The sequence below is a fragment of the Zestosphaera sp. genome (assembly GCA_038727705.1).
Taxonomy (GTDB): domain Archaea; phylum Thermoproteota; class Thermoprotei_A; order Sulfolobales; family NBVN01; genus Zestomicrobium.
This window is the reverse complement of record JAVYVJ010000003.1, coordinates 1-57,671: the sequence shown is the minus strand read 5'-3', so window position 1 is coordinate 57,671 and position 57,671 is coordinate 1. Positions and strand designations below refer to the sequence as shown.

At 51.8% G+C, this 57,671-nt stretch carries 56 protein-coding genes, 1 tRNA gene and 1 other RNA gene (1 of these 58 running past the window's edge); 30 read left to right on the top strand and 28 right to left on the bottom strand.

Annotated features, from left to right (window positions below; genetic code table 11):
• Together QW772_07425 and rnpB are read right to left on the bottom strand one after the other, a co-directional pair.
• On the bottom strand, nucleotides 1-1,305 hold the 5' portion of the coding sequence (locus QW772_07425; GenBank protein ID MEM0038736.1) for a gamma-glutamyltransferase family protein. It extends 219 nt beyond the left edge of the window; the window shows 1,305 of its 1,524 coding nt (coding positions 1-1,305); it begins with the start codon at nucleotides 1,303-1,305; its stop codon lies off the left edge, out of view.
• Nucleotides 1,306-1,355: 50 nt separating this feature from the next.
• Nucleotides 1,356-1,673: RNase P RNA component (gene rnpB / locus QW772_07420), an RNA gene on the bottom strand.
• Nucleotides 1,674-1,955: 282 nt separating this feature from the next.
• Here rnpB and QW772_07415 point away from each other — a divergent pair.
• Nucleotides 1,956-3,098, top strand: a complete 1,143-nt coding sequence (locus tag QW772_07415) for a glycosyltransferase family 2 protein (GenBank protein MEM0038735.1) — start codon at nucleotides 1,956-1,958, stop codon at nucleotides 3,096-3,098.
• Nucleotides 3,099-3,187: 89 nt separating this feature from the next.
• Here the strand turns inward: QW772_07415 and QW772_07410 are convergent, their stop codons facing one another.
• Complete coding sequence (locus QW772_07410; protein ID MEM0038734.1) at nucleotides 3,188-4,036, bottom strand: phosphatase PAP2 family protein; 849 nt, start codon at nucleotides 4,034-4,036, stop codon at nucleotides 3,188-3,190.
• Between the two features lie 282 nt (nucleotides 4,037-4,318).
• Here QW772_07410 and QW772_07405 point away from each other — a divergent pair, with 282 nt between their 5' ends.
• Genes QW772_07405 through nikR form a run of 3 tightly spaced genes read left to right on the top strand, consistent with a single transcriptional unit; the run spans nucleotide 4,319 to nucleotide 7,279 of the window.
• Nucleotides 4,319-5,467 (top strand): DUF1464 family protein, encoded by a 1,149-nt coding sequence (locus QW772_07405; protein MEM0038733.1) that lies wholly within the window; start codon nucleotides 4,319-4,321, stop codon nucleotides 5,465-5,467.
• Between the two features lie 41 nt (nucleotides 5,468-5,508).
• A complete protein-coding gene (gene rbcL / locus QW772_07400; GenBank protein MEM0038732.1) occupies nucleotides 5,509-6,834 on the top strand; it encodes a type III ribulose-bisphosphate carboxylase in 1,326 nt (441 codons plus the stop codon).
• A 16-nt stretch (nucleotides 6,835-6,850) separates the two neighbouring features.
• On the top strand, nucleotides 6,851-7,279 hold the full coding sequence (gene nikR / locus QW772_07395; GenBank protein ID MEM0038731.1) for a nickel-responsive transcriptional regulator NikR: 429 nt from the start codon (nucleotides 6,851-6,853) through the stop codon (nucleotides 7,277-7,279).
• On the opposite strand, the gene QW772_07390 is transcribed toward nikR, so the two are convergent.
• On the bottom strand, nucleotides 7,254-7,967 hold the full coding sequence (locus QW772_07390) for an HAD family hydrolase (GenBank protein ID MEM0038730.1): 714 nt from the start codon (nucleotides 7,965-7,967) through the stop codon (nucleotides 7,254-7,256). The two genes, nikR and QW772_07390, sit on opposite strands and share 26 nt — an antisense overlap.
• A 169-nt stretch (nucleotides 7,968-8,136) precedes the next feature.
• Nucleotides 8,137-8,886: an aldo/keto reductase gene (locus tag QW772_07385; GenBank protein MEM0038729.1), complete on the bottom strand. Its 750-nt coding sequence runs from the start codon at nucleotides 8,884-8,886 to the stop codon at nucleotides 8,137-8,139.
• A 134-nt stretch (nucleotides 8,887-9,020) separates the two neighbouring features.
• Between QW772_07385 and QW772_07380 the strand changes: the two genes are divergently transcribed.
• Entirely contained in the window at nucleotides 9,021-9,659 is a 639-nt protein-coding gene (locus QW772_07380) for a hypothetical protein (GenBank protein ID MEM0038728.1), read from the top strand.
• Between the two features lie 53 nt (nucleotides 9,660-9,712).
• Here QW772_07380 and QW772_07375 read toward each other — a convergent pair whose 3' ends face one another.
• Together QW772_07375 and QW772_07370 are read right to left on the bottom strand one after the other, a co-directional pair.
• Nucleotides 9,713-10,321, bottom strand: a complete 609-nt coding sequence (locus QW772_07375; GenBank protein ID MEM0038727.1) for a hypothetical protein — start codon at nucleotides 10,319-10,321, stop codon at nucleotides 9,713-9,715.
• Between the two features lie 8 nt (nucleotides 10,322-10,329).
• Nucleotides 10,330-11,661 carry a hypothetical protein gene (locus QW772_07370; protein MEM0038726.1) on the bottom strand — a complete coding sequence of 444 codons (1,332 nt, stop codon included), beginning with the start codon at nucleotides 11,659-11,661 and terminating at the stop codon, nucleotides 10,330-10,332.
• A gap of 225 nt (nucleotides 11,662-11,886) precedes the next feature.
• On the opposite strand from QW772_07370, the gene QW772_07365 reads away from it, so the two are divergent.
• Nucleotides 11,887-12,897 (top strand): hypothetical protein, encoded by a 1,011-nt coding sequence (locus tag QW772_07365; GenBank protein ID MEM0038725.1) that lies wholly within the window; start codon nucleotides 11,887-11,889, stop codon nucleotides 12,895-12,897.
• On the opposite strand, the gene QW772_07360 is transcribed toward QW772_07365, so the two are convergent.
• Genes QW772_07360 through QW772_07345 form a run of 4 tightly spaced genes read right to left on the bottom strand, consistent with a single transcriptional unit; the run spans nucleotide 12,878 to nucleotide 15,578 of the window.
• Complete coding sequence (locus QW772_07360) at nucleotides 12,878-13,786, bottom strand: geranylgeranylglycerol-phosphate geranylgeranyltransferase (GenBank protein MEM0038724.1); 909 nt, start codon at nucleotides 13,784-13,786, stop codon at nucleotides 12,878-12,880. The genes QW772_07365 and QW772_07360 overlap by 20 nt on opposite strands.
• Nucleotides 13,773-14,051, bottom strand: a complete 279-nt coding sequence (locus tag QW772_07355; protein MEM0038723.1) for a hypothetical protein — start codon at nucleotides 14,049-14,051, stop codon at nucleotides 13,773-13,775. Before QW772_07355 ends, QW772_07360 begins: the two co-directional genes overlap by 14 nt.
• Before the next feature lie 13 nt (nucleotides 14,052-14,064).
• On the bottom strand, nucleotides 14,065-15,096 hold the full coding sequence (locus tag QW772_07350; GenBank protein MEM0038722.1) for a hypothetical protein: 1,032 nt from the start codon (nucleotides 15,094-15,096) through the stop codon (nucleotides 14,065-14,067).
• Entirely contained in the window at nucleotides 15,093-15,578 is a 486-nt protein-coding gene (locus tag QW772_07345) for a deoxyuridine 5'-triphosphate nucleotidohydrolase (protein ID MEM0038721.1), read from the bottom strand. Before QW772_07345 ends, QW772_07350 begins: the two co-directional genes overlap by 4 nt.
• 200 nt (nucleotides 15,579-15,778) lie before the next feature.
• On the opposite strand from QW772_07345, the gene speD reads away from it, so the two are divergent.
• On the top strand, nucleotides 15,779-16,177 hold the full coding sequence (gene speD / locus QW772_07340) for an adenosylmethionine decarboxylase (GenBank protein ID MEM0038720.1): 399 nt from the start codon (nucleotides 15,779-15,781) through the stop codon (nucleotides 16,175-16,177).
• Nucleotides 16,178-16,320: 143 nt separating this feature from the next.
• Here the strand turns inward: speD and QW772_07335 are convergent, their stop codons facing one another.
• Complete coding sequence (locus tag QW772_07335; protein ID MEM0038719.1) at nucleotides 16,321-16,983, bottom strand: helix-turn-helix domain-containing protein; 663 nt, start codon at nucleotides 16,981-16,983, stop codon at nucleotides 16,321-16,323.
• 124 nt (nucleotides 16,984-17,107) lie between these two features.
• Between QW772_07335 and QW772_07330 the strand changes: the two genes are divergently transcribed.
• The 9 genes from QW772_07330 (at nucleotide 17,108) to QW772_07290 (ending at nucleotide 24,349) form a co-directional block, all read left to right on the top strand.
• On the top strand, nucleotides 17,108-18,025 hold the full coding sequence (locus tag QW772_07330) for an isocitrate lyase/PEP mutase family protein (GenBank protein MEM0038718.1): 918 nt from the start codon (nucleotides 17,108-17,110) through the stop codon (nucleotides 18,023-18,025).
• A 22-nt stretch (nucleotides 18,026-18,047) separates the two neighbouring features.
• Nucleotides 18,048-19,307, top strand: coding sequence for a 3-isopropylmalate dehydratase large subunit (locus QW772_07325; GenBank protein MEM0038717.1), 1,260 nt, complete (start codon nucleotides 18,048-18,050; stop codon nucleotides 19,305-19,307).
• A gap of 4 nt (nucleotides 19,308-19,311) precedes the next feature.
• Complete coding sequence (locus tag QW772_07320) at nucleotides 19,312-19,824, top strand: 3-isopropylmalate dehydratase small subunit (GenBank protein MEM0038716.1); 513 nt, start codon at nucleotides 19,312-19,314, stop codon at nucleotides 19,822-19,824.
• Nucleotides 19,808-20,191 (top strand): hypothetical protein, encoded by a 384-nt coding sequence (locus tag QW772_07315; protein MEM0038715.1) that lies wholly within the window; start codon nucleotides 19,808-19,810, stop codon nucleotides 20,189-20,191. The genes QW772_07320 and QW772_07315 overlap by 17 nt, the downstream gene beginning before the upstream one ends.
• 109 nt (nucleotides 20,192-20,300) lie before the next feature.
• Nucleotides 20,301-20,513, top strand: a complete 213-nt coding sequence (locus tag QW772_07310) for a hypothetical protein (GenBank protein MEM0038714.1) — start codon at nucleotides 20,301-20,303, stop codon at nucleotides 20,511-20,513.
• 7 nt (nucleotides 20,514-20,520) lie between these two features.
• Entirely contained in the window at nucleotides 20,521-22,038 is a 1,518-nt protein-coding gene (locus QW772_07305; GenBank protein MEM0038713.1) for a hypothetical protein, read from the top strand.
• Between the two features lie 58 nt (nucleotides 22,039-22,096).
• The gene (locus QW772_07300) at nucleotides 22,097-23,008 is read left to right on the top strand and encodes a fumarate hydratase (protein ID MEM0038712.1); all 912 of its coding nucleotides are present in this window, start codon (nucleotides 22,097-22,099) and stop codon (nucleotides 23,006-23,008) included.
• Entirely contained in the window at nucleotides 23,001-23,594 is a 594-nt protein-coding gene (locus tag QW772_07295; GenBank protein ID MEM0038711.1) for a FumA C-terminus/TtdB family hydratase beta subunit, read from the top strand. Before QW772_07300 ends, QW772_07295 begins: the two co-directional genes overlap by 8 nt.
• A gap of 44 nt (nucleotides 23,595-23,638) precedes the next feature.
• Entirely contained in the window at nucleotides 23,639-24,349 is a 711-nt protein-coding gene (locus QW772_07290; GenBank protein MEM0038710.1) for a DUF72 domain-containing protein, read from the top strand.
• Between the two features lie 89 nt (nucleotides 24,350-24,438).
• Here the strand turns inward: QW772_07290 and QW772_07285 are convergent, their stop codons facing one another.
• Nucleotides 24,439-26,328, bottom strand: a complete 1,890-nt coding sequence (locus QW772_07285; GenBank protein ID MEM0038709.1) for an aldehyde ferredoxin oxidoreductase family protein — start codon at nucleotides 26,326-26,328, stop codon at nucleotides 24,439-24,441.
• Between the two features lie 136 nt (nucleotides 26,329-26,464).
• Between QW772_07285 and QW772_07280 the strand changes: the two genes are divergently transcribed.
• Both QW772_07280 and QW772_07275 read left to right on the top strand, forming a co-directional pair.
• Nucleotides 26,465-27,562, top strand: coding sequence for a radical SAM protein (locus QW772_07280; protein ID MEM0038708.1), 1,098 nt, complete (start codon nucleotides 26,465-26,467; stop codon nucleotides 27,560-27,562).
• Nucleotides 27,563-27,787: 225 nt separating this feature from the next.
• Complete coding sequence (locus tag QW772_07275) at nucleotides 27,788-29,446, top strand: FAD-dependent oxidoreductase (GenBank protein ID MEM0038707.1); 1,659 nt, start codon at nucleotides 27,788-27,790, stop codon at nucleotides 29,444-29,446.
• A 68-nt stretch (nucleotides 29,447-29,514) separates the two neighbouring features.
• Here the strand turns inward: QW772_07275 and QW772_07270 are convergent, their stop codons facing one another.
• From QW772_07270 to QW772_07250, 5 genes are read right to left on the bottom strand one after another with little or no spacing between them, the layout of a single operon-like run.
• Nucleotides 29,515-30,309 (bottom strand): ABC transporter ATP-binding protein, encoded by a 795-nt coding sequence (locus tag QW772_07270; protein ID MEM0038706.1) that lies wholly within the window; start codon nucleotides 30,307-30,309, stop codon nucleotides 29,515-29,517.
• Nucleotides 30,306-31,259: an ABC transporter ATP-binding protein gene (locus QW772_07265; GenBank protein MEM0038705.1), complete on the bottom strand. Its 954-nt coding sequence runs from the start codon at nucleotides 31,257-31,259 to the stop codon at nucleotides 30,306-30,308. The genes QW772_07270 and QW772_07265 overlap by 4 nt, the downstream gene beginning before the upstream one ends.
• The gene (locus tag QW772_07260; GenBank protein MEM0038704.1) at nucleotides 31,250-32,176 is read right to left on the bottom strand and encodes an ABC transporter permease; all 927 of its coding nucleotides are present in this window, start codon (nucleotides 32,174-32,176) and stop codon (nucleotides 31,250-31,252) included. The genes QW772_07265 and QW772_07260 overlap by 10 nt, the downstream gene beginning before the upstream one ends.
• 1 nt (nucleotide 32,177) lies before the next feature.
• The gene (locus QW772_07255) at nucleotides 32,178-33,206 is read right to left on the bottom strand and encodes an ABC transporter permease (GenBank protein ID MEM0038703.1); all 1,029 of its coding nucleotides are present in this window, start codon (nucleotides 33,204-33,206) and stop codon (nucleotides 32,178-32,180) included.
• A gap of 3 nt (nucleotides 33,207-33,209) precedes the next feature.
• A complete protein-coding gene (locus tag QW772_07250; GenBank protein MEM0038702.1) occupies nucleotides 33,210-34,835 on the bottom strand; it encodes an ABC transporter substrate-binding protein in 1,626 nt (541 codons plus the stop codon).
• Nucleotides 34,836-35,251: 416 nt separating this feature from the next.
• Between QW772_07250 and QW772_07245 the strand changes: the two genes are divergently transcribed.
• The 4 genes from QW772_07245 (at nucleotide 35,252) to QW772_07230 (ending at nucleotide 39,736) form a co-directional block, all read left to right on the top strand.
• Nucleotides 35,252-36,907 (top strand): hypothetical protein, encoded by a 1,656-nt coding sequence (locus tag QW772_07245; GenBank protein ID MEM0038701.1) that lies wholly within the window; start codon nucleotides 35,252-35,254, stop codon nucleotides 36,905-36,907.
• A 136-nt stretch (nucleotides 36,908-37,043) separates the two neighbouring features.
• Nucleotides 37,044-37,619, top strand: a complete 576-nt coding sequence (locus tag QW772_07240; protein ID MEM0038700.1) for a hypothetical protein — start codon at nucleotides 37,044-37,046, stop codon at nucleotides 37,617-37,619.
• 2 nt (nucleotides 37,620-37,621) lie between these two features.
• Nucleotides 37,622-39,028, top strand: a complete 1,407-nt coding sequence (locus QW772_07235; GenBank protein MEM0038699.1) for an ABC transporter ATP-binding protein — start codon at nucleotides 37,622-37,624, stop codon at nucleotides 39,026-39,028.
• A gap of 3 nt (nucleotides 39,029-39,031) precedes the next feature.
• Nucleotides 39,032-39,736, top strand: coding sequence for a hypothetical protein (locus QW772_07230; GenBank protein MEM0038698.1), 705 nt, complete (start codon nucleotides 39,032-39,034; stop codon nucleotides 39,734-39,736).
• A 192-nt stretch (nucleotides 39,737-39,928) separates the two neighbouring features.
• On the opposite strand, the gene QW772_07225 is transcribed toward QW772_07230, so the two are convergent.
• The 3 genes from QW772_07225 to QW772_07215 all read right to left on the bottom strand — a co-directional run bounded on the left by QW772_07225 (nucleotide 39,929) and on the right by QW772_07215 (nucleotide 42,437).
• Nucleotides 39,929-40,213 (bottom strand): 30S ribosomal protein S26e, encoded by a 285-nt coding sequence (locus QW772_07225; GenBank protein MEM0038697.1) that lies wholly within the window; start codon nucleotides 40,211-40,213, stop codon nucleotides 39,929-39,931.
• A gap of 50 nt (nucleotides 40,214-40,263) precedes the next feature.
• Entirely contained in the window at nucleotides 40,264-41,721 is a 1,458-nt protein-coding gene (proS, locus tag QW772_07220; GenBank protein MEM0038696.1) for a proline--tRNA ligase, read from the bottom strand.
• Between the two features lie 500 nt (nucleotides 41,722-42,221).
• Nucleotides 42,222-42,437: a 4-oxalocrotonate tautomerase family protein gene (locus QW772_07215; protein ID MEM0038695.1), complete on the bottom strand. Its 216-nt coding sequence runs from the start codon at nucleotides 42,435-42,437 to the stop codon at nucleotides 42,222-42,224.
• A 278-nt stretch (nucleotides 42,438-42,715) separates the two neighbouring features.
• On the opposite strand from QW772_07215, the gene QW772_07210 reads away from it, so the two are divergent.
• From QW772_07210 to QW772_07200, 3 genes are all read left to right on the top strand, one after another.
• On the top strand, nucleotides 42,716-43,078 hold the full coding sequence (locus QW772_07210; protein ID MEM0038694.1) for an MTH1187 family thiamine-binding protein: 363 nt from the start codon (nucleotides 42,716-42,718) through the stop codon (nucleotides 43,076-43,078).
• A complete protein-coding gene (locus QW772_07205; protein MEM0038693.1) occupies nucleotides 43,075-43,998 on the top strand; it encodes an NAD-dependent epimerase/dehydratase family protein in 924 nt (307 codons plus the stop codon). Before QW772_07210 ends, QW772_07205 begins: the two co-directional genes overlap by 4 nt.
• A 216-nt stretch (nucleotides 43,999-44,214) precedes the next feature.
• Nucleotides 44,215-44,580, top strand: a complete 366-nt coding sequence (locus QW772_07200) for a hypothetical protein (GenBank protein ID MEM0038692.1) — start codon at nucleotides 44,215-44,217, stop codon at nucleotides 44,578-44,580.
• An 82-nt stretch (nucleotides 44,581-44,662) separates the two neighbouring features.
• Here QW772_07200 and QW772_07195 read toward each other — a convergent pair whose 3' ends face one another.
• Entirely contained in the window at nucleotides 44,663-44,845 is a 183-nt protein-coding gene (locus QW772_07195; protein ID MEM0038691.1) for a hypothetical protein, read from the bottom strand.
• 229 nt (nucleotides 44,846-45,074) lie between these two features.
• Here QW772_07195 and QW772_07190 point away from each other — a divergent pair, with 229 nt between their 5' ends.
• From QW772_07190 to QW772_07180, 3 genes are all read left to right on the top strand, one after another.
• On the top strand, nucleotides 45,075-47,057 hold the full coding sequence (locus QW772_07190; GenBank protein ID MEM0038690.1) for a S9 family peptidase: 1,983 nt from the start codon (nucleotides 45,075-45,077) through the stop codon (nucleotides 47,055-47,057).
• 362 nt (nucleotides 47,058-47,419) lie between these two features.
• Nucleotides 47,420-49,753, top strand: a complete 2,334-nt coding sequence (locus QW772_07185; GenBank protein ID MEM0038689.1) for a plasma-membrane proton-efflux P-type ATPase — start codon at nucleotides 47,420-47,422, stop codon at nucleotides 49,751-49,753.
• Between the two features lie 69 nt (nucleotides 49,754-49,822).
• Nucleotides 49,823-49,993 carry a hypothetical protein gene (locus QW772_07180; GenBank protein ID MEM0038688.1) on the top strand — a complete coding sequence of 57 codons (171 nt, stop codon included), beginning with the start codon at nucleotides 49,823-49,825 and terminating at the stop codon, nucleotides 49,991-49,993.
• 461 nt (nucleotides 49,994-50,454) lie between these two features.
• On the opposite strand, the gene QW772_07175 is transcribed toward QW772_07180, so the two are convergent.
• The 5 genes from QW772_07175 to QW772_07155 all read right to left on the bottom strand — a co-directional run bounded on the left by QW772_07175 (nucleotide 50,455) and on the right by QW772_07155 (nucleotide 53,716).
• Nucleotides 50,455-50,793, bottom strand: a complete 339-nt coding sequence (locus QW772_07175; GenBank protein MEM0038687.1) for a type II toxin-antitoxin system VapC family toxin — start codon at nucleotides 50,791-50,793, stop codon at nucleotides 50,455-50,457.
• Nucleotides 50,794-50,795: 2 nt separating this feature from the next.
• Complete coding sequence (locus QW772_07170; GenBank protein MEM0038686.1) at nucleotides 50,796-51,110, bottom strand: hypothetical protein; 315 nt, start codon at nucleotides 51,108-51,110, stop codon at nucleotides 50,796-50,798.
• Nucleotides 51,111-52,051: 941 nt separating this feature from the next.
• Nucleotides 52,052-52,510, bottom strand: a complete 459-nt coding sequence (locus QW772_07165; protein MEM0038685.1) for a PIN domain-containing protein — start codon at nucleotides 52,508-52,510, stop codon at nucleotides 52,052-52,054.
• On the bottom strand, nucleotides 52,467-52,730 hold the full coding sequence (locus tag QW772_07160) for an AbrB/MazE/SpoVT family DNA-binding domain-containing protein (protein MEM0038684.1): 264 nt from the start codon (nucleotides 52,728-52,730) through the stop codon (nucleotides 52,467-52,469). The genes QW772_07165 and QW772_07160 overlap by 44 nt, the downstream gene beginning before the upstream one ends.
• Nucleotides 52,731-53,554: 824 nt before the next feature.
• Entirely contained in the window at nucleotides 53,555-53,716 is a 162-nt protein-coding gene (locus QW772_07155; GenBank protein MEM0038683.1) for a hypothetical protein, read from the bottom strand.
• Between the two features lie 490 nt (nucleotides 53,717-54,206).
• On the opposite strand from QW772_07155, the gene QW772_07150 reads away from it, so the two are divergent.
• Nucleotides 54,207-54,893, top strand: a complete 687-nt coding sequence (locus tag QW772_07150; protein MEM0038682.1) for a CPBP family intramembrane glutamic endopeptidase — start codon at nucleotides 54,207-54,209, stop codon at nucleotides 54,891-54,893.
• 1,190 nt (nucleotides 54,894-56,083) lie between these two features.
• On the opposite strand, the gene QW772_07145 is transcribed toward QW772_07150, so the two are convergent.
• The gene (locus tag QW772_07145) at nucleotides 56,084-56,959 is read right to left on the bottom strand and encodes a hypothetical protein (GenBank protein MEM0038681.1); all 876 of its coding nucleotides are present in this window, start codon (nucleotides 56,957-56,959) and stop codon (nucleotides 56,084-56,086) included.
• A gap of 434 nt (nucleotides 56,960-57,393) precedes the next feature.
• On the opposite strand from QW772_07145, the gene QW772_07140 reads away from it, so the two are divergent.
• Nucleotides 57,394-57,481, top strand: a tRNA-Ser gene (locus tag QW772_07140).
• Nucleotides 57,482-57,671: the final 190 nt, after the last annotated feature.

Sequence of the window (57,671 nt, the reverse complement as noted above, 5' to 3'; positions counted from 1 at the left end):
TTGTGGGCTCATTTTGTGCCCAAATATATTCTCGAATATCTCCGCATGGAGTTGTGGCCTAAAGTGACCTCCGGAAAGCCCTAACGTCATCTCCTTCTTCTCTGTCACGATTATCATTGCTGAGAGGGTGTGTAGAGGCTTCTTAAGGGGTGCAAGCGAGTTCGGGTGACCGGGCATTAGGTTGAATGAGGAAGCTCTGCAGTTGAGCGTAATGCCGTAGGTTGGTTCAGTGACCTTTGAACCAAATGGGTAGAATAGCGACTGAATACCTGACACTACTAAGCCCTCCTTATCTACTACTGTGAAGTACGTGGTGTCGCCCTCCCCTCTAGGCTTTAAGGACTTCCCTCCAACGGCATTATTCAGAAACTCGTCACTGAGTAGATGGTCAACGCTGACGCTCATACAACGCGGGTCTCCAACGTAGGTGTCTCTGATCCTGTAGGCGGTCTCGAAAGCACGCAAGTAGGCTGTGAGCCTCCTTATTGAGGTTGAGGACCCTGTGTCAGCATTTCGGAGGAGCTTCAAGAGATGTAACGTTGTGACTCCCTGCGTGTTGGGAGGCATTTCATAGATGGTCATGCCGTCGAACTGCAACCTGATAGGCTCTCCCAACTCCGCCTTGAAGGAATGCATATCCTCGTAGCTAATGAGGCCGCCCAGAGATCTAACATACTCTGATATCTTAAGAGCTACGTCTCCGTCATAGAAGTTCCTCGGGTTCTCACGGATGGCCTCCAACGTCCTCACCATGCCGTCGAACCTAACGAGATCTCCAGACATGTAGAACTGCGTAGCCGCGAAGTAAGTCCTCCTAGAACCTTCGTCTCTAAGTAGAGAGACCTTCAAGTTGTTGAGGGCTGTTGCGAGGCTCGGTGTGATCGGGAAACCCTCTTTAACAGACCTTATTACCAGGTCAACGAGTTTACTCCACTCAAGGGTCCCGAACTTACTCCACATAACTCTAAGGCCGTCGATCATTCCCGGCACGACCGCTGAAAGCGGGCCCTCCACAGGAACTTCGCTGAGCCCAAGTGTCTTGGGGTGTTCTATGCTCATTCTAGAGGGTGCGTATCCTGAACCGTTAACGAAGACTACGTTACCGTTTAGATCCTTTACAAGAGCGAAGAAATCACCCCCCAACCCTCCCAGGTGGGGCAGGGTGACGCTCAACGCGAGCGACGTGGCGACAGAGGCGTCGACAGCATTACCTCCTGACTCAAGCACCCTAACGCCGATGGCAGAAGCCAGCGGGGACTCACTGGCAACGACGCCCTTTAAGGAGTAGAAGGGTGTCCGGAACATGTACTCACCAATATACAGAGCATTAGCGATAATTTAAGCTGGGTTGGGGGCGGTGCCGGTTATAGCCCGCCTTCAGTAGTACGGCGGCATTGAGCTTAACGGCCTACCCGCGCCTCACGCGGCCCTCATCGGCGCTGCTTGGCCTTGCTCCCGGGGAGTCGGCCGTTTCAACGCATCCGCCCTCATACTCAGCGGGTTACTGACGCCTCGTTGCCGAGACGTCCTCACCGCCTCACAGACATCCGAGGGTGGCCGTGTCGTTTCTGTGCCGGAGCTACGGGTCTCCCCGCACTCCTTGCGGAGTCCCCGCACCGCGCGGAGGGCGGTGCTTCCTCAGGGGCGATCCCCGTAGCCGCCAACCGGCTCCGCCCCTATAGCTAATTAAGTACGTAACTTATAAGGCATGGATAACTGATTAGGCTTTGTCCTGCGGGTTAAGAAGAGGTTGCTTTATAGACTAGAGTTACTTCTTGCCCTTAGTCTTTTCAGTAGTCTCCGTGGCTTTAGTCTTCTGAGATTCCCTGCTCTCACTTATCATGAAGAGGGTTGTCTTCTGCCTGCCTCCCACACGCATCACCTCTATATATGGGGGCGTTGCCACTTAATAAGGTTTTTTACTGTTGGTCGCTATACAGAGTTAGGCGTTGGTGATGGATGAAGCGCTTAACACTTTGTCAAGTCAGCCTGCTATCATGATACCTATCTGCTTGACCCTCTCTGTCACGTATTTATTCGTGATAGTAGGGTCCATAGGCTACGTTACCTATAGGCCTAGGAGGAAGCCGTATAGAGCGGACAACGTCGAGTTCGTGCTTGTGACTGTAGCCAACGGTAAAGTTAAGAACGCTCTTAAGGAATCCCTGAGCAACTTACGGAATATGTTTAGAGGCTACGTGGTCTGGCTGGTGATCGACGAGGGTGCTGAGTTGACGCACTACTTAAGCGCGCTAGCGTTGTCAGATCCCTACGTGAGATTGGTAGTAGTGCCTAAGGGATATGTTAGTCAGTGTAGGGGTAAGGCGAGGGCCATGCGTTACTTCATAGAGTACTTAGTTGATCAGAGGAACTGGTATGTCTTTCTAGATGACGATAACTTGGTACTCGGCAACGACTTTCTGTATGAAATACCCTACTATGAGGAGAGGGGGTATGTGGCGTTCAACCCAATACTTAAGCCGAGGAGGGGTCGCTCCACACTGGCCTTCATAATCGACTGGGTAAGGTACTTCAATGATCTAACCTTCTACAGGTTCTTCACAGGGCTTCTAGGGGTGCCGCTTCTAGGACTGCATGGAGAGTTACTGGGGATTAGAGGGGATGTCTTGAGAGAGCTTAACATCCGCCCTAACTCGATCGCAGAAGATTTCAGGGTGGCGGCAGAGTTGGTCAGGAGGAATTACAAGACCTGGCAGTCGGGCACTATTGTAAGCATTAAATCGCCGAACAACTTAAGCGATCTTCAGATGCAGAGAGCCAGATGGTTTAAGGGAGTCCTAAACGATCTGATGCACGCACCTAACGCAATGAAGGTGCTTGTAGTGCTTAAATCTTTCAACTGGGTTGTCAGCATCCTAGCCGTGACCGCGATCATAGTGACTGCCAACTATAACGTGTACGTGATGTCGCTCATTATGCTGAACTCTATCTACTACTGGACAGCGTACATGTACGGAGTCTATAAGTCTGGGGGATTCAAATATATCCTGCTAACCCCTTTCGCGTGGGTGATTGAGGTCAGCTCGATCTTTAGGGTGTGCTCGATAAGAGGATTTTACGTTATCAATAAGAACTAGTCAGCCGATGTCGGTCACATCACATCTCAGCAAGGGGTTCTCATCACTTTAAAACAATCCGCACCCCTGTAAAGCATACTCATCTCAACCTATTTAAAACAAGTTAACTTGTTGAAGCGCTTGGCGATCAATAAAGGCGTGTAGAGGAGCGCAACGCCCATTATTAAGTACTTAATGACCGTCAATGCCTCCCCCGTTGAAGGAATTAGAGCCATCGTAAGCAGGACTGCGGCCAGAGCACTCGCCATACACAACACCCTGCAGTGGAGCCTCAGCGACTTAAATAGGTGTGCGTGGCTTCTGACGTGTGCATAGAGCGACAGCGCCAGTAGGAGACCTAACGCTTTCCACATCATGAAGTCACCGTATACAATACCGGCAGTTGAGGAGATCACGTACCCTAGGGCTAGTGTTGTATAGTAGCTTCTCAACCTCCCGTGCTTGGATATGAAGCCGTAGAGAACCCCTGTCATGATTCCCATCATAACTCCTGCATACACGTCCACGTACGTGTGAACCCCTAGAGCAATCCTTGAATGCGCTATTGCAAGCACTGTTAGCAGGGCGACCGCCATCAGGAGTAAGTCTCTAACACGAAACACTAAGTAACTCCAGAAGGTAGAGGACGTTGAGGTATGCCTACTCGGAAAGGAGTATCCCTCCTCAACCACCCTACCCCCGGGAGGTCTGGGTATCTTGAAAAAGCCCTTAAGAAGCCCGCTAGCAGATACGGCTATCAACACCATCAAAAGCGAGTTGAGTGCCAGATCAGCGTCAACGAAAATGTAGAGTAGCAGAAAGAGGAGTACGTATGTGTACTCACCTCCCAGCTCGCTGATGGCTACCCAAATCTCGGTAGAGTCGCTTATCAGTGCACAGATGTACAGGCCGGAGAGAGCAATTAATGTGACGAGCAACGTCAGAGTCCTCGCTCTCACACCCTAACACCGAAGCTTACTCTTTTAAGATCTTTTAATGTTCCGCCTGTTTAAAAGCTCTCTACATTTCTCAAAACGGAGAGCGTATAGCCACGCCTTCTGCGGCTAGGTAGATCCGCCGAGTTTTGAGGATGAATCACCAAGGTAATTCCGGGTGTAGAGGGATGGGTGTGAGACTTAGGGAATGCACTCCAAGCAACCTAGCTGCGGTGTTTGTATAAATCATAACTACTAGCTCTAGTTTAATGCGTTCTAAGAACTATCTTCATGGTGTGAGTCTTGGTGAGGGTGGTGGGCATAGACCCAGGTACTAAAACCATTGACGTGTGCCTACTTAATGACGGTCGCGTGATATCGGAAGCAGTGATTGACTCCAAGGAGGTCGCTACGAAGCCTGAGCTCCTGATTAAGGTTGTTGAGAAGTTCTCACCTTACGATATTATAGTTGGACCCTCAGGTTACGGTGTTGAGGTGACGTATATTGACGAGATTCCTGAGGAGTTCTTCGAAGAGTGGTACTACACCTATGTGCTGTTGACAAGCAGGAGTGAGATCGAGGAAGGTGTTAGACGGGGTGACGTTGGCTCCTACATATACTACGCTATGGCTAAGACAGTCAAAGAGTTTAAGAGACGAGGTCTCCCAGTAGTGTTCATACCAGGCGTCATCAACCTCCCCACAATACCTGAGCATAGAAAGCTAAATCGAGTTGACCTCGGGACAGCTGATAAGTTAGCTCTCGCAGTCCTCGCCGTACTAATGCAATCGCGGAGGCTTAGAATACCTTACAGCGAGACTTCCTTCATTCTAGTGGAGCTCGGCTTCGGGTATAACTCAGCAGTGGGGGTGAGGGAGGGCCTAGTGATAGACGCGTTCGGAGGTACGTCGATGCCTGGACCCAGCTTCCTTACCATGGGTTGCGCGGATCTTGAGGTGGTTCAACTGATAAAAAGTTGGGTGAAGACAGACGTCTTCACTGGAGGGGTTTCTTACATATCTGGATGCGCCAGTCCAGAGGAGTTAGTGGAGTGCTACGGAAGCAGGGCTGAATGCCGAGACGCGCTGAACTCTATGATTGAAGGTGTCTTGAAGTCTATCCATGCCCTAACCTATACAGTAGGAGTGCCACGAGAGATCATTTACTCAGGCAGGTTAGTCAGGGTTAAACTCATTAAGGAGGCCCTGATCAACGGGTGTAGCAAATCAGGGGTTCTGAGCCACGTCAATGCGGTGGCGGTAGGCAACCTACCTGGTGCCAGCGTGGTGAAGGAAACGGCGCAGGGCTATGCCGTGGTTGGTGATGGGATAGTGGGTGGGGTGTTCAATGACCTGATTAAGCATATGCGCATTAAGGAGGCCAGGGGTTCTGCCGTCGATTATGTGCGTCATCCGAAATTCAGGAGGGACGCGTTCCCTAGGTTTAAGCGTTGATTTATTAGTTCTAGAGCAGATGTGTTCCATAGGTGTTCTACGTGGCAGAGAAGTTTGAATGGTATAATGTGTTTGTTAAGAGGGACTACACACCTAGCCTAGACCGTGACGTGATTGTCACCTTTAAGGTAACGCCTGCCGAGGGCTTCAGTCTGGAGGACGTTGCCGGCGGTATAGCGTCCGAAAGTAGTGTGGGTACTTGGACGACGTTGACTTCATTGCCTGAGAGGATCTGGAGGTTGATGGGCAGGGCGTATGAGTTCATGGACCTAGGAAACGGGTCGCGGCTTGTCAGGATTGCTTACCCCGTGGACCTGTTTGAGGAGGGTAACATGCCAGCATTTCTGGCTTCCATAGCTGGGAATATTTTTGGGATGAGGAGGGTTAAGGGCCTTAGGATCGAGGACATATACATGCCTAGGGACTTCTTAAAGAATTTCAAAGGTCCTGTGAAGGGTGTGGGGGGTGTTAGGGATATTTACAGGGTTTACGATAGGCCCATACTGGGCACGGTCCCAAAACCGAAGGTAGGCTACACACCAGAGGAGCTTGAAGTCATATCGTTCGAGATACTGGCAGGAGGTATGGATTTCATTAAGGATGATGAAAACCTTGCGTCACCATCATATTGCAGGTTCGATGCTAGAGCTAGGGCGTTAATGAGGGCTGTAGACAGAGCCGAGAAGGAAACCGGCGAGAGGAAGGTCTGGCTAGCCAACATAACAGCTGACGTGAGGGATATGGAGAAACGGCTTAAGCTGATTGCTGATTACGGTAATCCTTTTGTGATGATTGATGTAGTGATTGCTGGGTGGTCAACCCTCACGTACGTGAGGGATCTCGCGGAGGAGTACGGGCTGGCCATACACGCCCACAGAGCCTTCCACGCAGCATTCACTAGAAACCCTGCACACGGTCTCTCGATGTTCGTGCTCGCTAAACTCCTGAGGGCGGTAGGGGTTGATCAACTGCATGTTGGAACGCCGGAGGTCGGTAAGCTGGAGGCCAAGGCTGAGGAAGTCATCAATATATGCAAGGTCTTAAGGGAACCTACCTACGTGCCAGAGGAGGGGGATGACTTCAGACTTAAGCAGGAGTGGTTCGACTTAAGAAACGTCCTCCCGACCTCGTCCGGCGGACTGCACCCAGGCACGTTACCCGAAGTGTTGAGGACGCTTGGAATAGATTTAACTATACAGGTTGGTGGGGGAGTCCTAGGACATCCCGGAGGCCCTAGGAAGGGTGCTATGGCTGTAAGGCAGGCCGTTGAGGCCTACCTTAAGGGGGTGCCTCTGGACACTTACGCAGAGGTTCATAGTGAGTTAAGGGAGGCACTCAACAAGTGGGGTTATGTGAGACCGGCCTAGACGAGGTGATTAATGGGTGGGTCTTAAATTCGGAGTGTATATACCTGAGGAACTAAAGCGCCATTTAGACGAGTGTATGAGGGCCCTGGAAATAGATAATAAATCATTAGTGGTCAGGGAAGCTTTGCGACTCTTTATAGTTGAGCATAAGTGGAGGGTCGGCGGTCTAATTTTGGGAGTTATAGGGGTTGTATATGACCATGAAACCCGAGATATAGACGCGCAACTCACTGACATTCAGCATGAATATCTTCACGAAATCATAGCGGCGTTGCACGTGCATGTTGATGAGCGAAACTGCATGCTCGTACTGACTTTGAAGGGTGAGTCAAACCGTATTAAGGAATTACTTGCACGGATAATCAGGTTGAGGGGGGTTAAGCTCGTGAGGCCTATCCTAATGCCGTTGGAGGAACTGTCTAGCGTCGGATCCACTCATCAATAACATGTGCTACGTACTTGATTTCAGGCACTACAGCGAACTCCTCAAACATGAGGGGTCCGCTTCTCACCTTCCTGTTTATAAGGATCGCCTTAAGTCCAGCGGCTAGAGCACCGCCGAAATCCTCACGAACGTTATCACCTACGTGTATAGCTTCACCTGCCTTCACACCGAAGGACTTTAGAACGTTTGCGAACGCTTCGAACTCAGGTTTCTGAAGCCCGAGTCTGTCGGAGAAGAAGTAGCGATCTACAAACTTGCCTAAACCCGAGGAATTCAGTATGGATTCAGTGACGATTGAATCCCAGAGAAGCACATTACCTAAGACCGCCACCTTAAGGCCTGCATTCTTAATGTAGGACATCACATAATCAACATCGTCTATGACTAGGTGGTTCAGCTTGCCCTCTTTAGCCTCGCTAACTAGGATCTCGTGGACCCCGAGGAAGTCCTCCAACCCGATTCCCAACTTGTTGCAGAGTCTTATCCTCGATGTAGGAACTACTTCACTGGCTGAGACCTCGTATACCCTTAAGCTCCTGACCTCATCGCGTACGGCCTTAATCGCTTCTAGGATCTCCTCCCGCGACTTAATCCCCAAAACGCCATGTAGCTTTGATGCGAGCGCGTTCTGCATTCCCTCCAAACTTAGGAGGGTGTCCCAGACGTCGAAGATAACCAGCCTAATCATGGTTGATCACCATAAGAATCAGACATACATTAGGCTTTAAATGCTGACATCTTGTTCCAGAGGTGTTTACCTTGCAGTTGTAATTCTTTGGGTTGTATTTCTCCCGTTGACGTTGACATCATGCATGTATGAAGTTCGCGAATACCGCAGGGGGAGGGATTAAAAGACTCTATAGTCTCTTGAGTTCTTCCGCAATGTCCTGAGGCAGAGTCCATTCAAGTGTCCCCCTTATCTCCTCCAAGTGCTCCCTGTTTTCGGTCTTCACTACTGCGGTCACGTGAGGATTGCGGAGGACGTAGTTTAGAGCAACCTGAACCACGGGTTTCCCGAGTCTTGAAGAGATCTCCATGAGCTTCGGGTTCTTCAAAACTCTACCCTTCTCCAGCGGTGTATATGCTTGGATAGTCACGTAATGTTTGGCGGCTATGGGAAGTAGGGATTCCTCAACATCCTTCCTCAAGACGCTATAATGAACCTGGTTGAGGACTATCTCAGACTTTTTAGTGGAGTTGATTGCCTCCCTTAACTCGCTCTCACTGAAGTTGCTCACGCCCATATATCTGGTTAGCCCTTCGTCCACCAACACCTCGAAGTTCCTAATCTGCTCAGCTATACTCAGCCATGTGTTAGGACGGTGAATTAGGTACAGATCTACCTCACTAACACCCAGCCTCCTGAGTGAAGCTTTACCGTATTTCAGCACCTCCTGCTTGTCCTTTAGGTGTTCAGGTAACATCTTAGTTATTAAGAACACGGATTCCCTGCCAACACGCTTCACCACCCTTCCCACCAGCTCCTCGGCTCTTCCATACCCGTACATCTCGGCGGTGTCTATAGTATCTAGCCCTAACTCAATGCCCGTCACTAAGGTAGTGAAGGCATTATCCTCACTCCTTATGTCCCAAGTACCGAGACCTATGGCTGATAGGGTCTCGCCGGTTTTTCCTAAGGGTCTTCTGCGGAATGGGATGGTGTGCGTGGAGTGTCACCACATATGAATGGTCTCGCAAATAATATCCTTGAAATCGGTATGTATGGTTTAGGGATGGTTTATTGAGAGAGGACCCCGACCTGCTGGTTAGGGAGTGGAGGGCTGGTTTAGACAGGCTTGGGGAGCTACTAGTCAGCATGGTCAGGGAAGTCGGGTTGTCCGACGTCATGCCTTCCCTGATTAGAAGACTCCATAGCGCGTCAGAACTCCTGAGTAGTGATAGGTTTAAGATTTTGCTGGTCAGGAGTGAGGGCGGCATCGCCTTCATAAATGTGGGTGCTGATGAGGTGAGGAAGCACATTACTAAGAGTGACTCAAGCGGCGTAGCGGTAACGTACCTAAGGGACTTCTACATCACTCAAGTCGGGCCGTACGGTATTAAATGCACCTGCGACGATGCGTTGATCACGTCATCCAGGGCTGACAGCGCGCTCGTAAGCCTTGCCAGAGCTCTCGAGGTGGACTTGAGTGAGGTTAGATCTCTGCCTATCACGAGCAGGTACGTCTTATGCAAGCACACACTAGCACTGACATCTCTCTTTACAGTGTTACGCGTCATCGATTTGGAGGACCCCAGATTGTTACGGACACTAAAACTAGGCGTCATAACTCTGGCTCTTAGGGAGGGCCTGCTCACCCAACCCCCTAGAGAGGCAGGTAGTGTTCTCCAGATCGTCAGCGAGTTGCTACATAGTGAGTGATCTCCCCTCAAAAACGCCCAGTTCTATAAGGACGGGCTTCATGAACGAGGCATTCAAACACTCTGTGTGCATCCTCTTCTCTCTATTGCTTCCCCGAAGAGGAACCATAGGGTGAAGACCCCAAGCGACAGCCCTATACCTATGGCGATGCCCCACCCCAGTGAAGACTTCATCTCAGGGCTTAAGCCAGTTAGGTCGATGATCATGGATAGGCCGAAGAAGAACAGTAGTATGAAGAGGAGACTCTCCACCTTCCTCTCGAAAGCCACGGACTTAACTAGTATATCCAGAGCGACCATGAGGATCAACAACATTATCGCGATGCTCACGACGCGGGTCATGTAAACTATTAGATCCGTGTAGACGCCTGATGTGGCGAACGCAATTAACCTAACCACTATGGTCAGCGCCAATAATGCAATTCCTATGTCACTAATCATTATGAGCAACGAAGCTATTGAAATCCTCAAGCCTCCGGGGATCACTCCCTTAACCACCTCCTCAAGGTTGCCGGCCCTGACCACCCACCTAATCAGCTTGTTGACCAGCCCGGCTAGGGCTATTGAGAGTATAACCACTCCCACGGCAGCCATGACGTAGGGAATTAACCTCACGACATCACGCATGACGCCGTACAGAAGGTCTGTAATTTCTGGCATCAAGCACCCACCTAGGCGCTGGACAGCACCGCTAATAATTCGTATATTAGCAATATTAATGTTAAGAGGAATGCTAGGGCGATGATCTGAATGAAGACCTTAAGTATCTTTCGCGACGTCTCCACCGTGAACGTATAACCTAGCATGCTGGCCGAGTATATGAGTTTCCCGTACCCGTACGCAGTCCTTGGCGGAACTATGGAGGTCTCGGGGATCGCCAGGGCTACAACTAGCAGGCCGAGGAATTTGAGCATGGTTGCCACGCTGAAGATTAGGGGAGGTGAGCCGGGTAGGTATTTCCCGAGGACTGAGGCTATGAAGAGGCCCACACCGTTTGACGCGCTCAGGAATGTTGAAGCCTTGACGACCCCTAATGATTCCACGTACCTTGAATATATTGATGAGGCTATTAAGTTAGCCCCTATGAAGGTGGCAGAGAGCGCGGCAGATACACCTACGTGCATCCAGGGATGCCTGAGTAGGGGAATGCTCGAGGTGAACAATATGTTGAACGTCATCGCCAACACATACCCCCTGTATCCCTTCCACAGGTACGGTCCTATCACACCACCTACGTTGCCTGCCACGTTAAGCAGGATTGTCACATACAGGGGTGTATCCAGAGACTTGAGGAGCTGAGGCCATGCCAGACCAATTAAGTTACCACCGCCTATCATCATCACCAACATCAGGAACGTGTTGACTTTCCTGATTTCTGCCTCCTCCCTGGTGGTCTTAGAAAGGCTTGTGAAGTCCGCAGGCATGGTATAGTAAGCCAGTGATAGGGTGGCCATCAACCCTATTAGGGATGATGACACGTAAGCGACATAATACGAGGTAGGGGGCTCCAGGAAAGCCGTCAGCACCATCGAGTAAAGGGAACCCAGTAATGAGGCTGCAGCACCGACTGCGGATCTAAGTACGTTGATCTCCACGAACTCATCTAATACGAAGACGCTCATAAGTGCCACGTTGAGTAGGACGTTAACGGGTATCGTCACCGTGAGGGCGACACTGTATACGAGCACTAAAGCGTCAGGACTGCCAATTAGGAATGGAAGCAGGGCGAATAAGACCCTCTCTGAAGCGTGGATTGAAAGTAACTTGAGCCTGACATTCCTGCTGAACATGTCCGGATTGTTGTAGATCAGGTATGAGATGATGACGTTCATTAAAGCAGCGAAGAAAGACACCTGCGAGACTTTATCCAGCGAGTACCCAGAATAGGTCAGCATCGGCACGAAAAGCCCTCTAGTGACAGCTATGTAGAAATTTCCGAAGAAAGCCTCCGAGGCCATCAGAAGTTTAGTCAGGTTTCTTCCCATGGACGACTGCTCACTCAATACTCCTACATGCAGGGGGAGGTTTATAAGCTGTGGACCTAGGCCACCGTTCTCCGTTCTAGGCTGTTTTGGTGTGGTTCCCTCGAGCCCCCACGTGTTGCCGCAGCCCCGGGGGAGCCCTGAGGACGTCAACAAACACCAACAACGCTGAAAACACAAAACCAAAGAAACTGTTCAAGCTTTTTAGTTCTCCAGAGCACTATATAGTGCATTTGGGTGCGGTAGTTGGTTGCAGGGAGTATGGTAGTGTGTACTTCAGGAATTTACGAGGGTGTGCCGTACAGACTGACCTACACGTCACTCGGGGCTATCGGAGGGTATGGAAAGCCTAGGTGTGCCCAGCTGAATCTGCCTGTAGACACAGCATTGAGTCCCTCCTTCCTCTCTATACTGCTCAAGGGCGAGGACCTGAGACCTAAGTCCTTCTCCTGGAAGGTCTCTGTAAACACCATAAACGTGACGAGGGAGTTTAAACCGCAGATACTGGTAGAGTCTGAGGGGCTTACCTACGCTTCCCAGACGTTCGACGTTACTCAGATAGTTAGGGAGCCGGGGAAGTACACACTCAGACTCTCAGCAGAAACCTCTCGGGTCGTTGAGATCCTCTCAGTAAGTTTAGTGGGTCTGACTCCCGTGCCTGGCGTCAGAGTCAACATGAGTTACTACTCGGGAGTTCTAACACTTTCGAATGGGGAAAGCTACTCGTTTAAACACCCTGCTGAAGGCTTGGAGCTAGGGTTTGAGAGCGTTGTTGAGGTGCCTTCCAAGACGGCGGAACTCGCTGTAGGGTGTGGCGGGGAGCGCGTCTTCATACAACTGGTCGGGCTCAACGAACTTGTCCTAAAGAAGACGCCGGCAAGCCCTGATGGATGCTGCAGGCTGTCGCTAAGGAGGAGTGACTCCACCAGACCCCTAGTCGTAGGCGACGTGCTCATCTACAGATCCCTCACCCCCAGTCCACACATCCATACTGAGGCTTCCATGGTAGACGGTAAAGAGGTCCTCCTTCAAATAAGGAACGGTGGGGGGCCGCTCGTCGGGAAGGTTGTGGTGGTCGTCCTGTGTGAGGGGAGGGTGGTGGCTAAGAGCGAGGTGAGCGATCTGAGATCGGGCCACGTCGAGGAACTCAGGTTGAGGACATCAGAGGATTTAAGCGGTAAGGAGGCCTACATTAGAGTAATCTACAACGACGTCTGGGGCCAGGATATGAAAACCCTCAAATTGAGGACAGTATAGTCCTGAGCATTAGGTCGGCGGCGAAGGCCGTTGTCCCGGTGAAGATGGAGATCTTAAGCACTGTTCTCAGCTTGGCAGCCGCTGACTCAGGGTTTTCAAGACTTCCCAGCTTGATGAGCCGTGATACAGCGTAGAGTATAAGCACGTCCGTAGTCAGCGCTAGTGCAAGATACAGGTGACCGTAACCAGCAAGGTACGGCAGGGGGGAGATGCACACTATGAAGAGCAGAAGAACCGTCGCGGTTAGGGAGGCCACTCTAACACCGGCTATCCTGGGGAGCGACTTAACGTCCCTGACCTCATCGGCCTTCAGATCCTCGATGGTCTTGACGATCTCCCTAGCCAGAAGCAAGGTGAACGCGTACAATGCCGGCATTAGGGAAGCCTTAACAAGACTCAAGTTATTCAGCAGTTCAGATGGGGTCAGCGCGCCGAGCACTATTGTGAAAGCCCCCTCAAGCGAGACGACCACGTTCCCGATCAGCCCAAGCTCCTTAATCCTGTATGAGTAGAGGAAGACTGCAAGAGCGTTGAGCACCACGAAGGTGATCGTGTAGGGCCCTGCAAAGAGCGAAGACACTCCACCGGCAGTGAAGAGTATAATGCTCAGCGTCAATGCCTCATGCGTGGACACCCTGCCTGAGGGTATAGGCCTGTAGGGCTTGTTAACTCTGTCAACCTCTACGTCGAAGTAGTCGTTGATGACGTACCCTGCGCTTGAGATCAGACCCACTGCCAGGACCGGGATCATCAGAGACTCCACACCAAGTGATGGAGCTGTTACTCTGACCGTCAGCCAGCCTATGAGTGTCGTAAGGAGGGTGACGGCCACGTTATGCATTCTGAGGAGCTCTAGATAGGCGGTGATCTTCTCATTAAAACTCGTCAACTCTGACACCAGCCTCCTTGACGGCGGCTAGGAAGGATCTGGATATGCTGTAGCAACCCTGACCTCTAACTAGAACACCAACTTCAATCAGCTTCGCTATAGCTTTAGCGGGCTCTCTGACCTTATGGAGGGCCTGAAGCTCCTTAAGCGCCAGCAACTCGCCGACGGACTTGTTGACGCAGAAGTACTTCAGAGTCTTACGCTGATCTTCATTGAGCGACCTTATGAGTTTCCTGACGTCCCCCCACTCAGGCGTCTCAACCACTACAACAGCACCACTAATAGTAGTAGGTGTCGAGGTAATAATGCTCCGTCAGCGCCTCCTGAACCCCGCGGCTCGGGCATACGTCGGCTAGCGGGCACGTTGCATTCATCAAACATGCCGGAGCCTCACGTGTGCAGACTTTCCTGCCGAAGTACCACAGGAAGTCGTCCAGCCGGAGGGGGTCTACACCGGCCACTCTCGAGAGGTTCTTGTACGCAGTCCTTACCGCGAGCCTTAGCGCCACGTCCTCAGACCAGGTGAAGGGGGCTCTGCTCCTTATCTTCACGAGCATGCTCTCCTCAGGCAGTACTAAACCCAGTCTGAGGGCTATTCTAGTCAGGTGGTTGTCGACCGGCACTTCCTTATTCCACGGGTCGACAATGCCGAGCAATCCCCTCCTCTCAACGAACTTAACGAAGAGGTGCACCTTCTTCTCAACCGGGTCTGAATAGGCTTTGAACCTCCTCATTATGTAGATTAGCCCATGACCGCACCCCCTCCTCAAGTAGCCGCCGCTTGCTTTAACCATCCCACTGACGGAACCCCCAAACCACCTTACAAGCCCTGAACCTAAGTCCGCTAGAAGGTCAGCCCGTACCTCCGGATCCCACAAGCCAACGACCTCATCACCCCCCTTCACAGAGAGCCAGTCAAGAACATCATCCACACTAACTCTAGCCATCCTCTGTGGGGAGAAGAACTCAGGATCTTCAGAGAACTTCTTGGATCCTAGTCTGTACAGGAGATCGGCTCCGTGGTAGAGCCTTGAACCGACACGAGCTTCAAACGGTCTCATCCTGCTCGTCCTGTGGTCAACGGCTACCATGAATATGAAGTACCTGAGAACGGACTCAGCGTCAGCCTCCTTAGGAGGGTAGTACTCCGGGTTTGTGAAGTCGTCTTCAGGGAATGCCCTCAGGGCGTTCCTCACAACCGGGGCCGCCGTGCCGAGAGCTACCTCACAAACCCTTATCCTAAAGGAGGTCGAGATCCCCGCGGATCCTAGATCCCCAAGGCTGTGCATGCTGACCCCGACACCGCTCATAGATTCTCACCCTTGTAGAAGCCTTCGTAAGTCTTCTCAGGAGGTTTGGCCAACCTGATAAAGATTAACTGCACCACCCTGGAGTTGACGCCGAGCTTAACTCCGTAGGGGTTCACAACGTGCATTAAAGCCTCCCCACGGCCGACATACCCAGGATCCCACACAGTACACGCAACCATCACTCCAGACCTAAGTAGGGTTGAGCGGGGGAAGCAGAGGGCCATGACATCCTCGGGCAGCTCAACAACCTCGGCGAACCTGATTTTGTAAGGACCTGGCTCCAGAACCCACCACCCCTCATTGGGGGTGACCTCCTCGACCTCCGGCAGCCTCCTCTCGTGAAACCCTACCTCACCACAGCTCCTGAACACGAAGACCTGTGAAACCCGTAGGTCGATGCCGGCCGGCTGAAGCTGAGATTCGGCATCCTGCACTCCCCTCACATACTCAAGCATTTCACGTCCTGTGATTATCGTCCTCAATCACCGTCAAACCTTATATAGACAGGGATTTTATATGCTACCCAGAGCTAAGCTTCCGTCAAATAAAATAATTAAAAAACTTTATTATAAAAATTCAATAAGGGTTCTATATTATAATGTAGTTTTTATATCAAGGCATTAAGGGGAGGGATATAGGGGGTTAAACTTATAAGGGGTTCCCAAGATATCTAGAGAGGGTGATGGCGGTGGCCGGGCTCAGCATGCTTAAGCGTGAAGATGGAAAAAACGTTGACCTTAGAGTTTACGGCAGACACGTTTACGGGAGCCTCCATAACTGCGACCCAAAGCTTCTCTCCGACCCCGACTACCTGAGGAAAGTGGTTGTTGAAGCGGCTCAGGTAGGCAACATGACGCTCCTCGACGTCAGAGTCTGGCACATGATGCCCGGCGTGAGCGTGATCGCCATCATCCTAGAGTCACATATATCAATACATACATGGCCTGAGTACAGCTTCGCCACCGTAGACGTCTACTCCTGTGGCAGGCATACAGATCCTCTTAAGTCCTTCAAACACATAGCGAAGGCGCTGAAGGCCAGGCGGTATGAGCTTAAAGTTGCTGACAGATCCTTAATCTGAGGGCCTCAGAAGATCCGTCTTAAGATGCGTCCAAAGCCCTACGAACCCTAAGGAAGGAGCGTGACGTAGCTTACACCACCAATAACTCGAACGCGGCCCTTCACCATTGGATGGTGAATGCGCAGGGATTGATTGATCCGTCCTCACCTCGACTCCATGAGCAAGGAAGCTGACATGTAGGTGCTCAAAACCTTCTTCAGCGCCTTCCTCAAATGCTCGGCGACCGTCGCCTTTGAGATGCCCATCTTCGAAGCTAGATCCTCCAACCTCACCCTCCTAGGCCACTCGAAGTAACCTTCCTCGAAGGCTATTCGGAGGACCTGCAACTCGTACTCCGACAGCGATGGCGGCAAGATGCTTCCGAACGTTGTCCGTGACTCCAGGAGCTTAGCGCTGACGTCGCAGGGCGAGAAGTCCTCCACGTACTTGAGCACTCTGGACTTGCTATAGCGCGGTATGAGGACGGGGAAGTGCTTGAATCCACGCTCCACTACTACAGGCCCTGCCCTAACACCCCCTACCTTATGGATTGCTTTCAGAACGCCGTAGTTCCTCTTAGTGAGGAGTATGACCTGCGGTAGTCCAGGGACGTTAAATACTTCCGCATGTTTGACGTCGGCGTAGCTCTTGCTAATGTCGAGGAACTTGCTGATCCTGTCCTTCTTAGAGGGTATTATCTGCAAAATTATGTGGCTGTAGCCGTCGATGAGGCTGAGCTGAGGGAGCAGAAGGATCACGTTGTGTCGGCTAGTGAAGTCAGTGAGCAGGTCCCCATAATGAGCTACTTTGATGGTGGCATAGTCCAATGAAGCCCCACATCTGTTCAAACAGTCCCCGAGCTCATCTGAGTTACTGAACTAATAAACTTAAGCTAAACAGGTTAGGAGCTATTTTTAATAGGACTGTTGATTCTCCTAACGTGTGGTTTGCATGAGGAAGTCAACAATATTTAGGAGGATGCTTAGCGAGCCTGGAGTCATAGTTATGCCAGGTGCTTACGACGCATTAAGCGCTAAGATAATAGAGATGGTAGGGTTTAAAGCTATAATACATACGGGATATGGCACAGCAGCATCGTTACTAGGGATGCCCGACATAGGTCTGGTGAGTTTTGGGGAGATGGTGAGTAGGGTTGCCTCAATAGCCAGGGCAGTGAGCGTGCCGGTCATAGGAGATGCGGACACGGGCTACGGAAACCCCATCAACGCGTACAGAACCGTTAAGGAGTACATCTGGGCGGGTGCTGCAGGACTCTTCATAGAGGACCAGGTATGGCCTAAAAGGTGTGGGCACATGTTCGGGAAGCGCATAGTAGACAGGGAGGATATGGTGGGAAAGATCGCTGCCGCCAGCGATGCCAGGAAGGAGGAGGACCCCGACTTCGTGATCGGAGCCAGGACGGACGCGATAGCGGTGGCCGGGATAGATGAGGCCATAGAGAGGGCTGAGGAGTTCAGGAAGGCCGGAGCAGACTACATATTCATCGAGGCGTTCGAGGATCTGGATCAGATGAGGAGGGCTGTTAAAGAGGTTAAAGCGCCTCTGATGCTGAACTTGATCGAGGGCGGCAGAACCCCCCTGGTCTCCGTCAAGGAGGCTGAGGAGCTCGGGTTCAAGATAGTCATATTCCCGCTGACGGCGCTGTACTCCGCCGCTAAGGCAATGCTTGAGACACTGGCAATACTTAAGGAGAAAGGCACGGCCAAAGAGTACCTGGACAAGCTGATAACGTTCCCCGAGTTCGCTAAGATTGTCGAAATAAGTAAGTTCAGGGAGATGGAGGAGAGGTACCTCCCGGAGAAGATGTTAGAGCTAATGTACAGGGGAGGTCCTCGGAGAATAGTGTAGGAAGGACGTGGTGAACGGAACCATGGACTCAATAACTGCGAAAATACTGGCGAGAGCATCCGGCAGGGATCGCGTCGAGGTCGGCGAGACTGTAGTCGCTGCGGTCGATAAAGTAATGATCCACGACGTTACAGGACCTATAACGCTGGATCTAATAGACGATCTAAAGGCAAAGATCCCGAAGCCCGAAAGCCTCTACATCTTCCTAGATCACTACAGCCCTTCCCCATCAACCCCTGCCTCAAACATACACAGGAGGTTCAGGATGTTCGCCAGAGCCAATGGTGTCACAAACTTCTTCGACGTGGGCGAGGGCGTGTGTCACCAGGTGATGGTTGAGGGGATAGTGAAGCCTGGGGAAGTGGTAGTGGGTGCGGACTCCCACACGACCACATACGGCGCTCTCGCAGCTTTCTCAACTGGCATAGGCTCTTCCGAGGCGGCGTACGCAATACTCACAGGCAGACTGTGGTTTAAGGTTCCTGAACCACTGTACGTGAGGCTTGACGGGATGTTACCCAACTACTCTAGCGGTAAGGACGTTATATTGAGCATATTAGGGGCTCTGGGTCAGGAGGGAGCGAACTACAAGGCCCTAGAGTTCAGCGGGCCGGGCCTCAGAACACTGAGCATGAGCGACAGACTCACCGTCGCCAACATGAGTGTTGAGTGTGGTGCTAAGAACGCCATATTCCCTCTCGACGAGGTTACGATAGATTACATGAGGAGGTTCAACACACCCCTAGACTTAAGTAGTTTAAACTACTTAAGACCTGCCAAGGTAGAGAGCCCGCATCTCGCATTAGACCTGAGCACCCTGGAGCCGATGGTCGCTAAGCCTCACAGTCCGGCAAACGTTGCCCCGGTGTCAAGCGTTGAAGGTGTTAGGATTGACGCGGCCTTCATAGGCTCGTGTACCAACGGAAGGTATGAGGACCTCCTAGCAGCTGCGAAGATACTTAAGGGGAGGAGGATATCGAAGGACGTTAGGCTCGTAGTGACTCCAGCATCTAAAGAGGTGTTTGTGAGGGCTCTTCAAGACGGTCTAATCCAGATATTACTGGATGCTGGCGCCGTCGTAACGCCCCCCAGCTGTGGAGCGTGTTTCGGCGGGCATTTAGGTGTGGCGGGTGATGATGAAGTGGTGATCTCAAGCTCTAACAGGAATTTCATAGGTAGGATGGGGTCTCCTAAGGCTAAGATCTACTTAGCCTCGCCGGTCACTGTGGCTGCCTCCGCTCTGGAGGGGTGCATAGCCGACCCCAGACGTTATTTAGGGTGAGAATATGGGCTTGAGGCGTGTTGAAGGTAAAGTCCTGGTTGTAGGGGATAATGTAGATACGGATGCGATAGTGCCTGGGCGATATCTCACCTTAACGGATGCGAGGGAGTTAGGGAAGCACGCTCTTGAGGGCTTGGATCCGAGCATACCCAGCAGGCTCAGGGAGAGGGACTTGATTGTGGCGGGGAGGAACTTCGGCTGCGGGTCAAGCAGGGAGCACGCCGTGCTCGCACTCCTAGGCGCCGGCGTCAAGGCAGTGGTCGCGGAGTCCTTCGCCAGGATATTCTATAGGAACGCGATAAACAGGGGCTTGTTGGTGGTCGAAGCCCCCGGCGTGAGTCAAAGAGTCACCGACGGCGAGAGACTTGTGATAGACCTGGAGGGCGGCGTAATCGTGCTGGCCTCAGGCGAGGTCATGCAGTTCAAACCCATCGCGAGGGAGGTTCTGGAGATAATCGAAGCCGGAGGTCTCATAGAGAGACTTAGGAAGGAACTCCGACATGGGGGAGTGCAATAACTACAGGAAGCTTGATAATGAACTCCTGAATATCAGGAAGTACTGCCATCCTGACGCCCCCACAGAGTACATAGTGATCTCTAAGGACACACTGCCGCATAAGGAGTATGAGAATCCATTGATGGCGGAGCTCTACGGACCCTCTAAGTTCGGTGTGAAGATTTCCCTCAAGACCTTAGTGGACGGCAGGGAGGTGGAACTGATTAAGGACCCGATCCTAGACGGCAAGCTTGAGGTCGTGGTTAGGAGGCAACCACGTAATACAACGCTCACGTTCAAGGAGGTGTTTGCAATACTCCATAAGGTGGAGGAGCTTCTAGGGGTCAAGATTGAGTGGAGGAGGCCTTTCCCCAGAGGCTCCTGTTAACCACTCCTGCCTGACATATACTTTTTAAATTTCAACATATCTTCAGGCTAAACATGTTAGGATCTGTATTTATACGCTCGGTCCAGGTAACCATCCCGGGTGTCTCTCCTTGGTACGCAGCCCAGCCAGAGAGCCTGCCAAAAGCCCCGTGTTCTGGGTCGTGTGGTTACTGCTTATATTGTTTAGCGTGCCCTGGTACTTCCCGCAGGGAGTCTATGAACCCATAGTGGCTGGTTTACCTCTCTGGGTGTTGACCATAATGTTCGTCAGCGTCCTTTACGCGGTTTTCATAACCGTAAGCGCTCACAAGCTCTGGAGGTGAGAGTGCTTTGGCTGATCAACAGCCTGCATTCGGTATTGAAGCCCCTATAGCGGCAGTGTTGTTCGTGGGCTTCCTGATACTGATAGGATACTACTCCTACAGGAAGCGTATCGGCACAAGCGTCTACGACTTCTTCCTGGCCAGCAGGGTGTTGGGTTACGTTGTGCTGGGCTTAAGTCTCTACGCAGCGCAGTACAGCGGTAACTCCTTCATAGGTTATGCTGCACGTAGTTACAGGTCGGGCTTCGTATTCCTCATGTACCCGACGTTCATGATAACCATTCTCCCCTTCACGATAATCTTGGCGGCCAGACTCATACCGATCTCGACCGTTAGGAAACTCACGTCCCCTATGGACTTCATCAGACTAAGGTACGGCTATGAGAAGAAGTGGATGCTCAACGCCCTGGCCGTCCTAACCCTGGTGTTTCTGGTGTGGGGCACTTTCGTCCAGTTCTTTGAGCAGGCAATAGCCATGGGTTACCTGGGCGAGGTGGTTTCAGCCGGCATGATCCCATACATGTATATGGTTGTGGTTTTCGTAGTTGGTGTGATAATCTTCACTATATTGGGGGGGTTTAGAGGCACTGCACTGGCAAACGCCATCATGGGGCTCACCATGCTCGTGGGCCTCATGGGAACCCTCATCTTAGTGACTAAGGACTTCGGCAGTATAGGGGACGCCGTAACCACCCTGGCTAGCAAGAAGCCCGCCCTAATATCGACCCCTACGAGCTTCACGACGATAGTCAATTGGTTCAGCACCATATTCTTGGTCGGGGCGGGGGCCCCGCTTTACATACACATCCTCCAGCACCTGCTGGCGACTAAAGACCCCTCCACATACAAGAGGACCCTCATCTTCACACCGTACTTCTACTTGCTAACAGCCATGTCGCTGGTCCTCATAGGGGTCTGCGGAGCAGCTATAATACCGGGTCTCGGAACTATGGAGAGTGAGAGGATAGTGCCGTTGCTCGTGGTTAAGGCTGCACCGGTGGACCCTGCCGCCAAGGCCTTGGGGCTGTTGTGGATGCTCGCGCTACTCTCAGCAACCCTCTCCACCGCAGCAACCACTACTATAGCGATAAGCGTGACAGTACTGAGGGAGGTCTTCAGGGCGTTCAAGCCCAGAGCGAGTGAGAGGGAGATCGTGCTAGCGAGCAGAGTGCTCCTAGCGCTGATAGCATTGCTGGCCATACCGATAGTCATAGAGCCCAGAGCCACTATATGGAGGTGGACTGAGATAAAGTTTGAAGGACTGATTCAAGCTTTCCCAGCCATAGTGTTGGGTCTCTACATACCTTGGGTCAACGTCAAGGGGCTTTTAAGCGGCATGACTGTAGGCGCCGTCGTCGGCATAACGCTCTCGCTCACAGGCTACACAACCTACCAGGGTCTGCACGCAGGCATAATAGGGCTCATCATAAACGTCTTGATATGCCTCATCGTCAGCAGGCTCACTGCTAAGCCGGATGAAGTGGGCTACGCTAAGAACGTCCTAAGCGTGGAGCAAATCACCTAATTTTTCGCCTTAAATGCAAGGCTTTAATACATCCCTTCGTAAATTATATTCCGAGGTGATGCTTCTGAGTCCCTCCCAGCCTGTGTATGAGAAGCTCATCAACCTAATCTCCAGATTCATATCCCTCGTCGCTGTTAGGCTGCCTGACGACGTGATCCCCGCCCTAGCGAGCGCCTCCAGGCTTGAGAACTCCCCACACGCTAGACTGGTTTACGAAGCGATGTTCAGGAATCTGGAGGTGGCTGCCCGCAAGAACGTACCCCTCTGCCAGGACACCGGCGTGCTGGAGTTCTTCATCGGGTTGGGCAATGGCTTCCCGCATGCGGGCGACCTCCTTGAGGCCGTTAGGGAGGCTGTGGTGAGAACTACGGGCGAGGGTTTCCTAAGACCTAACGTGGTCGACCCGGCCACGGGCCGGAATACCGGGGACAACACGGGATTAGGACATCCGTGGGTGGAGGTGGAGTTACTTCCTGGCGTCGACTACGTTGACCTCCGGCTCTACATGGCTGGAGGAGGTTCGAGCAGACCTGGTTCGGCGAGGGTTCTGGACCCTGCTTTGGGTTTGGAGGGTGTTGCCGAGTTCGTGTTAAACACCATCGCAGAGTACGGCCCGCCGGCATGCCCGCCGCTGGTGGTGGGGGTTGGTTTAGGACCCACCGTAGAGATCGCCGCCCTCCTCTCTAAGAAGGCGCTCCTCAGGACCTTAGGGTTGAGGAACCCCAACCCCAGGATAGCCATGCTTGAGGAGAGACTTGTAGAGGCTATTAACGAATTAAGGATAGGCCCTCAAGGACTCGGCGGTAGGGTCACCGCCCTAGCAGTTCATGTGGAGTACGCTGGGAGACACCCAGCCACTCTTGCGGTCGGAGTTAGCACTGCATGCTGGGCCCTTAGGAAGGGGTGGTTGAGGGTCTTCCCGAACCTGAGCCACCAGGTGCTGACTCACGGAGGTGCAATCCTTGAGTAGGGTTATAAATCTTCCCACGACCGACGATGTTGTGTCCGAACTGAAGGTAGGTGATGTCATCTACATTAGCGGTGTCGTGGTGACAGCCCGGGACGCAGTGCACAGAAGGTTCCTTGTAGAAGGTCTTCCGTTACCTGTGGATCTGAGGGGTTTGGCAATACTTCACGCCGGCCCCGTCATGGTGAGGTCGGGAAGTAAGTGGGTCTGCCAATCCATAGGCCCTACCACGAGCATGAGGATGGAGTACTATGAGGACGTCTTCATCGAGAAGACGGGGATCAAATTAATCATAGGTAAGGGAGGCATGGGACGCAGGACTGCTGAGGCTTGCCAGAGGTTTAAGGCGGTATACACTATATTCCCTGGCGGTTGCGGGGCTCTCGGCGCCTCAGCTGTTGAGGAAGTGCTCGATGTCGAGTGGCTGGATCTAGGAGTTCCGGAGGCCCTCTGGTTGCTTAGGGTTAGAGAATTCGGGCCTCTGATAGTAGCTATAGACACTCAAGGAGGGAACCTGACGGAGGACGTGGTCAAAGTAGCCAGGTCCAGGGTACCCACCCTCCTGAAGTCGACGGTTGAGAGGCTGTGACCAGCGAATTAATGCCTCTTAACTAAGTATAACACGGGTGTTGAATGTTTAAAGCTTTCGTAGGGACTAGCGGGTGGGTCTATGACTGGAATGTTGAGGGGACTCTGGACTGGTATGTCAGATCCTCACACCTTAACGCCGTAGAGCTTAATGCAAGTTTCTACAGATTCCCGTACAGGAATCAAGTCCTAGGCTGGTCTCGAAGGGGTGAGGGGCTTAGGTGGTCTATTAAAGTACACAGGAGCGTGACCCACACACGCAAGCTCAGTGATGAAGCCCTCAACACGTGGTTTAAATTCCACGAACTCTTCAAACCCATGGAGGAGCTTATCGACTTCTTCCTGTTCCAACTACCTCCGAACTTCTCATGCCGTGATGAACTCCTGGATAGAGTTAAGACTTTCTACAGGGAGACGGGACTCAACGGGAGGTTTGCCGTCGAGTTCAGACACCCAACATGCTTCACTGAGGAGGTCGCTGAGTGGGGACGTGAACTAGGACTGACCCTAGTCTCCGTGGATTCCCCGACAGTGTCATGGCTAATTAGATCCAGCGACAGTGTGTACTTGAGACTACACGGTCGTAGGGTGTGGTATGCCTATGATTACAGCCTTAAGGAACTCGCGGAGCTGGTTGAGGGTATATCCAGCTTAAGTCCTGATCGTGTTTACGTGTTTTTCAACAATGATCACTGGATGCTTGAGGATGCTAGAGCAATGCTGGCCATGCTTAAGTTCACCCGAACTCAGGGCTAACGGTCGCTTCCTTACGTCTGTGAGTGAAAAACATAAGGAATGATTAGGCGTTGTGCCGTTTTGGAGGAAAAAGGGGATTGTGTACCGATTTAACTCGGGAGCAGTCCCTCCAGCTTGTCGGCAAGCCATTTCAGGTCAAGTTCCTCTAGCTTTGCTCTGGTAGGTCTGCCCCCAACCCATCCCCTGACCTCGTAGTACTCCGGCAACATCTCGCTTAACCTGTTTACGTAGCCCTTACTAGGTCCTTCGGGCATGGGCTCCGTGAGAAGCCTCTTAGGCAGTGTGTCGTACGCCTCGCCATCACCGAATGAGGCTATGTTGAACACCCTTTCAGCATTGTAGATCCTCTCACCTATCTTCTCAAACTCCTCGACAGTCACGTCCCAGCCCGTCACTACCGAGAGCTGTTCAGCCATTACGTCGGACCAGTACGCGAACGTGACGAACTTACACACCACGAGACTGTCTAGGGTGGCGAAGACGTCCTGGAAGTTCTTAACCCACCTCCCCTTGCCTTTAGTCTCGAACCTGTCTAGGAGCTGAGGCACGCCCAGGATCTCAGGCGCTATCATGTATGCCCTCAGATGGCAACCTCCCCTGTTGCTGGTGGCGTACGCGAGACCGTGCCCCTGAACGCCTCTGGGATCGTAGGCCGGGAGCTCCTGCCCTCTAACTACCATCGCTGCCTCGGGCATGCCGTACTTCTTGGCCAGCCTGGCCGCACCTTCAGCCAGGTCGTCCCCTACGCCACTGCGATATGCTGTCCTCCACACAAGTTCGACCAGGGCCTCAGGATTCCCCCACTCAACCCTCAACCCTCTGAGCCTCTCTGCAGGCACCCTGCCCTTCTCAACCAGCTCCATCAGGGTCCCTATAGTTACGCCGGCCGATATCGTGTCCAATCCAAGCTCATTGCAGAGGTAGTTGGCTTTCGAGACTGCTGCAAGGTCTCCAGTACCCGTCGCCGCCCCGAGGGCCCACACAGTCTCGTACTCTGGACCCCCTCCCTCGCCGGTGAAGGGCGGCTTCACAATCTTAGTGTAGCGTGCGCAGCCTATCTCACAGCCCCAGCACTTCTCCTCCTCAGCCTTCTTCCAGTCCATTATCTCACTGGCTATCCTCTCACCGCTTATCCTCTCCGCCTCAGTGAACACGCCGGTCTGGAAGTTCCTGGTGGGGAAGGCGCCGTGAGCGTTTATAACGTTGACCAGCGCAGCTGTCCCGTACTTCGGGAGGACCTCACCCGTCACAGGGGACTTCTTCACCAACTCCATAGACTTAGCGGCGACCTCCTCAAGCCTCTCCTCGTCAGCCACTTTAGGTCTCATGTGGCCCCTGACAGCAATCGCCTTAAACTTCTTAGAGCCCCATACGGCGCCGTGCCCGCCCCTCCCAGCCGCCCTTGACTTGTCGTTGATTATGTTCGCTATCTTAACCAAGTTCTCACCGGCAGGGCCTATGCAGGCCACCTTGATCTCTCTAGCCTCGTCAGGCCCTACCTCCGACGCCAGCTCATCCTTGATTGTGTCGGTCGTGTCGTGAGTGTCCCTACCCCACAGGTGCTTAGCGTCCCTCAACTCAGCCTTGCCGTCGTGGATCCAGAGGTATACAGGCTTCTCAGAAGCGCCCTCAATTATCACCGCGTCAATACCCGCGAACTTTAGCTCCGGGCCGAACTTCCCACCGCTATGTGAGTCATGCAACGTCATATTTAGAGGTGCTTTAGTTACTGAGCACCACCTGCCCGAGGATGGTATGCCCGTCACTCCGGTGAGCGGCCCCGTAGCAACTATCGCCTTGTTGGCCGGGCTGTACGGGTCCACGCGCGGGTCAACCTCCCTAAGCATGTAGTACGCGCCAAGCCCTCTACCACCGACCCACTTCCTCAGAACCTCATCAGGCGGCAGCGGCTCGTAGATTACCCTCCCCTCCGTTAGGTTGACTCTGAGGACTCTACCCATATAACCTCCAGCGGGCATAACTGATCCCCGCAGTTTACGGTGCAGTATAGTTATTACAACATAAAATTTAAATTTTAACCCGCGAACCGCAGTAAATATTTAGTAAAGACCTTCGGTCAGGAAAACGCACTACTAGGTTCTGTGGGTGAGGTCCGTGAACGAGATCGTAACCGGTGACTGGATTGTTAGGTTAAGGGCTGAGTCACATCCGAGGGAGGTGGCCCTCGAGATCTCGACTGCATGCAACCTCAGCTGTGTTCACTGCTTCAGGAAGAGTGCAGTGAGGTTTAACGAAGGACATATGGAGATGGATATCTTCAGAAGAGTGCTGAGGAATGTAGTTAGCGCCGGGGTAAGGAGAGTTGCCCTGACGGGTTGGGGGGAGCCCTCAACCCACCCTGAAATCGAAGAGATCATCAGGATCTGCAGGAAACACGGCCTTCAGGTAGTGCTCAACACAAACGGCTTTAGACTCCTAGAGCTGTCGAGAGTTATTGCGGAGAATGTGGACGAGCTCGCCCTAAGTATCGACGCCCCCACGGTAGAGCTGTACAGCAAGATACGGGTTGGCGGGGACCTGCCTTCAGTCCTCAACGGGTTGAGGGAACTGTTTAGGTTCAAACGAGTGGGCGGCAGCACCAGGCCTTACGTGAAACTCCTGTTCACTGTGAATAGAGTAAACGCTAGTGAAGCGGGTAGGTTGCTAGCGCTGGCTAGGGAGGCCGGCGTCAATGAGGTCGTCTACAGCTACTATGTACCTCTATCCAGGGAAGACGATCTGGACTGTCTCAGCGACTCAGAATGCGTTAAACTGTTTGAGGGGAGCGTCAGCAGGGTTAAGGGTGAAATACCTGAACTCAGCGTCAGGATCTCCATGCCCTCATACCCTGCGGGGATTCAGCGGGTATGTCCCTTCGCGTCGAGCAGAACGCTGTTCATCAGATACGACGGCCTAGTGTCACCATGCATCTACTACTCACGCACCTGGAAGACAGGGCTCTTCGGCATTTCAAGAAGGATACACGAGGTGGTACTGGGCGACGCGGCCAGCGAACCCCTAACCGAGATCTGGAGGGGGAGATATTCAAGGATGTTCTACAAGCTGAGCTTCTCGAAGATGCCGTCATGCCTCGTCTGCAAGCTAGTCGATTACTGTGACAGAACACGAAGCAACGAGAGCGACTGTCTAGGCAACACCCCAACATGCGGTCACTGCCCATTCTACCATGGACTGACCCACTGCCCTCTCTAGGCGAAGTACAAGTAACTGCATTTAGACTTAATGATTTAAGCGTGTGGCCATCTCACACATAATCCACTCTGATGGTTAGACCTTCATATCTCAAAGACCACGTACCCCCGAAGCAGTAATGCCTGCAAGGAATTCCAGGTGGGCTCAGAGTCATTGATGGATACACACAGAAAATCGAAATACGGAAAACTTAAGGTTTATTTATTGCATTACCCAAACTTTTTAATGGGTATAGTGTCCACGGGAGTGGTGTTCTTGAAGTTCGCGTTCCTCTCCGCGGCGCGGTCATCGTCTCTCGGTAAACGCGTCGCAGTCGTGGGCGCCGGCCCGGCCGGCCTTTCTGCCGCAGGCTACTTAGCCTGCAGGAATTACGAGGTAGATGTATACGATAAGCTCCCCGCACCAGGCGGCCTGATGACATTCGCCATCCCAAGCCACCGCATACGTCCGGAGAGGGTGCTCGAGGGCTGTAGGGATCTGGAGGGGAACTTCGGCGTTAAGTTCCACCTGAGGAGGAAGGCTGGATCAAGCCGGTCTCGTGACGAGGGCGATGAGTTCGCTGTCGATGCAGTCGACATTGAGAAGTTAGTCAGCGGGTACAGTGCTGTGCTCATAGCCACAGGCACCTGGAGGTCACGTCATCTCAACGTGTCTGGCGAGGAATCGCGGAACGTGCTGTCCGCCCTGGAATTCCTCCACAGAATAAAACTCGCTGAGCTCGGTTATGCCTCATATGATGTGAGGTGTGTAGGTAGGGTCGTCGTAGTCGGGGCGGGATTAAGCGCTGTCGACGCTGCGGAGACGGCCCTCATGAAGGGGGCTGAGGAGGTCTACCTGACCTACAGGAGGACGATCAAAGAAGCTCCAGCAGGATCCTACAGAATCAAGGAACTCTCGCAACGCGGTGTTAAGTTCATTGAACTGGCCCAACCGACGAGGATAGTTGCTGAGGGTGGTGAGGCAAGGGCCGTGGAGTTTACTAGGATGAGGTTAGGGGAGCCGGACGAGACCGGCAGACCGAAGCCCGTGCCGATCCCTGGAACTGGCTTTACGCTGGAGGCCGACCTAGTCGTGACCGCCGTCGGCGAGCTCCCCACCCCGCCGGCGGGCAGTGAGATGCTGGTGAGATACTTAGGGACTGATGGGAGGATTATGGTGGAGAAGGACTACAGGGTGCCCGAGACGAACATATACGCGGCCGGGGACGTCGTCTCAGGCCCTACGAAGATAGGACTCGCTGTCGACAGCGCTCTGAGGGCCGCCAGGTCCCTAGACTTAATGCTCACAGGCGAAATGCCAAGCATTGGTGAGATCCTTAAGTCCTCCCCCGTCAGGGAGCTTGTGCTAGAGTTTGTTAGGTGGGACGGCAGTGTTGAGGGGTCTCTGTGCAGGTTCCTTGGAGTTAATGCTGGGGTTGACGCCGGCAGGTGTTTGAGTTCAGCGCCCTTCCTGAGGGTGTTTGACTACGGGAAGTGCATCGGCTGTGAGACCTGTAGCAACGTCTGTAGCTTTGTGCATGAGGGCAGGTCACTCATTAAGATCCAGAAAACCGGCGAGGGGTTGGTCTTCCCCACAGCGTGTATGCACTGTAGCAACGCTAAATGCGTCTCAGCATGTAAGAGGAACGCAATCCGCAGAGGCCCCCTCGGCGAGATCCTCATAGACTACACTAAATGCAATAACTGCCTGGACTGCATGCACTCATGCCCCGTCAAAGCCATAAGGATAAGGGGCGGGAGTGTAGTGAACTGCGACTTATGTAAGCCGCTGAGGGACCGTGGGCTGAGGCCTGCCTGCATGGCGATGTGCCCCAGCGACGCAGTGACATTATATATATCCAGCAGCACCTCAACCTACGCGAATACAGACGTGTGGAACCGTTGACACACACAAGGTGAGTTAGCATCACCGTGCTGTAGGGGGCCGGGCGCCTCTAAGTGAGGGACGCCAGACTATATGCTTGCTCTGTAGCTCCTGATGAGGAGTTTCGTGTACTCGTTCCTTGGATTATGGAGCACATCCTCGAAAGACCCCTCCTCCACCACCTCACCCTTGTAGAGTATCACCACCCTATCCGCTAGGTACTGAGCCACACCCAGATCGTGTGTCACAACCATCACAGTGAGGTTAAGCTTCCTGTGAAGGTCGTTAATCAGATTTATTATCTGCGCTTGGATCGAGACGTCGAGAGCTGAAGTCGGCTCGTCGAGGGCAAGTATTTCAGGATCGTGTATGACCGCCCTAGCTATTAATATCCTCTGCCTCATGCCACCGCTCAAGTCGGTCGGATAGTAGTCCATAACCTCCTCAGGCAGTTGAACAAGCCTCAGAACCTCCGATATCCTGCCCTCCGGATTCCGAATCTTCGAGGCCTCAAGAGGCTCCATAAGGGAGTGCATGACCCTTAGTGACGGGTTAAGAGCCTTGTAAGGATCCTGAGGAACGTAACCAATAGCCCTCAAAACCTTTATCCTCTCACTCCACGGTAGCGTGTATATCTCCTTACCGAGGACGGTGACCCCTCCCCTTAGAGGCTTAAGCAACCCAAGAATCACTTTAAGAAGGGTTGACTTACCTGATCCGCTCTCCCCTATTATGGCGAGCCTCTCACCGTCACTAACCTTAAGGCTGACATTATTCAACACTATGTTCACCCTCCTCCTCAGGGACCTCCACCCCCTCGCCGCCGTCAGGTAACCGGCGGTGACCCCCTTCAAGTCAACTACCGTCCCGTTGTTCACCATCATTCAACGTACCTCCAGCATTCGATTCTCTTCCCGAATACGTTAGTGCTGGGTGGTGTCTCAACACACCTGCTGAAAGCCCAGGGGCATCTGAGGCGGAATGAGCAGCCCTCGACCTCAGTCCCAGGTCTAGGGGGCTCTCCGGGGACGGATCTCAGGGGCTTCTTGAAGCCGAGCACGGGTGCAGCGTCAACGAGCATGCTGGTGTAGGGGTGTAGAGGCTCAGTAACTACCTCGGAGCCCCTCCCGACCTCAACAAGCTTCCCCGCGTACATGACCGCTATGGTATCGCATATCTTCCCCGCGCTAATGATGTCGTGCGTTATGAGGAAGAGGGTGACTTTCTGAGAGTTCCTCAGATCCATGAGCAGTTTTATCAGCTGAAGTCTTAAGTTAGCGTCTATGGATGAAGTAGGCTCGTCCGCCACGACCACTCTAGCCCCTGTGGACAGTGCTAACGCGATGGCCGCCCTCTGCTGCATCCCGCCACTCAGTTCATGAGGGTAGTAGTCCAAGACGCGCTCTGGATGGAGGCCTACAAGCGTCAGGTAGTTCCTGGCGACTTCGGACGTCCTCCTCCTATCCCACCCATAGAGGCTATTCAGGACGTGGTAGAACTGATCCTCTACAGTGTAGTAGGGGTTAAGCCCTGTTCCAGGGTTCTGCGGGACGTAGGAGACGAGCCTTCCCCTAACCCCATTGTAATTCATCCTACCGTCCTGAATCACCGGGCGATCGAGTATCTGTAGCCCGCCGTCCACCACGGCGTGCGGTGGGAGTATCCCGGCTACCGCGTTGCCCGTCGTGGACTTTCCGCAACCGCTCTCCCCAACTAAGCAGAAGATCTCGCCCTCAGAGACCTCGAACGAGACGTTCCTAACAACCCACAGTATCTTCTCGTCCTCGTCCAGATAGCCTATGCTCAACCTGGTCGCCTTAACGGCTAGAACCACAGCCTCCACCTCCTCCTGAGCCTTGGGTCTAGAGCTTCCCTGAGCGAGTCCCCGAGCAGGCTGAACCCCAGTGCGGTAATCAGAAGGAATAAGCCGGGGAAAATGGTCACCCAGGGTGCGGTCACGAGAACGTCCTTACCCTCGTACATGATCACACCCCACTCAGGCGAGTTGAGGGGGACGCCCAGGCTGAGGAAGTTTATGGCGGTAGCCTCCAGGAGGACGCTACCCATGTCAGTTATCGCCTGGACAGCCACGGGCGGGTAAACGTTCCTAACCACATGCCTCCAAACTATCTTGAGGGGGTTAAGCCCACTGAGCCTGGACAATGTGACGTAATCCATCTCAACGATGCTACGTGCGTAAACATAAGCTATCCGCGCATACCAAGACCACCAAGTCACCACAAGGCTTAAGACAACGGTCGTGAGCCCCCTGCCAATAGTTATCGCGAAGGACAGGGCGAGCACTATAGCAGGTATGCTCATGAAGAGCTCCGTGAGGTATGTTATGACCATCTCAACCACCCCTCTGAAGTATGCTGAGATAACCCCGACAGCCAGCCCCATCACCAAGCTAACTGAAACCACTACGAGTATTTGCAGCAACGCCGACCGCGTTCCCATGACAACCCTCGAGAAGAGGTCCCTCCCCATCCCGTCAGTTCCGAACAGGTGCTCGGTCGACGGAGGTAGTAAGATCTTGCTTACAGCGTCCGGCGGGGCTACGCCTGCCCCTTCCGCAGGGTATGGAGCTACGATGTCACACAGGAGTGCGAGAGTGAGCATGGTGATCACCACCATCAACCCGACTCTGAACCTAGCACTCCTAACCTGCCTCCCAACCAGGATCCTCCAGTGGCTAGGTCTCCCTGGAGGACCCTCAGGACGTCGGGAGTTACTCCCTGCAGCGCTCATCTCATAACCTCACCCTAGGATCAGCAAGGGCCTGAATCGCGTCGGCCAGCGTGTTGACTACCAGGTAGAAGGCCGTGACAACCACTATCAGCCCAATGGCTATCCTGAAGTCGCTGCTGTTCAGCGCGTCCATAAGCAACCTCCCTAGGCCGGGTCTCCCGAACACAACGCTCTCCACAACCATCGCATCCACTAGGCTGTAGGCGAAGGCGATTCCGGAGAGCTGTATTACGCCCGGTAGGACTGCCCTGAGTGTGAACGTCCAGAGAATGCGTCTCTTCCCAACCCCAAGTGCAACGCTAACTCTTATGTAGTCCTCCAGTAGAACATCCGTGACGAGGGTTCTCACCACCCTTATCATCAAACCCATCGGGTAGACGGAGACCGCCAGCGCTGGCGGCAACAACCTAACGAGGACGTCTGCGAAGACGCGGAAGTTGCCTTGAATCAGGCTGTCGAGGAGGTAGAGACCTGTCACGGGCTGGAAGCCTGTCTCTATGGCGAGCGCGTAGTCGACGCGCCCTGACGAAGGTATTTGGTGTGTGACTAGTATCAGGAAGAGGGCGGAGCCAAGCCAGAAGGTCGGGGTGTTTGCGAGCAGCACGCCGAGTTGCTGTAGGAAGTCATCTATCCTGGATCCTCTGTGCATAGCTGAGAGGTAACCAAGCAGAACGCCCACAGGTATGGCTATGAGGTAGGTCACGATGAGAAGCTCGAGGGTTGAGGCTAAGTTGGAAGCTATGACCGTGAATACGGGTTGTTTGTAGTATATGCTTAGACCGAGGTTGCCTGTCAGGACGCTCACGATGAAGCGTGGTATCTGAACGTAGAGCGGGTCCTGAAGTCCGAGCTCCCTCCTAGCTAGCTCTATGGCTAGAGTTGCGTTCGCGCCCCTCGGGTTGCCGGCCCACTTGACCGCCGGGTCTCCTGGAGAGAGTATGATTATCAGGTATGAGAGGACCACCACTCCAACCACTACGAGCAGGCTCCACACGACCCTCCTGACCAGGTAGTTAAGGCTGAGGGGCACCCGCTACGTCCCCTCTACCGAAACCTTCTCGAACCTTATGACGTACATGTAGAGCGGGTTCATAGCGCCCGGCGGTATGTAGACGCGCCTGCCGTATATGAACAGCTTAACCTCATCCCACAGGTTAAGCGCCACGGCCTCGTCGAATATCTTCTGCTGCGCCTCTCTGTAGAGTTGCATCGCACGCTGGTAGTCAAGTCCCTCAAGCTCGTAGGCCTCCTCAATCATCTCGTCGAACTCCGGATCCTCATAGCCGGCGAAGTTCCACTCCTTAGACTCGCTGTGGAACATCGCGTAGAGGTAATCGTACGGCGACGCCATGGTAGGCCACCAGTCTGCGATTATTATGTGCGGCACCCCCTCGGGGTCATCCCACACAGACCTCGCTATATCCTTAAGCTGAGTCCAGGTGGCTGGGTTTAGATCCACCTCTATGCCGAGGTCCTTCAGCCTAGACTGCATCAACTCCGCTAGCTTGCGAGTCTCCTCATAATCCACTTGATAGAGTACCTGTATCCTCGCAGGCGTGGGAACGCCTGACTCCCTCAAGTACTCTCTAGCCTTAGTTATGTTGTACTCGTACGTCAAGCCCTCGACAAAACCTGGGAAGCCGTGGGGCAGTACCCCGCTACCCTTCAGGGCGTGCCCGCCCATGGCCACGCTGACCGCCTCATCCAGGTTTATAGCGTGGGCGACGGCCTTCCTGAAGGATTCGACGCTGGTTGGGTGCCTCCTCACATTGAAGAACATGAGGTAGTTGTGGTATGTCGTGAGGTTGTAGGTTCTGAGGCCCTGGGATATCAGTGCAGGTATGTTGGCTCTCGGGACGCTCGTAGCTATGTCCACCACACCCGAGAGGAGGCCGTTGTACTGGGCCTGCGGCTCCGTCAGAACCTTGATGATTACGACGTCCGGTGCTTTGGGGTTGCTGACCTCACCCCACCCCCACCACTCCTTGAACTTCCTCAACCTCACCTCAGACTCAGGACTGTAGGACTCCAGCACGTAAGGGCCTGTTCCGGCAGCGTTCCCTGAGTTGAACCACTCCTCCAGCTTTCTGTCCATGTAGTCCGTGGCGCCACTCTTCTTGAGGACGTTTGGGGAGAATATGTAGCCGGCGTAGCAGGCGGAAGCCATTATATCGAGTCTCTGAGGGTAGTTGAGCTTGAACCTCACAGTATATTCGTCAACCACCTCAACCTCATCCACCGAATCCCACACATACCCCAGGCCCCTCCCGGTCTCACGGTATATGGTCATCGCCCTCTCAACACTTACCTTCACCGCGGTCGCGTTGAACTTGACTCCGTCGTGGAAGACTACACCCCTCCGCAGTCTAAACACCCACTCAGTCCCATCCTCGTTGCTACTCCAGTTCACGGCTAAAGCAGGTCTGAACTCCCCGGTCACCGGGTTATAGTACAGAAGGGGCTCGTAAACCACGCCCAGAACAACCAGCCCCGTATCGTCCTCCAGACTCGGGTCAATACCCGTTATGACGTCATTGTAAGCGTAGACGACAACCCTCAGCCTCTCCCCACCATCACTCGGGGGTCTGGTCATTACGTACAGTCCCGCACCTACAACTAAAGCCAGAATGACCACAGCGAACAAAATACGCTTACTCATACTGATCACCTAATTCTACATAAATGGACACGGACTTTTAAAAGCATCGCCTCCGTCAAATCCTGTGTTAGGAGCCGAATACTATGGGAACGGGTTTGAGCTTCGTTGTTGATACTACTGGATTTAGTGTTGCCCGCCCTGCCCTCGACTCTGTGGACCTCGACCCTACTCCACAGGGGCTCGTGTCATCGCCCTTCACCAGCTTGAGGTAGCTCTCACACATCAGGCGGGTTGCAGATTGCTGAACACCAACCTCGCAAACCTTCTCGTGCGCTCACGTACAGATGGTTAGTGACAATGGTTGCAGAACTCATACGAAAGGCCTAGGGAAAATGCACTAGCGCATGTGAAATACGACCTCGAAAATGTGAAAAGTTTATATAGCTGGTTTACAAACCTAAAATTGAAGTGAAAGAATGGGCAGAACAGCGACTTTGTTAGGGGTCCTCCTATTACTAACCATAGTGCTGTCCGTGCCCACATATATTGTCGAAGGAAAGCCTAAGGAAGCTAAGCCGGAGGAGGGGAAACCTGTTGCATCAACGCATGCTGACTCAAGAAAGCCTAAGGAAGCTAAGCCGGAGGAGGCGAGGACGCCTATCACGTGTGAGGCCCGCTTCACCGAGATTGAGGTTAATCAGGGAGGCACCTCAACGCTGACCCTGACGGTGACGGCACATGATGGCAATGAAGTGCCGTACCAGAGTAAGATAGTTGGTAGTGGAGATGCTAGAGGCTGGATTACACTCAGCTCCAACCAGCTGACTCTATCGGAAGGGGAGTCACAAGACGTGACGGTCACAGTGAGCGTGCCGGCCGACACAGTCCCAGGAACTTACAATGTGCTGATTAAGTTCGCCCCGCCGCCGGGTAGTCAGGGTAGCCCTGAAGGTGATGGGTGCCACCTGACCATAAGGGTTGGGGGCTCTACACCACCAACAATAGTTGAAGATATCACACCACCAACGACAACCCTTACGCTCTTTGGGACGGAGGGCGATAAAGGCTGGTTCGTATCTGACGTCATAGTGAACCTAACGGCAGTAGATAATGAAGGAGGGAGTGGGGTTAAGGAGATTCACTACATACTCAATGGTGAATGGATTATCCCCGGTCACACAACCGAGTTCACGATATCTGAGGAAGGCATCCACACCCTCACCTACTGGGCCGTAGACAATGCAGGGAATGCGGAGGAGCCTAAGACTGCGGAAATAAAGATTGACAAGACGCCTCCATCCTTGTCTAAGGAGCTCTCTGGGACCGAGGGTGATAATGGTTGGTGGATTTCAGATGTTAAGGTTATCTTAACCGCTACAGACGAAGTTTCCGGAGTGTCTTCGATAGAGTACAGTTTCGATGGCGTGAACTGGATCACCTACTCCGAACCATTCAACATCAATTACGAAGGAACTACAACCCTATACCATAGGGCCACCGACAACGCTGGAAACACCTACGAATTACCGTGTCAGCAAATTAAGATAGATAAAACTCCTCCGGAAGTCACCATCACCACTCCCTACAATGGTGCTCAATATATTCTTGACGAGCCGGTGTATGCAGAGTGGTCCGCCGAGGACCCTGTGTCAGGAATATGCTCTTTGGTTGCGACGGTCGAAAATGGGATGCCCATAGACACCTCAACAGTAGGTCCTAAAGATTTCACAGTGACCGCTGGGAATTGCGCCGGACTATCCACCACGGTCACCGTGACCTACAACGTGATCTACAACTTCAAAGTAACGAAGGATGGCGACACGCATAGGCTTGGCAGTGCTGTCGAGATCATGTGGCAGTATACCAACTACGAAGGAACCCCTGTAGATAGTAGCGGAGCAAACCCCAAGGTGGAAGTAGTCATGCCAAACGGAGTCGTGATAACGCCGGAGCCTCCCGGTAATGCCCCTCTCCTACAGTATCACATTGAGACTCGCACTTGGCACCTCAACTGGGATACTAACAAAGACTGGATTGAAGGTGAATACGTCGTTCGCATATGCAGTGAACAGACAGGACAGAATAACGAAGTCAGGGTAACGCTAGTTAGTCAAGGACAGGGACAACAGTAACTGCAATCAGCTAATCAGTAGTTTTTCCCTCCAATATAAACCTCCTGGAGCACGCGTTACCTGAACCCGTGCTCTAGGGCTCTCCACAGGTTTGAGTTCTGGCCACAAGTTTTAATTACTGTCTTAGAGCAATATGATGGTGGATTGGTTGGCTTCGTCGTTGAGTGAGCTGTCTCGAGTGGCTTACGTGGCAAGTTACACTACCCTCGCCATCATACTGAGGTTCTTCGAGCTGCCCTTCCCTCCCGCACCCTTCCTAAAATATGATATTGCTGGCGTCCCTCTGGCACTGCTTGCCTTCAACTCCTTGAGGAGCTCACTAATAGCTCTCCCCGCTTTCTTCCTAGTTTCAGTTATCCTCGGCGCGGACCCGGTGGGCATGATTATGAAGGTTACCGCCGAGGTCGCTACCTACGTACCTCTAGTCATCCTTTACAGGAGGTTCTCAAGCAGGTCTATCGGTCCAGCTACGGCTCTCTCCGTAGGCGTCGCCACCGCGTCCAGGACTCTGGCTATGTGTCTGCTTAACCTTCTGGTGACGCCTTACTGGCTCATGATGGCGTACCCGAACTACTTCACAAGCTTCGAGATTGCGTGGAGCTACACACTCTACTACCTCCCGTGGATAACGGTCTTCAACGCCAGCCTGGCTGTAGCTGTTGCTTTACTGAGCATCTCAACCTACAGGGTTTTAAGGAGGATGAGTCGGTAGAGATGGTTCCCATCATCTCCGCCAGAAGGCTTTGGTTCCGATATCCTGAAGGTGACTGGGTCCTCAGAGGATTAAGTCTAGAGGTTGGCGGTGGGGAGGCGGTACTCATTATAGGTGGGACTGGATGCGGGAAGACAACGCTGGCGAGGGTTCTGAACGGCGTCGGGGTACACGTCTATGAGGGGGTTATAGAAGGTGAGGTACTTGTTAAGGGTAAGGGGGTACTTGAATACGATGTCGGCGAGCTCTCTAGGATCATTCACGTCGTGGGGCAGAACCCATACATATACTTCACGGAACCCCTTCTGGAGGAGGATCTACGTTCCTACGCCGAATCCATTCACGGAAACCTAGAGAGGGCTGATAAGTCCTTCAGGAAGGCCGCTGAGTCAATGGGTTTATGGGGTGTTCTGAAGAGGTATTTCTTCGAGCTGTCTGGGGGGCAGGCTAGGAGAGCCGTAATCAGTAAGGCCCTGATCGCTGACCCGGAACTCATAGTTTTCGACGAGCCACTAATGTGGCTCGATGATAAGGGTGTTTACGAATTCCTCAACGTGCTCAGGATGCTCAAGCTGATGGGTAAGAGCGTTCTGGTATTCGAGCACAGGTTCCTCCCCCTACTGAATTACGCTGACAGAGTCTACGTAATGTCTGAGGGGAGGTTGAAGGAGGTGCCCGGAGAGCCCTCAAGGCTGCTTGGAGAGATGCGGGATGCGCTGCCCGAACCCCCCAAACATCCGGAGGGTTCAGGGGTTGCCAGAGGTCGTGTGGCCGTTGAGGCTAGGGGCGTCCGCTTCAGCTACGGAGGGACCCCTGTTTTGAGGGGTGTGGACCTCACGGCCGGGGAGGGTGAGATTCTGTTCATCTACGGAGATAACGGGTCGGGCAAATCTACATTGCTCAAGATCCTGGCTGGGTACCTCAAACCTAAGGAGGGTAACGTACTTAGGAGTGGGAGGGCTATCTATATACCCCAGAACATTTACCTCTTCTTCACTGAGGAGTGTGTGAGGAATGAGGTTAGGGAAGTGTGTAGAGCCCATAGCGGTAGTGAAGACTGCGTGGAGGAGGGGTTGAGGAGGGTTGCTGAGTTAGGACTCGACCCTGACAAGACCCCGTTCAACCTGTCGTATGGGCAGATGGTTAAGCTTGCAATCACCGTCGCCCAACTAGTCCCTGGCTTGAGCGTCATACTCCTTGACGAACCCTTCTCAGGGCTCACGTACGCTGACAGGGTTAAGTTACTTGAGTATCTAGTTAAGGTTAAGCCCGCTAAAATAATAGCCACAAGCAATAGTGAGGTTTTAGGGCTTAGGGAGGGTGTTAAGGTACTCAGACTAGAGGATGGTGTGCTGATGGAGGATAGGCAGTTAGGTGATCGGCGAATAGGGGTGTTTAGGGGTGGGTGATGCATGCTCAGAGAGCTTGCGTACATGTTCCTTTATGCCGGGGACGATAAGGGCTTAAGCACCGTATGCAGGATCATAGCACCCTTATGGCTCACAGCACTCACCTTATCCTCCAGGGCCTCACCAAACCCCACAACATATTACCTAACCCCCTTCTCCGTACTAATGGTGGAGTTCGCCCTAGCGGGTTACGTGAGGAGTTGGAGATTGGTTTTAAGCGGGTTGAGACTCGTGCTCCTATTCACTCTGGTGAGCACGGCCATCTTCGCGCTCAGCACGTTCATTAACCCTCCCGCACCTCCAATACCGGAGCTCGCTTCAGGCGTTGCCAGGCTAGTTTCGCTCTTCCTGGGCTTCACACTCTTATTCCAGCTGGTCTCTCTGAGGGAGTGGAGGGGGGTGTTACATAGAATCGGTCTCAGGCGTCAGTCATTAATAATCAGCATGATAATGACTCAACTCCCGACAACGCTCATGCACTTCTCGGAAGCCCTCACAACGGTGAGGCTTAAGTATGTGGGTAGGCGCGTAGAGCGTTTAGTGACCCCGCTCACATACTACACGGTGTTGAACACAAGGAATGTTGTGGAGGCGTATGCCCAGTACCCGCCCTCGGTGAGGGCGAGGCTGACACTCCTGAAGGGGAGGGATTTAATGATCTACACCGGCCTGGCAGTCCTGACAGTCGTAGCTTTAACAGCTCCCTGAGGATTGTTCTTTCTTGATTTACTGGATCTGTTCTTATGCTTTGCGGCGGCGCAGTGGTTAAACATCAAAGAACATGGTGAACCATCTACTGGGGAACGGTAGGTCCTCGCGATGAGGTGGTTTCATGTAGAAACGCAAGTTCTTGATCGGACTCGGTGTTGGGGTGTTGAAAGTGGTGAGGGCATTCTTAAGTTAGGTTCGCGCGGATTTCTTCCTCTCCTCCTCAGCCCTTACCTTCACGATTCCCATGAATACTGCGCAGCTAACGCAGTAACATTTAGTTACTGGGTACCTACCTATGATGGCGCCCTTCTTCTCAAGCTCGTCAGCCAACTGAGGATCTACCGGAGAGTACCACCTCGTGACGCATACCGCCTTGTCCTCCGGAACTAGTCTGCCGCATTGATCGCAGTGTATTAGCTCGACGGAGCCTTTGCTTCCCTTACGCCTCCCCCTGCTCTCACGCTTCTTCGGCAAACCGAACACCTATAGCTATTGGATCAAAACTTTATAAATGATTTCCTGTACTAGTACTTCCTAGCGTATCTCATGTACGTCACTGCCTTCCTCCCGCAGACAGGGCACGTGACGTCTGGGTTCCTGCCGAGCTCCTCCGCAACCTTGAGCGGGGTTCCTAGAGTCTCTAGGGAGTGTGTCGTAGCGATGTGGTCGGCGCATTCCCTGAAGCCGCACCACGGAACCTCGACTATGTCAGCACCCCGCTTTAGAGCCTCCTCGAACTCGCTTAACTCTCTCGCCGTGGCCATGCGTTCCCTGAACGACCTCCAAGCCCTCCCACTTAGGTTGGCGTCTATGTCCTCGCCCATCCTCCTCAGCCTGGCTGGCAGTTCGTTAAGAGGTACTTTCTCCTTCCTCAGCGTGTCCCTCCTGAACACTGTGGCCATGCCCTCGCGCAGCTCTATAGGGCCTAGATCAATCCTCAGCGGGACTCCCTTAAGCTCCCAGTACGCGAATTTCTCACTGGGCGTTCTGTCCTCATCCAGGTCTACATGCGTTCTTAGGCCATCCTTCCTAAGAGACTCCCCAACCTCCTTAGCTCTAGCGTAGACCTCACGCTTCCCTTCCTCACCCCCAGCAGGTATGGGGACCACGACAACCTGTATAGGCGCCACCCTGAACGGGAGGACTAAACCCTTCCCATCCCCATGGGTGCTTATCAGGGAGGCTATAACCCTCTCGGAAATCCCGTATGATGTCTGCCAGGCGTAGTCAACGGTCTCGTCCCTCCTCTGCACCCTGACCTCGAAGACCTTCGTGAAGTTCTGTCCTAAGTTATGCACGGTCCCTATCTGAAGCGCCCTCCCGTCAGGCATCAGCGTGTCGAAAGCTATTGTGTACACAGCGCCTGGGAACTTGTCCCAGTCAGGCCTTCTGGATACTAGGTAGGGTATTCCCAGTAGGTCGAAGAACCTGCTGTATATTCCGACGGCCTCAGCGACCTGCCTCTCAGTGTCTTTGAAGTCTTCATGAACCGTATGGGCTTCCTTGAAGGTGGTGACCTCCCTAACACGGAGCATGGCCCTCGTAGCCCTCGTCTCATACCTGAATATGCTGACAACCTGGTAGTACTTCTTAGGTAATTGCTTGTAGCTCTTAATCCAGAATGACTCCATGAACGTCAGTGAGGTCTCACTCGTAGGCCTTAAAGCAAGCTTAACGTCGAGGGGCTCGAGGCCGCCGTGAGTGACCCAATAAACCTGGTCCTCAAAACCCCTCACGTGCTCGGATTCCTTAGCAAGCAGATCCTCAGGTATTAGGAGGGGGAGCAGTATCTCTTCATGGCCTGTTGAGTCCAGGAGATCCCTCATCAAATCCATCACATGCTTCCTGAGCTTGAAGCCGTAGGGCATCCAGACAGCAAGACCCTTAACAGGGTACCTTCCGTAGTCGTAGAGTTCGGCCTCCCTCAACACCCAATCGAACCACTCGCTGAAGCTCTTACCCCCCAACAACTCTTCACGCATCAACAACCCACCTCACCAAACGACTTGAGGGCACAGTACCTCAATCCGAGCACCAACAATTTACTGTAGGTACACACTTATAAAAACCTGAGTTAAGGAGGCCTCCTGAACGGGGTTAGAGCCCTTGAGCCAAAGCCCCACGTACGCGGGGGGTTTAAGCGTCTCGGGCTTGCCAGTATTAGTGCTCACCAACACGCCAGTTAGTCAGGCGGTCCCTCCACAGTCAAACAGCTCATTTTCAGGACGCTTCCAACATCACCTCCACATTAGCGACCGTTAAGAATGTCTTCCTATGAAGTCCTCCGAAAACTCAGAGCCCGGGGATTCTAGTCCTGAAGCGGGGCATTAACACCGCCGATAAGGAGATAAAAATTCCACGCGGATCGTGGTAAGTGCTGAAGAACAGCGTCCACAGTCATATGGACGCCTACGATAAGCCGCTTCAGAGGTTCACTGCCACGCGTTTTAGTAGAGTTGACTTTCAACATCTAGACCTTTACTCAGGGTGATTGCACGTCTTCAAATCTCTTGCTCGCCTGCTCGCCCCCGACCCCCCAGTTCTCTTTAGGTATCTCGTGAATCACCACCTCAACAGCGTTTGGCGGTATACCTAAATCAGTGAAGACCTTGGTGATCCCTGCTATGATCTTCTCCTTACCTTCGTCTGAAATACCTCTCCAAACATATACATGAACCAGGGGCATTGCCAAACCCAACTAGATTTAAACTATTGAGCGGTTAAAAACGCTACCAATCAAATACCGCATGACTCACTGCCTCAGGGACGTTAACAGACCGGTAGAAATCCAAAAACACGAAAACTGTTTTTCTCACCCCTATCACAACGTAATCCCCTCTTCCCACCTATCCCCGCAATTCCTGCTGACGCTTAGTTACCCGCTTGAGGACCCCCGCCTCCACATGACGTGGTGCGTTGGCATTTCCAAGGTTTATAGCCTTGCACCCCCTATTATGATGGTGCTGCGGCTTGAGGGTGTTGGGTTCCATACGGGTGGTCCCTGTGGGGACCCAGTCAGCTAGCTTAAGCAGTTATGTTGCCGAGGCTCTAAGGGTCATCGAGGCCGCAGGTCTCAAACATCAGGTAACCCCCTTCGGCACGGCGGTCGAGGCTGACTCAGTAGAGGGGATTGCCAAGGTTGTTGAGGAGATTGCTGAGAGGCTGAGGGCTATGGGGGTTCCGAGGCTTGTGGTAGATGTATCGCTAGACCTGAGGTTCGATAAGAACATAACGCTGGAGTACAAGGTCAGGTCAGTGCAGGAGAGGCTTCAGAGTGCGAGCGGTGGAGACCCTGCTGGGCCAAGCAGGTCTGAAGGACGTAGTGGGCGGGCTGAATGAAGGTCTTAATCACCGGCGGTGCAGGTTTCATAGGGCATAATGTGGCCCTTCACCTGGAGGGGAGGGGGTATGATGTATCGATAGTCGACAGTATGGAGAGGTCCAGCAAGCATGCTTTGAGAAGGCTTGAGGGGTTTAACGTGCGCGTGGTTAGAGCTGACGTGAGGACCTTCAGCAACTACGGGCATTTCGACGCCGTGGTTCACGCCGCAGCATACGTCAGCGTTGAGGAGTCCCTCAGAGAGCCCCTCAAATACCTCGAGAACAACTCACTAGGGACTGCCAGGGTGGGGTATGAGTGTGCTAGAGGAGGTCTTAAGCTCATCTACCTGAGCTCAGCGGCAGTCTACGGGGAGCCACTCAAGCTACCAGTGGACGAGGAGCACCCGACAAGCCCTCTCTCACCATATGGTCTGAGCAAACTCTACGGTGAGGAAATCCTCAGGAACTTCGCCAGGACCTATGGCCTCAAACACATCACGCTCAGACTTTTCAACGTCTACGGTCCAGGTCAGAACCCGGCATACGCAGGCGTTATAACGAACTTCATGGAAAGGGCGTTGAAGGGGGAGCCCTTAATCATCCACGGTGACGGAGAACAGACAAGAGACTTCATCTACGTGGGCGACGTAGCTAAGATCATCGAGTGCCTGATTGAAAGGGATTTATTCGATAATCAGACATACAACATCGGCTCAGGAAGGCCTACAACAATCAACCAGCTAGCAACAACTATCAGGAACCTCATCAACAAGGGGCTAGCCATAACGTACGCGCCAGCAAGACCTGGGGACATAAGGCACAGCGTCGCCAACGTGGGCAGGGTGAGGAAGCTCATCAACATCCAGACAATATCCCTCGAGGAAGGACTCAAGAAAACCTTAGATCAAGTCAAACGTGACCTCCAGCAGGGAGGCTAAGCAAGAGAGATTGACGTATAACGTAGGGGAAACCGAATACGTAAGTTCAACTCCACCAGGTCAGATTGATTGAAAACGGGGACGTAGTCCTCGGAATAACCTCCGTACCCAGTCATACAACCATGCTGATCACATTCACATTTAAGGTGAAGGAGGACGTTCAGAATGGAACCGTAATAGAGGTATACGGTGATAATGAATTGGGAGGGGGGTGACATGGGCAATGAATATAGTTCATACCCTGACCAGTGGGTCACCATAGTGCTGTCAAACCCGCTGTTAAACGTGGCTAAAACAGGACCGGCGGTGGGCATGCCGGGGCGACTTACGGAGTATTTGATATCGGTAGCCAACCTCGGCGGCTCGCCGGCAGTTGATGTAAACATCGAAGACCTGCTACCTAACGGAACCTTAAAGACCTGGTCGATACCGCGAGTAGAATCTGAAGAGCAGAGAACGTTTAGCATTAACATCGCTTTACCTGAGCCCCAGGGTTTATGCCAGTCATTCATCAACAACGTCACAGTCTCTTGGAAGGATGTTGAGGGTTGGGAATACGGCCCCCAATATGGGATTCAGTAACCACTTCCCTTGAAACCACGGTGGTTACTGAAGTGCAAACCCGTAGGACGGTTGTGCTCATTCCAACAACTGCAACAGTCACTCATACCGCGATACTACCTACCACATCCACCGTCACAAAGACCCTGACGACTACCCGTATAGTTCCGGAAACAACGACTGTTCTTGTACCCACGACGATCACGCGTCCATCCCAAACCTTCACAGCGACCGTAACAGAAGCTAGAGAAACGTTGATAACCACATATATAGGTACCCTAACCATCTTGATATCGCTGATACTGTTCTTCCTCGGCCTGATCCTAGGCTATCTCCTCGGGAGGAGGAAGAGGGAAGAGGAGCCTGGGGCAAAGACCCCCAGCACCCCACCTTAAGTCTTTCCCGATCAATCCTGCCCCCTACAGGCACGCATGCACCGAAAGTTATAGATTCGCGTTGTTCATTCCCTGCTGCCAGCTTTTTAATTCATGTGTAATACTTAGCGGGGACGTGTATTGAGTCGCCTACTCGGCTATGAGGATCTTTCTAAACTTGTATTAGTGTCAAGTCCTTCCATCCATCCCTCGTCAAAGCTGGTGGCGTTCCTCACAGCCAAGATAAACCTTGAGAAAAACATGTACGAGTCCGCCGTGTGGATGGCGGGTGTTGACGGTTGTGAGGTGTATCCGTTCACTGGCGGCCCTGATGATTTCTGCCCTCAATGGTGTCCTGACGGAAGGAAGCTGTCCTTCGTTTCTCGGCGCGGTCTGGCGGAGGGTGAGAAGGGGGCAAGCATCTATATAGCGTCCCTCGAGTCGAGGGAGCCGTGGAGGCTTGCATACTTTAAAGGCGGTGTTACGGAGTACGGGTGGTCTCCGGACTCGAGGAAGGTGGCCGTGATATCTAAGGTGGGTGAAGCGCATGAGGACGTGAAGATTATAGACCGGATACCCATATGGGGCAATGGCGAGGGGTTCACGTACAACGTCAGGAAGCACGTGTTCGTAGTGGAAGCGTCGAGCGGGATCACGCATCAACTCACTGACGGAGACCTCAACGTCAACACGATGGCCTGGAGCCCTGACGGCAGGAAGGTGGCCTACGCAGCCTCCGTCGAGGAGCTGAAGCCGTATGAGACCAGACTCTTCGTGCATGACATTGAGTCCGGGGAGCGTGTTGAACTCCCTATGAGGGGGTACGCCGTGTCAGCCCTCACGTGGAGTCCTGACGGTGAGAGGATAGCCTTCATCGGCAGGGACGTTGAGAGGGGGAGGGGCCTGGCCTCACACAATAAGGTATATGTGTACGACCTCGACTCCGAGGAGTTGAAGGTGTTGACGGAGGGGCTGGACAGGAATGCGTTAAACACGCTGGGAAGCGACGCCAGGTGGAAGAGCTGCTCACCGTCGCTTAAGTGGATTCCTGACGGGGGCCGGAGCGGCCACCTCTACTTCCTAGTGTCCGACGCCGGCAAGGTCGCCCTCTACCGAGTTGCTCCTGAGGAGGGGCTGAGGAAGCACCTCGAGCTCGACGGCAAGAGCGTGGACTCGTTCGACGTGGGGTTAGACGGTGCAGTTGCCTTCACGGCGATGGGGCCTGACGAGCCTGCGGAGCTCTACATATCCAAGGCTGGTGACTTGGTGAAGCTGACGAGCTTCAACGAGTCCTTCGTCAAGACCTTCAACCTAACCAAACCGCAGCACTTCACATTCAAGGCGAGCGACGGCGTTGAGATCGACGGATGGATTCTCTGGCCTCCTGAAGAGGGGGTAGGGGGTGGGAAAATGCCTTGGGTGCTGTACATACACGGCGGGCCTAAAACCATGTACGGCGACGGCTTCTTCTTCGAATTCCACCTGCTCGCCCATAAGGGGTTCGCCGTAGTCTACACGAACCCCAGGGGCAGCGATGGCTACAGTGAGGAGTTCGCTGACATAAGGTGTCACTTCGGGGAGAGGGACTACCAAGACTTGATGGAGGCCGTTGATTACGTGCTAACCAAGTACGGGGGCAGGCTCGACCCAGAACGTGTTGGTGTGGCCGGAGGCAGTTACGGCGGGTTCATGGTTAACTGGATAGTGACTCATACAGGCAGGTTTGCGGCGGCAGTGACTCAAAGATCTATAAGTGACTGGGTAAGCAAGTTCGGGACGACTGACATAGGCTTCTACTTCAACGCCGACATGATAGGGTGCGGTCAGCCTCCGTGGAGGAACCTGCAGGCATACCTCGAGAAAAGCCCTATAACACATGTGGAAAACGCGAGAACCCCAACACTCATAATCCACAGCATGGAGGACTACCGTTGCTGGCTGGACCAGGCCATAGAGCTGTTCACAGCGCTGAAGCTTAGAGGCGTTGAAACACGCCTCCTGCTATTCCCGAACGAAAACCACGAACTCACCAGGAGCGGTAAACCGAAACACAGGGTCGAAAACCTCAAACACATAACGCGCTGGTTCCTGAAACACCTTAAGGGAGTCGAAGAAAGAGATTGAAGATGTCTTAGACTGGGAAAGACAGTACTTTTTCAGCCCGACACCTTGTTTTGAGGAACTGGCAAGACTTCGGAGGCGACGTGAAAACGGAAACTCATTCCTGAAGCGACAGTAATTTCCCTGGGCTAGTATATCCGTTCAGAGTAGCCAGTATCGTGAGCAGTAGTATTTGCGCCACCGCTGTGTAACCCGTCGTCGCCGGTGCTGACCCATAGTGGGGGATCGCGAAGTCCCTGATACTACGTGATATTCCATGAAAAGTCAGTGCGGAACCCAGGGCTGCGGGATTGAATCAAAAATGTAGCGAAGATATATTTAGGAGTGCTTGCTTAAGCAGTAGTGAGGGTACAGAGGCAAGTGGAATGAGCGGATATAGGGGCTTGACCAGTGAGGATGTCGCGAAGAGGCTGGAGACATACGGGCTTAACAAAGTTCCTGAAAAGAGGGAGAATGTGGTTGCCGCCTTCCTGAGGAGGTTCACGGGATTAACGCCATACACTATAGAAGCGGCCGCGGCAATCTCCCTTGCTTTAGGGAAGTACGTGGATTTCACTATAATGGTGTCGCTACTCCTCGTAAATGCCGTTATTGGCGTTCTTCATGGGTATAAGGCTGGGAAGGCTGTTGAGGTGCTCAAATCGAGGTTGAGAATAAGTGTGAAGGCTTTAAGGGATGGTGAGTGGGTTGATGTTGCCGCCGAGTACGTCGTGCCGGACGATATTGTAAAGATTTCCATGGGCGACATCGTGCCCGCTGATGGCGTCGTTGTTGAGGGCTCCGTAATAGTTGATGAATCTGCGTTAACCGGGGAATCCATACCCGTTGAAAAGGGCGTCGGTGGCGAGGTTTACGCTGGAACTACGGTCGTTAGGGGGGAGGCTATTATCAGGATAGCTGCAACAGGCGTTAGAACGCGCTTCGGCAGGACGGTTGAGCTTGTTCAGATAGCGAAGCCCAGACTCCTGATAGAGGAGATAACCAACAGCATAACTAAGTGGCTTCTAATCGTGGATTCCCTCTTCATAGCCCTGGTCGTGGTTAAGCTTATTCTGGCAGGGCTTAACTTGCTTGATATCCTGCCCTTCACCTTAACGTTGCTACTAGCCTCGATACCCATAGCTCTGCCAGCCATGACCACTATAACTCTTGCTTTAGGGAGTGTTGAGCTCGCAAAGAGCGGCATAGTCGTCAGGAGGCTTGAAGCCGTAGAGGCTGCCTCCATGATGGACATTATATGCCTGGACAAAACTGGAACGATAACGGAGAACAGGATAGTAGTGGATAAAGTAGTGCCAGTGGTCAGCGAGTACAGTGTGGAGGATGTGATTCGGTATGCCGTCCTAGCGTCTGAGGAAGTAACGAAGGACCCTATAGATAACGCCATCAGGCAGAGGGCTAGGGAGATGAACATCAGCATAAGCACGGTGAAGACATTAGAATTTAAGCCATTCACGCCTGAAACGAAGAGGAGTGAAGCGCTGGTTCAGCTTCAGGGGCGGAGGGTGAGGGTCGTCAAGGGCGCGCCGCAAGTGCTCCTACAGCTAGCCGCTGACGACAACAAGGAAAACATTGGGAAGAGCGTTGAGGAGTTAAGTAAGGAAGGGCTTAGGCCGCTAGCCATAGCCGTGGAGACGCAGCAAAGCACCATCAAGATCGTCGGGTTGTTAGGGCTCTACGACAGACCCCGCGAGGACTCAAGGCAGTTTATAGATGCTATGAGGGGTTTTGGCGTGACGCCGAAGATGGTTACCGGGGATAACATACACATAGCTAAGGCTGTAGCGAGTAGGGTTGGTATAGGTGAGAGGGCTGTCAGCTTGAGGGAGGTCTCGAAGGAGCAGCTAGTCAGCAGCGTCGAGGACGTTGACGTCTTCGCGGAAGTCATACCTGAGGACAAGTACGACATTGTGGAGACCCTGCAGAGGAAGGGGCATGTGGTCGGTATGACCGGTGACGGGGTGAACGATGCGCCCGCGCTCAGGAAGGCGGATCTAGGTGTGGCTGTGAGCGGGGCTACTGACGTGGCTAAGTCAGTTGCCTCAGCAGTGCTCACATCCCCAGGTTTGAGGGAGATCGTCAACATCATAAGGCTCGGGAGAATGACTTACAGGAAGGTCGTCGTGTGGACCGTAAACAAGATAGTTAAGACGTTCAGCATAGTATATTTTGTGGCGATATCGACTCTGTTCCTCGGGCTCCCAATACTGACGCCTACACACATGATATTAATGCTGTTTCTCTACGACTTCGTAACGCTATCCATAAGCGCTGACGTGCTGAAGCCGGGCAGGAAGCCTGAGAAGTGGGATGTGAGGAAGCTTACAGCAGTCTCAACCACGCTTGGCGCTGTGAAGCTCGCGGAGCTATTCATGGCGCTATATGTAGCGATATTCATTAACTTACCATACCCACAGCTACAGAGCTTCATGTTCTACATCCTCCTCCTTTCAGGACTCCTGAACATACTGAACTTCAGAGAGGCTGGAGCGTTCTGGGGCTCGAGGCCAGGCAAGTATGTGTTGCTGGCCATAGTGGTCGATGGTGTGGTCGCAACGATCCTCGTGTGGAGGGGAATAATAATACCTTCATTACCAGCGCACGCAATAGCGATAGCGGTGGCCTACACCATGGCAGTAGCACTGCTGCTCACGGACATCGTTAAGATCGCAGTATACAGGCTGTTTAGCTATACATAAAAATTTCTCGAGGGTTTCAGGCAGTCCGGGACTGCAATCAACGACGCGTTCCTAGGGGATGCTGCGAACATGTTTGACGGCGTGATAGGATGGCTCACGTACTACGGCTACCAGGCCTTGAGAGTGGGTCATGAGGAGGCAATCGCTAAGACCCTCGATGAGGGTTCTAAGCTAGTTCGGGAAGAGTTAGAGAGTTTCCTCCCGATAAGACCTCAAGCCCAAACCCAAGAAGAGGGTTAGTGACAAGCAGCTAACACACTGCCTGAGAGAACTAGTCAACTATGGGTTCGTTGAGAAAACCGGCAACGAGTATGACACAGCCGACCCGGTGTTAAAGCACACGGCCCGAAAGCTGAGTATTTAGACTTTGGCTCGACCCCCAACATGAAGAGCGGGGCTAGAACTCGCGTGTGACTATCCCCAGCCTCTTGGAAGACGTTCGTTCACTACACTAACCTAACCCTGCCTACGTTGGTGGAGGGTCAGGGTAAGGCTTAGGAAGTAACGCACAAGATAAGTCTGCGTGTTCGTAGTTAAGTTATGCTTACGGCTGGGAGCCCGCTCTCTGCTTGATACTCAGCTGTCTGAGTACGCTATGATTCCCCTAAGCACCTTGTCCTCAGGTTAGCCCGAGGATGTTTAAAACTACGTAGTGACTTCAGCTGTTGTTACTGTGTTGGTGTATTTCTTAGCTACGCTGATCAGTTTTTATCGTCAGTTACCAGGGTTAGTTTATTTTGTGTTGCGATGTAGATGTAGGATGCGTCGTAGATACTTATCCCTTCTTTCATGGCTATTTCTAGTACGTCCTTCTCGGGGCTTCCTACGGTGTGTAGGTCCAGTATGTTGAAGATCTTAGACAGCAACTCAACTAATCCATAGGCTGTCTCCACCCGTATTCTCTTGAGTAGGTAACACTCTTCCCAAACTGCGTTAATAGTCTCATAGATGGCAAGATCTGTAGTGCATCCCTTCACGAAGACCCTTACCTTCCTCCTCTTCACGAGATTTAGTATAGCGCTGGCGTCGTAGAGATACACAGCTACCTACCTTCCCTATCCTCCCGTATCAGTTCAACTACCTCCTCATCAGATATCTGAGTGAGTTCTCTAGATAGCTCGCCAGATAGCTCCTCGAGCTCCTCAACCATACGCTTCTTAACTTCTTCTTCGAGGGCTCTCCTAATGACAGGGCTAGGCTTTATGCTGTACCTGTCTAGAAGCTCTTTCAACCTCTTCGGAATCTTAGCAGAGACGGCGAGCCAAGTATATGATGTGGGACTTATCGTGAATACAAACGTCTTAATAGTGAGTATATGAATGGATGAGATAAGGAATTCAGTATATACATCATACACTTCCCTGCTGCTTCCTCATCACCTCTTCGAGGTTCTCTACCGTGTAGATTATTCCGTTTACTTGGTGATCGTGTTGTCTTAGTGACTCGATGAAGTCCGTATCTATGGTTAGCCATTGAAGGTTATTTATTTTCACAACTGAGTGGTGTAGGGCTTAAACATCATAAGAAACATCTATAACAGATTAGATGCGACGAATAAGGCATACATAGAGGCACGTAGAATCTATAATGAAGGACACAGAGACTACGTAGACGCGCAACTGTAAACTTGTTCTACAAGTACGCAAGATGTGGGGTGCCTGGGGGTGCTGTTTGTCCCTGGATGTTCATCCTTGTTTGTTTATGTTCTTTCATGTCCAGGGCCTTCCACATTGTTCACATGGATTTGAATATTCGCGCGGGTTCATGGGGTGGCTGTCGAGCTAAATGGCACGGAGCTCCCACCCAGTTCTGTCTCTGGGCGGCTTTGAGCACTGCCCCCATCACCGCTCAGACTCATCAATAAAAATAAACATAAACAACGCTCATAAACATTCCCTCAAAACATCAAGAAGAAAACAGCCCCGAACGCCTCCAAGGGTGATGCAGGAGAGAAGGGATGAGGCAATGACACCACCTAACATAAACCTACATGAGAGCTGAACCCCTTCTCCTTAAATCCCCTAATTCCATCTTCCTCACGGCTAAACTCCCACACAAACTAGCAAATGGGGATACGTGAGTTCATCGCTAGATAATTCGAGAACTCGAACTAGGAATCACCAGTAGGAGGTTTAAGCAGTAGTGCTTGTTTTTGCTGTGAGAATAGTATCCACCTTGCTTAGATGTTTAAGACCTTGTTTCTACGTTGACTTCCCGACTAGTATTGCTGGGCCTGACCTCAATGTTCTTCGAATATGTGGGTGCACTTACTTTAATTAACTCGAAAAGCCCTCTTAATCATGTAATTAACTTAAGGTCTTCTGAGGTGTATACGATCCCCTTTATCTTGTAGTTGCGTTGTTTCAGGAACTCGATAAACTCTTCGTCTATCGTCAGCCACGGAATATCAGTTGTCCTAGCTGTAGAATAGTACAGGGCATCTATGTAGTCCTTATGGCCCTCGTTGTAGATTCTATAGGCCTCTACGTATGCCTCTACGGGTACGTCTAGCATGTTGTACGTGTTTCTTATAGACTCTAGACCCACTTTGACTATGTCGAGATGTTCTGGTGGTATAGCTTTGAGTGCTTTCCACATCGCCTCTAGGATTCCGACCTCTAAGTAGTAGATTTCTAGCTTTCTAAACAGAGCTATAGCTTTTAAAGCGTCTTCCTCGATCTCTACGCCTAGAGCTGGTAAGAGGAATGTTGTATCAACTAGTACTCTCGGTTTCCGCGATATACTCCTTCTGCTCACGCATGCTCTCCTCCTCGAGTTCCCTCAGAGTTACTCTTGCAACCTTCTTGCCCTTAAGCGAGAGAGTTATAGCATCCGGTAATGGTATAACCTCCAGCTTATTATCACCTACGACAAGCATCACTCGACTCCCCTCATCGATGCCCAACATATCCGCAATCCTCTTCGGTATAACTATAGTCCTTTTCCGACCAACACGTATTGTCAGACTTTCAGTCATTTCAGACCACCGATAAATTCTAACCTACACTACTTAATAAATACAGCGAGCAACAACACCCATAGATAATGACTCTAGAGCACTTACGCAAAATTTCATGCACTAGGCCAAGAAAGTCGAGCTAGTAGAGTCTATGAACTGTATCATCTAAGGAATATACTCTCAGGCAGTAGGTAATGGTCGTACTAACCGATCATTGCTGAGGTACATAAGGTTTTCGTAACTATTAGAATATCCCCGACTTCAGGATAGAACTCACATATTTTCGATCTGCTAGGCCGGTGGAGGGAAACCCCGCGCGGGTTCAAATCCCGCCCCCGGCGCCACCCCTCATAAACCAAGCACAATCCATTTCATGGATTCAGGTCGGTTACTGAAGTTATTCCGTTTTTCTCTACGTAGTCTGCAGACTTTCAATTCCATCTTATAGATTCCGAGGTCTTTTTAAGATTCTTTTTACTTCCTCTTATGTTTCTTTACGTGTTTAGGTGTGTGGCTTAGTTCTTTGTTAGTTGGTTTGCTTTTCCTTGTGTTTGTTTAGGGAGGGGGGTCTTTATTTTCTGCTTTAGGTGTTTCTGTGGTGGCTTCTGGGTGGGGGCTTGCTTTATATACTCTTTGCTTAGTTCCTTATTTCTTCAAGGGATTTTCCACGTCTTCGTTTGTTGCGTTTCGTTATTCGTAGTGTTGAGAAGGCATGAAAATGATGAGTGTTGATGACGTAGTGAGTTGAGAGTAGGTAGTTATGCCTGTTCTAACACTTCCTAAGGTGTTGGAAGGAAACCTGGTTTAGGTTGGTGTGTTTATGTGGATAGAGTTTAAGGTTATTACTTTTCTTCCTTCTCTTCCTCTCCTTTAATCCCCTTCGCCAATCCCTTACCAAGACTTTTGACTACTCCAACACCTTTCTTTACTCCCTTACCCACGGCCTCCCCAGTCTTCTCAGCGGCTTCCTCAGCCTTACCCTTCTCCTTCTTCTCCTCAGTCACGGGGAGTCACCAAGAATTCTATTGGCTTAGAAGTTTATAAATCGGCATAAAGGGTAAGCTCTGGTTTAGAGAGCCCACCACCCCGCTTATGCGGGTTTAAATCCCGTCCCTAGGTCTTCCTAAGCCCAAACATTTTATTCTGAGGTCTTCCCAATATTCTCTTAGTCACGATCACTGTCTACGAGATAGGTTATTCATAGCATTTAATGAACGAACTCGATGATGGGGGTCTTCATTGATACGAATATCTTATTAATATGCCCTACACAGAGTTTCTCCTTGGACTTCAATAACCCCAAGGCTACTAAGATTTTTATCTCCTCGTTTGTAGGATGTAGCTAGGGTTGCTCCCCTGGATAAGCGTAAGCAGTATGTAGCTTTACTTGAGGTCTGCCTAGTCTCTCTAATTCTAGCTTTTGTTGCGTGGTTCCACGAGGCTTATTCAACCTACTTAAGTGGTATCTTCCTTGGTTCTAGCTTCAAAACATTCATGATGCTCGTAACCCTACTAACCATCATCTTACCCAGGAGGAGTTTAAGGATTTACGGCTTCATACCAAAGAATCTGCGTTTCACATTGAAGTGGAGCTCAGCATTTATAGCGGTCTTTATCATACCTACCGCGGTCTCGATCGCTGTATCGGTGGCTCTAGGTGTAGCTAAGCCTGCTGGGCTGTCGCCACTCAGCGTAATTCTAAATGTGTTCTTCTACATGGTCTTCGTCGGGCTTGTTGAGGAGGCTTACTTTAGGGGCTACGCGCAGTCTAGGCTTAATGAGGTCTTTGAGAGGCGCTGGCGGAGGCTCGTCTTTAGGGCTTGGAGAGTTGATTATGGAGTTAGTCTACCTCTAACCTCTGCAATCTTCGCCCTGATACACATAGTCAACTACTGGAACCCGATCACATCAAGGTGGGAACCGACCTGGTGGATGCCCATACACATCCTAGGGTGCTTCGCCTTCGGACACCTAGCCGGGGCCATAAGGGAGGCATCAGACATCTATGTTTCGGCTTCACTACACGGAGGCATAATGACCTCCTACACTTTCCTATCCATTTACACAAACGAATTAATCCTAAACACCAGCTTATTCACCAGCTGGTTCATCTTCTTCCACCTTCTAGCCATCTTCCTCCGTGAATCCGAGAACCTAAAGCTCGAAGCAAAGGAGCTGTGAACGGGAGTAGTTTGGGGGATCTATTTAGTAAACCTAGAATGTTCCAAGATTTCAACAGCATTGTAGAGATACAACTCTATCTACCTTCCCTATTTTCTCTTATTAACTCAACTACTTCTTCATCTGATGTGAGAAAGATCCTTGAAGAGCTCTCTAGACTCCTCCTCGAGTTCTTTAAGCATTAGCTTCTTAACCTCTTTCTCAATTGCTCTCCTCATGGTAAGGTCCATCCATAGGTAGACACAGTAATTAAACCAATATAAGGTTTACCCTACAAGAAAACCTTATCCTCTACAGGTGTAACCTGGTGAGAGTACATTAATGGAGTACACTAATGCTTAACTCTCTCTTCAATTCTTCTTAATCCTACTGTGAACAGGAGTTTATTGTCGTGCTTTGACATGGAGTTAACTGAAGTAGTAGATTAGCATGCAGGATTATCTACTGGATGTGGTCAAGGCTGTGAACAACTATGATGCAGTATGTAGTAAACCGTTACTTGACCTAATCAAGCATCTTCAGCTAATCTAAAGAACAATTCACCCACTTCTCTCCAACTCGCGAAAACAACTCCACATGATAGTTCACGGCATTGGTTTCCACCGATCATCTCCACCGAGGGATCTCACGACTAGAACCCCTTGCATCCGTGAAACCTCGGAGGTACCATTAAACCACTTTAGGTAACGCGAAATCCGAGCACAATAAAATCGCTGAACCCTGAGAACACTCAGTACATTGATACGGACACCGCTGATCACAATGACAGAACATCCCGTCCAGATCAGGGATGCTCGATCAACACGTTGAACCCTCACAATGAGCTGAACAAACCCGGTCAAACAAAACTGTTATGAAGCATTGAATCAATCCTGATCAAGCCACTTGATCATCCTGTACTAACTCGGGACACGTCTTGGCAATTATTCGCGGAGAAATTTCGATCAAACACTCATGATTACCATGAAACCCGACCAGGATAAATTGAATTGAAGAAGGAAAATCAACGTACTTGAGAATACAATACAAAGAATTGAAAAATGATCAACACGTGCGCTGAGCAATCAGGAGACTACGTCTAGGAATACAATGAAGTAAATATAAGAAAAAGTTATGAACCCCCAAGCGTTTTGTAATATGAATATCCTCAGCTCTTGCTGATAGAGTTCTCTTTTCTCTATTGCAAGTATTCACGTTGAGGATGCTTGTTTCTTCTTTGCGTAATCGCATATCTTGTTCAACGGGCAATCTGAACATCTTGGATTTTCTTCATCACAGTACTCTCTACCTACATTCCAATAGACTTCGTCTATGATGGCTGGCATATCTGGAAAAGCAAGCATAGAGAATACTTCTATGTCCTGTATTAAGTCTGGATCGTTCTTTACAACATTCCAATTCATTCTTTTTACTCCAAAAATCCTGCAGAATACCTTAACAACTTGAACATCTATAGGTGGTGTTATAACCCCAGTTACCTTGAACTCAGGGTTCTTTGCTTTTATCTGTGTAAACCAAGGATGTCCAAGAATACCTTCACTAGCTAGCTGGAGGTACTTGGCAATCATCTTAGCTTTCTTAGGACCAATACCCGGAAGCCTCCGCAACATTAGGTAAACTTCAGCTGCAGTGTACTCTCTGTTCTCGAACATAGTGACTGGTGTAACTCCTTCTTTCTTGAGTAGTCTCATGGTATCTACTATATGTTTCGGTATTCTCTCCAGATAGTCTCTCTTATCTTCTTCCTTCATCCAGTTGGACCATTTATTCTTGAAGTACTCCTCTAGGAGTTCTCGGAGTTTACTTTTACCTAGTTTCTCAATTTTCTCGGGGGTTAGTCCTCCTATCTTACCGTTAAGCCATTCTGGGAATTTCCATGCATCATCTGCTTTTACCTGTTCATCGCATATTGTTCCTATCAGCGGTGCATACTCGTTCTGATAGAGAAAAGTAATTGTAACTTCAGGAGGTATTAGCTCCTTTCTAAGTTTACTCCAGGACTTATTAAGGAACTCAGCTTTCCTCTTGATTTCGTCAAAGCTCTTGTCCTTAATACAAAAGCTCATAAGTCTCCCTAATAAGAGTATGATGGAGATCCTTAAAAGCTTCCCGAGATCATTAATTAACAAACTTTTAGTTCAAACGTAAATTCTAGCGATCAAGCATCATCATTTCATATCGTTTCAGGTAAACAGCAACCAACTACTATGACCCGCTCGAGGGATACTTTATTACCTGTGAACGGTCTTTATCCCCCTGCACACATCAATGTACAGCACCATTAGACCGGATGACGCGCTCTAAGCGTAAAACGTTTCGACACCCCCGTCCAAAGAGGACTGCCAACAAACAACGGTCTACAGAACAGCAAACAAGGTTACGTGCGATGCAGACATCAATGCACGCACTACTCTGTCAGCAGAAAGCAGTTAAGTTAAAGCGCGAGGATAATATGTAGAAAAATACTTTTAACCCTCGGAATAATAAGGGAAATAGTAGAGCCGGGGTCGCCTAGCCTGGTAGGGCGCCGGCCTGCTAAGCCGGTGGGGGAACACCCCGCGCGGGTTCAAATCCCGCCCCCGGCGCCACTCCTCATAAACACCCACGACATCCTCCATAGGACCAACGTACTTATCCCCATGGTACAGGTAGAACCTACCCTTCACAACTTTAACCCTCCAGGTAGAGGGCATTGGTTACCCCCGCGATGTGGATACACCTTCGAGGTATAAAAAGTGTATTGGGAGACTTGATGAAGGGGTAACTCTATGATAACTC

What these genes read in the sequence shown, in the direction of transcription:
- QW772_07250 (MEM0038702.1), bottom strand. Translation starts at nt 34,835, where the DNA reads ATGAGTAAGCGTATTTTGTTCGCTGTGGTCATTCTGGCTTTAGTTGTA.
- speD (MEM0038720.1), top strand. Translation starts at nt 15,779, where the DNA reads ATGGCGGTGGCCGGGCTCAGCATGCTTAAGCGTGAAGATGGAAAAAAC.
- QW772_07230 (MEM0038698.1), top strand. Translation starts at nt 39,032, where the DNA reads ATGCTCAGAGAGCTTGCGTACATGTTCCTTTATGCCGGGGACGATAAG.
- QW772_07245 (MEM0038701.1), top strand. Translation starts at nt 35,252, where the DNA reads ATGGGCAGAACAGCGACTTTGTTAGGGGTCCTCCTATTACTAACCATA.
- QW772_07160 (MEM0038684.1), bottom strand. Translation starts at nt 52,730, where the DNA reads ATGACTGAAAGTCTGACAATACGTGTTGGTCGGAAAAGGACTATAGTT.
- proS (MEM0038696.1), bottom strand. Translation starts at nt 41,721, where the DNA reads ATGCGTGAAGAGTTGTTGGGGGGTAAGAGCTTCAGCGAGTGGTTCGAT.
- QW772_07325 (MEM0038717.1), top strand. Translation starts at nt 18,048, where the DNA reads ATGGACTCAATAACTGCGAAAATACTGGCGAGAGCATCCGGCAGGGAT.
- QW772_07285 (MEM0038709.1), bottom strand. Translation starts at nt 26,328, where the DNA reads ATGCCCGCTGGAGGTTATATGGGTAGAGTCCTCAGAGTCAACCTAACG.
- QW772_07145 (MEM0038681.1), bottom strand. Translation starts at nt 56,959, where the DNA reads ATGAGCTTTTGTATTAAGGACAAGAGCTTTGACGAAATCAAGAGGAAA.
- QW772_07180 (MEM0038688.1), top strand. Translation starts at nt 49,823, where the DNA reads ATGTTTGACGGCGTGATAGGATGGCTCACGTACTACGGCTACCAGGCC.
- QW772_07315 (MEM0038715.1), top strand. Translation starts at nt 19,808, where the DNA reads ATGGGGGAGTGCAATAACTACAGGAAGCTTGATAATGAACTCCTGAAT.
- QW772_07185 (MEM0038689.1), top strand. Translation starts at nt 47,420, where the DNA reads ATGAGCGGATATAGGGGCTTGACCAGTGAGGATGTCGCGAAGAGGCTG.
- QW772_07390 (MEM0038730.1), bottom strand. Translation starts at nt 7,967, where the DNA reads ATGATTAGGCTGGTTATCTTCGACGTCTGGGACACCCTCCTAAGTTTG.
- QW772_07240 (MEM0038700.1), top strand. Translation starts at nt 37,044, where the DNA reads ATGGTGGATTGGTTGGCTTCGTCGTTGAGTGAGCTGTCTCGAGTGGCT.
- QW772_07260 (MEM0038704.1), bottom strand. Translation starts at nt 32,176, where the DNA reads ATGAGCGCTGCAGGGAGTAACTCCCGACGTCCTGAGGGTCCTCCAGGG.
- QW772_07330 (MEM0038718.1), top strand. Translation starts at nt 17,108, where the DNA reads ATGAGGAAGTCAACAATATTTAGGAGGATGCTTAGCGAGCCTGGAGTC.
- QW772_07195 (MEM0038691.1), bottom strand. Translation starts at nt 44,845, where the DNA reads ATGGTTAGGGTACCTATATATGTGGTTATCAACGTTTCTCTAGCTTCT.
- QW772_07275 (MEM0038707.1), top strand. Translation starts at nt 27,788, where the DNA reads ATGGGTATAGTGTCCACGGGAGTGGTGTTCTTGAAGTTCGCGTTCCTC.
- QW772_07300 (MEM0038712.1), top strand. Translation starts at nt 22,097, where the DNA reads ATGCTTCTGAGTCCCTCCCAGCCTGTGTATGAGAAGCTCATCAACCTA.
- QW772_07415 (MEM0038735.1), top strand. Translation starts at nt 1,956, where the DNA reads ATGGATGAAGCGCTTAACACTTTGTCAAGTCAGCCTGCTATCATGATA.
- QW772_07205 (MEM0038693.1), top strand. Translation starts at nt 43,075, where the DNA reads ATGAAGGTCTTAATCACCGGCGGTGCAGGTTTCATAGGGCATAATGTG.
- QW772_07290 (MEM0038710.1), top strand. Translation starts at nt 23,639, where the DNA reads ATGTTTAAAGCTTTCGTAGGGACTAGCGGGTGGGTCTATGACTGGAAT.
- QW772_07235 (MEM0038699.1), top strand. Translation starts at nt 37,622, where the DNA reads ATGGTTCCCATCATCTCCGCCAGAAGGCTTTGGTTCCGATATCCTGAA.
- QW772_07350 (MEM0038722.1), bottom strand. Translation starts at nt 15,096, where the DNA reads ATGAGCGGTGTCGGGGTCAGCATGCACAGCCTTGGGGATCTAGGATCC.
- QW772_07200 (MEM0038692.1), top strand. Translation starts at nt 44,215, where the DNA reads ATGGGCAATGAATATAGTTCATACCCTGACCAGTGGGTCACCATAGTG.
- QW772_07320 (MEM0038716.1), top strand. Translation starts at nt 19,312, where the DNA reads ATGGGCTTGAGGCGTGTTGAAGGTAAAGTCCTGGTTGTAGGGGATAAT.
- QW772_07150 (MEM0038682.1), top strand. Translation starts at nt 54,207, where the DNA reads ATGATGCTCGTAACCCTACTAACCATCATCTTACCCAGGAGGAGTTTA.
- QW772_07270 (MEM0038706.1), bottom strand. Translation starts at nt 30,309, where the DNA reads ATGATGGTGAACAACGGGACGGTAGTTGACTTGAAGGGGGTCACCGCC.